General features: G+C 72.1%; 47 protein-coding genes and 3 tRNA genes (2 of these 50 running past the window's edge). 33 read left to right on the top strand and 17 right to left on the bottom strand.

The genetic code is table 11. The annotated features are described in order from the left end of the window. The 10 genes from ACFW01_RS02610 to metF form a co-directional block, all read left to right on the top strand. Positions 1-647, top strand: partial view of a type 1 glutamine amidotransferase domain-containing protein gene (locus ACFW01_RS02610; RefSeq protein ID WP_234954447.1) — the 3' portion only. Its footprint begins 46 nt before the window's first position; only the last 647 of its 693 coding nucleotides appear in the window; its start codon lies beyond the left edge, outside the window; the stop codon is at positions 645-647. 82 nt (positions 648-729) lie between these two features. After that, complete coding sequence (locus tag ACFW01_RS02605; protein ID WP_234954449.1) at positions 730-1,431, top strand: phosphoribosylanthranilate isomerase; 702 nt, start codon at positions 730-732, stop codon at positions 1,429-1,431. Next, positions 1,431-2,102, top strand: coding sequence for a uracil phosphoribosyltransferase (gene upp, locus ACFW01_RS02600; protein WP_234954451.1), 672 nt, complete (start codon positions 1,431-1,433; stop codon positions 2,100-2,102). The genes ACFW01_RS02605 and upp overlap by 1 nt, the downstream gene beginning before the upstream one ends. Before the next feature lie 124 nt (positions 2,103-2,226). Beyond that, entirely contained in the window at positions 2,227-2,910 is a 684-nt protein-coding gene (locus ACFW01_RS02595; protein WP_234954453.1) for an NAD(P)H-dependent oxidoreductase, read from the top strand. A gap of 132 nt (positions 2,911-3,042) precedes the next feature. Next, positions 3,043-7,122, top strand: coding sequence for an amino acid adenylation domain-containing protein (locus ACFW01_RS02590; protein ID WP_384502213.1), 4,080 nt, complete (start codon positions 3,043-3,045; stop codon positions 7,120-7,122). Positions 7,123-7,132: 10 nt separating this feature from the next. Continuing rightward, positions 7,133-8,092: a pseudouridine-5'-phosphate glycosidase gene (locus ACFW01_RS02585; protein WP_384502212.1), complete on the top strand. Its 960-nt coding sequence runs from the start codon at positions 7,133-7,135 to the stop codon at positions 8,090-8,092. Between the two features lie 89 nt (positions 8,093-8,181). Beyond that, positions 8,182-8,904 (top strand): HemK2/MTQ2 family protein methyltransferase, encoded by a 723-nt coding sequence (locus tag ACFW01_RS02580; protein ID WP_234954459.1) that lies wholly within the window; start codon positions 8,182-8,184, stop codon positions 8,902-8,904. 100 nt (positions 8,905-9,004) lie between these two features. Next, entirely contained in the window at positions 9,005-10,231 is a 1,227-nt protein-coding gene (gene metK / locus ACFW01_RS02575) for a methionine adenosyltransferase (protein WP_384502211.1), read from the top strand. Between the two features lie 61 nt (positions 10,232-10,292). Next, entirely contained in the window at positions 10,293-11,276 is a 984-nt protein-coding gene (locus ACFW01_RS02570; protein ID WP_234954462.1) for a carbohydrate kinase family protein, read from the top strand. A gap of 39 nt (positions 11,277-11,315) precedes the next feature. Continuing rightward, the gene (metF, locus tag ACFW01_RS02565; protein WP_234954463.1) at positions 11,316-12,287 is read left to right on the top strand and encodes a methylenetetrahydrofolate reductase [NAD(P)H]; all 972 of its coding nucleotides are present in this window, start codon (positions 11,316-11,318) and stop codon (positions 12,285-12,287) included. On the opposite strand, the gene ACFW01_RS02560 is transcribed toward metF, so the two are convergent. Together ACFW01_RS02560 and ACFW01_RS02555 are read right to left on the bottom strand one after the other, a co-directional pair. Further along, on the bottom strand, positions 12,221-12,613 hold the full coding sequence (locus tag ACFW01_RS02560; protein ID WP_234954464.1) for a VOC family protein: 393 nt from the start codon (positions 12,611-12,613) through the stop codon (positions 12,221-12,223). The two genes, metF and ACFW01_RS02560, sit on opposite strands and share 67 nt — an antisense overlap. Positions 12,614-12,752: 139 nt before the next feature. Continuing rightward, a complete protein-coding gene (locus tag ACFW01_RS02555; RefSeq protein WP_384502210.1) occupies positions 12,753-13,667 on the bottom strand; it encodes a LysR family transcriptional regulator in 915 nt (304 codons plus the stop codon). Between the two features lie 232 nt (positions 13,668-13,899). On the opposite strand from ACFW01_RS02555, the gene ACFW01_RS02550 reads away from it, so the two are divergent. From ACFW01_RS02550 to ACFW01_RS02540, 3 genes are read left to right on the top strand one after another with little or no spacing between them, the layout of a single operon-like run. Next, entirely contained in the window at positions 13,900-14,541 is a 642-nt protein-coding gene (locus ACFW01_RS02550; RefSeq protein WP_234954466.1) for a disulfide bond formation protein DsbA, read from the top strand. A gap of 54 nt (positions 14,542-14,595) precedes the next feature. After that, positions 14,596-15,549, top strand: a complete 954-nt coding sequence (locus tag ACFW01_RS02545; protein WP_234954467.1) for an EamA family transporter — start codon at positions 14,596-14,598, stop codon at positions 15,547-15,549. A 46-nt stretch (positions 15,550-15,595) separates the two neighbouring features. Then, positions 15,596-16,807 carry an MFS transporter gene (locus ACFW01_RS02540; protein WP_234954468.1) on the top strand — a complete coding sequence of 404 codons (1,212 nt, stop codon included), beginning with the start codon at positions 15,596-15,598 and terminating at the stop codon, positions 16,805-16,807. A gap of 324 nt (positions 16,808-17,131) precedes the next feature. Here the strand turns inward: ACFW01_RS02540 and ACFW01_RS02535 are convergent. The 3 genes from ACFW01_RS02535 to ACFW01_RS02525 form a co-directional block, all read right to left on the bottom strand. Next, a tRNA-Ile gene (locus ACFW01_RS02535) sits at positions 17,132-17,208 on the bottom strand. Between the two features lie 189 nt (positions 17,209-17,397). After that, positions 17,398-17,470, bottom strand: a tRNA-Asn gene (locus tag ACFW01_RS02530). 5 nt (positions 17,471-17,475) lie between these two features. Next, positions 17,476-17,548 (bottom strand) — tRNA-Asn (locus ACFW01_RS02525). A gap of 149 nt (positions 17,549-17,697) precedes the next feature. Between ACFW01_RS02525 and ACFW01_RS02520 the strand changes: the two genes are divergently transcribed. From ACFW01_RS02520 to ACFW01_RS02495, 6 genes are all read left to right on the top strand, one after another. Then, positions 17,698-18,003 carry a YtxH domain-containing protein gene (locus ACFW01_RS02520; protein WP_161327215.1) on the top strand — a complete coding sequence of 102 codons (306 nt, stop codon included), beginning with the start codon at positions 17,698-17,700 and terminating at the stop codon, positions 18,001-18,003. A gap of 55 nt (positions 18,004-18,058) precedes the next feature. After that, positions 18,059-19,513, top strand: a complete 1,455-nt coding sequence (locus tag ACFW01_RS02515; protein ID WP_234954469.1) for an FGGY family carbohydrate kinase — start codon at positions 18,059-18,061, stop codon at positions 19,511-19,513. 138 nt (positions 19,514-19,651) lie between these two features. Continuing rightward, entirely contained in the window at positions 19,652-21,385 is a 1,734-nt protein-coding gene (locus ACFW01_RS02510; protein ID WP_384502209.1) for an ABC transporter ATP-binding protein, read from the top strand. After that, positions 21,385-23,313, top strand: a complete 1,929-nt coding sequence (locus ACFW01_RS02505; protein WP_234954471.1) for an ABC transporter ATP-binding protein — start codon at positions 21,385-21,387, stop codon at positions 23,311-23,313. Before ACFW01_RS02510 ends, ACFW01_RS02505 begins: the two co-directional genes overlap by 1 nt. A gap of 126 nt (positions 23,314-23,439) precedes the next feature. Continuing rightward, on the top strand, positions 23,440-24,945 hold the full coding sequence (locus tag ACFW01_RS02500) for an APC family permease (protein ID WP_234954472.1): 1,506 nt from the start codon (positions 23,440-23,442) through the stop codon (positions 24,943-24,945). Between the two features lies 1 nt (position 24,946). Further along, positions 24,947-25,366 carry a universal stress protein gene (locus ACFW01_RS02495; protein WP_234954473.1) on the top strand — a complete coding sequence of 140 codons (420 nt, stop codon included), beginning with the start codon at positions 24,947-24,949 and terminating at the stop codon, positions 25,364-25,366. Between the two features lie 21 nt (positions 25,367-25,387). Here ACFW01_RS02495 and ACFW01_RS02490 read toward each other — a convergent pair whose 3' ends face one another. The 5 genes from ACFW01_RS02490 to ACFW01_RS02470 all read right to left on the bottom strand — a co-directional run bounded on the left by ACFW01_RS02490 (position 25,388) and on the right by ACFW01_RS02470 (position 32,331). Next, positions 25,388-26,620, bottom strand: coding sequence for an RNA polymerase sigma factor (locus tag ACFW01_RS02490; RefSeq protein WP_384502240.1), 1,233 nt, complete (start codon positions 26,618-26,620; stop codon positions 25,388-25,390). Between the two features lie 122 nt (positions 26,621-26,742). Beyond that, on the bottom strand, positions 26,743-28,668 hold the full coding sequence (gene dnaG, locus ACFW01_RS02485) for a DNA primase (RefSeq protein ID WP_234954475.1): 1,926 nt from the start codon (positions 28,666-28,668) through the stop codon (positions 26,743-26,745). Positions 28,669-28,740: 72 nt separating this feature from the next. Further along, positions 28,741-30,006 (bottom strand): FAD-dependent oxidoreductase, encoded by a 1,266-nt coding sequence (locus ACFW01_RS02480; protein ID WP_234954476.1) that lies wholly within the window; start codon positions 30,004-30,006, stop codon positions 28,741-28,743. A gap of 144 nt (positions 30,007-30,150) precedes the next feature. Further along, on the bottom strand, positions 30,151-31,425 hold the full coding sequence (locus ACFW01_RS02475; protein WP_234954477.1) for a deoxyguanosinetriphosphate triphosphohydrolase: 1,275 nt from the start codon (positions 31,423-31,425) through the stop codon (positions 30,151-30,153). 123 nt (positions 31,426-31,548) lie between these two features. Beyond that, positions 31,549-32,331 carry a sirohydrochlorin chelatase gene (locus ACFW01_RS02470; protein ID WP_384502208.1) on the bottom strand — a complete coding sequence of 261 codons (783 nt, stop codon included), beginning with the start codon at positions 32,329-32,331 and terminating at the stop codon, positions 31,549-31,551. A gap of 164 nt (positions 32,332-32,495) precedes the next feature. On the opposite strand from ACFW01_RS02470, the gene ACFW01_RS02465 reads away from it, so the two are divergent. Both ACFW01_RS02465 and ACFW01_RS02460 read left to right on the top strand, forming a co-directional pair. After that, entirely contained in the window at positions 32,496-33,182 is a 687-nt protein-coding gene (locus ACFW01_RS02465; protein ID WP_384502207.1) for a vancomycin high temperature exclusion protein, read from the top strand. Between the two features lie 161 nt (positions 33,183-33,343). Further along, on the top strand, positions 33,344-35,431 hold the full coding sequence (locus ACFW01_RS02460) for a molybdopterin oxidoreductase family protein (RefSeq protein ID WP_384502206.1): 2,088 nt from the start codon (positions 33,344-33,346) through the stop codon (positions 35,429-35,431). Between the two features lie 9 nt (positions 35,432-35,440). On the opposite strand, the gene ACFW01_RS02455 is transcribed toward ACFW01_RS02460, so the two are convergent. Continuing rightward, positions 35,441-35,860: a gamma-glutamylcyclotransferase family protein gene (locus tag ACFW01_RS02455; protein WP_234954482.1), complete on the bottom strand. Its 420-nt coding sequence runs from the start codon at positions 35,858-35,860 to the stop codon at positions 35,441-35,443. 182 nt (positions 35,861-36,042) lie between these two features. Here ACFW01_RS02455 and ACFW01_RS02450 point away from each other — a divergent pair, with 182 nt between their 5' ends. Next, the gene (locus ACFW01_RS02450; RefSeq protein ID WP_384502205.1) at positions 36,043-37,686 is read left to right on the top strand and encodes a M4 family metallopeptidase; all 1,644 of its coding nucleotides are present in this window, start codon (positions 36,043-36,045) and stop codon (positions 37,684-37,686) included. A gap of 67 nt (positions 37,687-37,753) precedes the next feature. Here the strand turns inward: ACFW01_RS02450 and ACFW01_RS02445 are convergent, their stop codons facing one another. After that, positions 37,754-38,341 (bottom strand): NAD(P)H-dependent oxidoreductase, encoded by a 588-nt coding sequence (locus tag ACFW01_RS02445; RefSeq protein ID WP_234954485.1) that lies wholly within the window; start codon positions 38,339-38,341, stop codon positions 37,754-37,756. 290 nt (positions 38,342-38,631) lie between these two features. On the opposite strand from ACFW01_RS02445, the gene ACFW01_RS02440 reads away from it, so the two are divergent. After that, the gene (locus tag ACFW01_RS02440; RefSeq protein WP_234954486.1) at positions 38,632-39,165 is read left to right on the top strand and encodes a hypothetical protein; all 534 of its coding nucleotides are present in this window, start codon (positions 38,632-38,634) and stop codon (positions 39,163-39,165) included. A 133-nt stretch (positions 39,166-39,298) separates the two neighbouring features. After that, positions 39,299-39,925 (top strand): class F sortase, encoded by a 627-nt coding sequence (locus ACFW01_RS02435; protein ID WP_234954487.1) that lies wholly within the window; start codon positions 39,299-39,301, stop codon positions 39,923-39,925. Here the strand turns inward: ACFW01_RS02435 and ACFW01_RS02430 are convergent. Beyond that, complete coding sequence (locus tag ACFW01_RS02430; RefSeq protein WP_384502204.1) at positions 39,863-40,255, bottom strand: winged helix-turn-helix transcriptional regulator; 393 nt, start codon at positions 40,253-40,255, stop codon at positions 39,863-39,865. The genes ACFW01_RS02435 and ACFW01_RS02430 overlap by 63 nt on opposite strands. A gap of 105 nt (positions 40,256-40,360) precedes the next feature. Between ACFW01_RS02430 and ACFW01_RS02425 the strand changes: the two genes are divergently transcribed. Beyond that, positions 40,361-41,266 (top strand): NAD(P)-dependent oxidoreductase, encoded by a 906-nt coding sequence (locus ACFW01_RS02425; RefSeq protein ID WP_384502203.1) that lies wholly within the window; start codon positions 40,361-40,363, stop codon positions 41,264-41,266. Here ACFW01_RS02425 and ACFW01_RS02420 read toward each other — a convergent pair. After that, positions 41,263-42,045, bottom strand: coding sequence for a TSUP family transporter (locus tag ACFW01_RS02420; RefSeq protein WP_125494221.1), 783 nt, complete (start codon positions 42,043-42,045; stop codon positions 41,263-41,265). The two genes, ACFW01_RS02425 and ACFW01_RS02420, sit on opposite strands and share 4 nt — an antisense overlap. 195 nt (positions 42,046-42,240) lie before the next feature. On the opposite strand from ACFW01_RS02420, the gene ACFW01_RS02415 reads away from it, so the two are divergent. The 6 genes from ACFW01_RS02415 to ACFW01_RS02390 all read left to right on the top strand — a co-directional run bounded on the left by ACFW01_RS02415 (position 42,241) and on the right by ACFW01_RS02390 (position 49,301). Then, positions 42,241-43,506, top strand: a complete 1,266-nt coding sequence (locus ACFW01_RS02415) for an NAD(P)/FAD-dependent oxidoreductase (RefSeq protein ID WP_384502202.1) — start codon at positions 42,241-42,243, stop codon at positions 43,504-43,506. After that, on the top strand, positions 43,506-46,115 hold the full coding sequence (gene nirB / locus ACFW01_RS02410; RefSeq protein ID WP_384502201.1) for a nitrite reductase large subunit NirB: 2,610 nt from the start codon (positions 43,506-43,508) through the stop codon (positions 46,113-46,115). Before ACFW01_RS02415 ends, nirB begins: the two co-directional genes overlap by 1 nt. Continuing rightward, a complete protein-coding gene (gene nirD, locus ACFW01_RS02405; RefSeq protein ID WP_234954495.1) occupies positions 46,112-46,462 on the top strand; it encodes a nitrite reductase small subunit NirD in 351 nt (116 codons plus the stop codon). The genes nirB and nirD overlap by 4 nt, the downstream gene beginning before the upstream one ends. Positions 46,463-46,519: 57 nt before the next feature. Continuing rightward, positions 46,520-47,104, top strand: a complete 585-nt coding sequence (locus tag ACFW01_RS02400; protein WP_234954496.1) for a TetR/AcrR family transcriptional regulator — start codon at positions 46,520-46,522, stop codon at positions 47,102-47,104. Between the two features lie 92 nt (positions 47,105-47,196). Further along, positions 47,197-47,991 (top strand): SDR family NAD(P)-dependent oxidoreductase, encoded by a 795-nt coding sequence (locus tag ACFW01_RS02395; protein WP_384502200.1) that lies wholly within the window; start codon positions 47,197-47,199, stop codon positions 47,989-47,991. A gap of 155 nt (positions 47,992-48,146) precedes the next feature. Beyond that, complete coding sequence (locus ACFW01_RS02390) at positions 48,147-49,301, top strand: alkaline phosphatase PhoX (RefSeq protein ID WP_384502199.1); 1,155 nt, start codon at positions 48,147-48,149, stop codon at positions 49,299-49,301. Here the strand turns inward: ACFW01_RS02390 and ACFW01_RS02385 are convergent. Continuing rightward, positions 49,298-50,242: an oxidoreductase gene (locus ACFW01_RS02385; RefSeq protein ID WP_384502198.1), complete on the bottom strand. Its 945-nt coding sequence runs from the start codon at positions 50,240-50,242 to the stop codon at positions 49,298-49,300. The two genes, ACFW01_RS02390 and ACFW01_RS02385, sit on opposite strands and share 4 nt — an antisense overlap. Positions 50,243-50,453: 211 nt before the next feature. Between ACFW01_RS02385 and ACFW01_RS02380 the strand changes: the two genes are divergently transcribed. After that, a complete protein-coding gene (locus ACFW01_RS02380) occupies positions 50,454-50,930 on the top strand; it encodes an excalibur calcium-binding domain-containing protein (protein WP_234954500.1) in 477 nt (158 codons plus the stop codon). Between the two features lie 31 nt (positions 50,931-50,961). Here ACFW01_RS02380 and ACFW01_RS02375 read toward each other — a convergent pair whose 3' ends face one another. Together ACFW01_RS02375 and ppdK are read right to left on the bottom strand one after the other, a co-directional pair. Beyond that, complete coding sequence (locus tag ACFW01_RS02375) at positions 50,962-52,170, bottom strand: acyltransferase (protein ID WP_234954501.1); 1,209 nt, start codon at positions 52,168-52,170, stop codon at positions 50,962-50,964. 337 nt (positions 52,171-52,507) lie between these two features. Continuing rightward, positions 52,508-55,237: a pyruvate, phosphate dikinase gene (ppdK, locus tag ACFW01_RS02370; RefSeq protein WP_384502197.1), complete on the bottom strand. Its 2,730-nt coding sequence runs from the start codon at positions 55,235-55,237 to the stop codon at positions 52,508-52,510. Between the two features lie 480 nt (positions 55,238-55,717). Between ppdK and ACFW01_RS02365 the strand changes: the two genes are divergently transcribed. Next, on the top strand, positions 55,718-57,671 hold the 5' portion of the coding sequence (locus ACFW01_RS02365; protein ID WP_384502196.1) for a CDP-alcohol phosphatidyltransferase. It continues 26 nt past the right edge of the window; 1,954 of the gene's 1,980 nt are visible here — the first part of the coding sequence; its start codon is at positions 55,718-55,720; its stop codon lies off the right edge, out of view.

Genomic DNA, 57,671 nt, shown 5'->3' with positions numbered 1-57,671 from the left:
ACACCGGCAACCGGACGGGCTACAGCGTCTCCGAAGCGGCCCACCCCTACAACGTCTTCATCGGCGCCGACCACGAGGTCGACTTCGTCTCCGTGCGCGGCGGCGAGCCTCCGGCCGTCGTCTTCGACGGCGAGGAGAACGACCCGGAGATCATCGGCTTCCTGGCCGACGAGACCGTCAAGGGCAAGCTCGCGGCGACCCGCCGGGCGGCCGACGTGGACCCCTCCGAGTACTCCGCGATCTTCTACGTCGGCGGCCACGGCGCCATGTGGGACTTTCCCGACTCCCCGGACCTGGCCCGCATCGCCATGGCCATCCACGGCGGCGGCGGGGTCGTCTCCGCCGTCTGCCACGGCCCGGCCGCCCTCGTCAACCTGCGCCTGCCGGACGGCACCCCCCTCGTACGCGGCAAGCGCGTCGCCTCCTTCAGCAACGAGGAGGAGAACTCGCTGGGTCTCACCGAGGTCATGCCCTTCCTCCTCGAGGACCGGCTGAAGGAGACCGGGGCGCTGCACAGCAAGGCACCCATGTACGAGGCCCACACCGCAAGCGACGGCCGGGTCGTCACGGGGCAGAACCCCGCCTCCGCCGCCCCCGTGGCGCGGCTCGTCCTCGCCGAGCTCGACCGGGCCGCCGGCGACCGCTGAGACGCCCCGGTTCCACCGCCGCCGTCACCGGCTCAATCCCCTTTGCAGACCGGCCGCACCGCCGCGGCCCGAGGAGGCAGACATGTACGGCTTGATCCAGGTCGCGGGAATCATCGACCAGTCCGAGGCCGACCTCATCATCGAGGAGGGCGCCGACTGGCTCGGTTTCGCCCTGCGCCTTCCCGCCAAGAACGAGGACCTGTCCGAGGCCGAGGCCGCCGCCATCGTCAAGGCGATCCAGCCCGACAACAAGGGCGTCATCATCACCTACCTGACCGATGCCGACGAGATCGCGGGCTTCTGCGCCGAGATGGGCGTCGGCGCGATCCAGCTCCACGGCGACGTGACCCCCGCCGAACTGCGCCGGCTGCGCACCCTGGCCCCGGACCTGTACGTCCTCAAGAGCCTCGTGGTGAAGACGGACAACATCGACGAGCTCCGCGAGGTCGTCGCGACCTCCGCCGAGTGGGTCGACATGTTCATCACCGACAGCTTCAACCCGGCCACCGGAGCCAAGGGGGCGACCGGGCTGACCCACGACTGGGCCGTCAGCGCCGAACTCGTCCGGATCTCCCCCAAGCCCCTGATGCTGGCCGGCGGCCTCACCCCGGAGAACGTGGCGGCGGCCATCGAGGCCGTCCGCCCCGCCGCCGTGGACGCGCACACCGGCCTGGAGGACCCCGCCACCCGGCGCAAGGACCGCCAGAAGGTGCGCACGTTCGTCAAGGAGGCCCGCGCCGCCTTCGACCGGGTCTCCGCGGAGAACGGACGGAGCCGGTCCTGATGACCACGCGAACCGAGCCGCTCCGCGGCGTGACCCACGTCCTGCCCCAGACCAACCGGCTGCGCGCCCTGCACTCGATCGTCCGGGACCACGAGGCCAGGCGGGAGGAGTTCGTCCCCACCGCCAACCGGATCATCCGCGGGCTCCTCGACGCCGCGCTGGACCTGCTCCCCTACGAGCCCCGCGACGTCCGCACGCCGGTCGGCCGGACCTACCCCGGCCTCTCCCTGGCCTCCCAGGTCTTCGGCGTCTCCGTCGCCCGGGCCGGCGACAGCATGGAGTCCGAGCTGCGCGTGATGGCGCCGGAGACCCGCCTGGGCAAGATCCTGATCCAGCGGGACAAGGTCACCAAACTCCCGCACCTGCACTACGCGGCGCTGCCCGCCGGCATCGACCGGGGCCACGTGCTGCTCCTCGACCCCATGCTCGCCACCGGCGGCACCGCGCTGGCCGCGATCGGCGTGCTGCTCGACCACGGCGTGCCCGAGGAGCACATCGTCTTCGTGAACCTGCTCTCCGCCCCCGAAGGGATCAAGGCCGTCCACGACCGTCACCCCGAGGTGCGGATCGTGACCTCCTCCGTCGAGGAGCGCCTCAACGAGCACGCGTTCATGCTTCCCGGCATCGGCGACTTCGGCGACCGCTACTTCGGGACCGACACCAAGGCTTGAGCCACTCCCCACCGGAGCGGGCGGGGCTCCGCACCCCCCGGGTCCCGCCCCTCCCTCTCGGCCTGAGGCCCTCCGGCCCTGTGCCTCTTCGCCCCTCGACCACCGCACTAAGGAGCTCTCACCCGTGTCCACCGCCGACACAGCTTCGTCGACGACGAAGGTCTCGATCGTCTACTACTCGGGCACCGGCAACGTCCACAAGCTCGCCGTGGCGGCCGAGGAGGCCGCGGCGAAGTCCGGCGCCGAGGTCCGGCTGCGCCGGGTCCGCGAGTACGTCGAGGCCTCCCTGGCCCCGGAGTTCACCGAGTGGACCGCGGCGTGGCGCGAGAACGCCGAGGCCGTCGCGGACATCCCCACCGCCACCGCGGACGACCTCGAGTGGGCCGACGCGATCCTGCTCGGCGGCCCCGGCCGGTTCGGCATGATCCCCGCGCCGCTCAAGCACTTCATCGACCTCGCCTGGCCGCTCAACGCGCGCGGGGGCCTGTCGGGCAAGGTCATGTCGTCGTTCACCTCGACGGGCGCCCCGCACGGCGGGCAGGAGGCGACCATCCTGTCGCTGAACACCGTCTTCTACCACTGGGGCGGGATCATCGTGCCGCCCGGCAGCACCGACGCCATCATGGCCGCGCCCAGCAACGGCAACCCCTACGGCGTCAGCTCCGTCTCCGGTCGGCAGGCGGTACCGGGCCGGCTGGCGGAGAACGTCACCGAGGACAACCTCGCCGCCATCGCCTACCAGACACGCCGCATGGTCGAGGTCGCCGACGCCCTGCGAAGGGGGCGGACCGCCGACGTGGACCGGTGACCACCGTCCCGCGTCCCGGCACGGCCACCTGACACTCGGCCGGTCCCCACATCGGCCGAGCCCCGACACGGGCGGGCAAGCACCGCCGGCCCGCCCACCACACGGCACACACGCACACCCAGGGGGACTCACATGACCACCGACGCGTCTGACCGGACCCCGGCCACCCGCCTGTCGTTGCCCGAACTACTCCTGCGTACAGCCGCGGAACGCCCGGACGAAACGGCGGTGATCAGCGGTGACGAACGCGTGACCTTCGGCGCGCTGGTGGGCCGGAGCAGAGGACTGGCCGGACACCTGCGGGACCTCGGCGTGACCGCCGACCAGTGCGTGGGGCTGTTCATCGAGCCCTCGTCCGACCTGATGATCGGGGTGTGGGGCATCCTGTTCGCGGGCGGCGCCTACCTGCCGCTGGCCCCGGAGTACCCCGAAGAGCGCCTGCGCTACATGATCGAGCACTCGGGTGCGAAGGTGATCGTCGCCCAGGGCCACCTCGTCGAGCGCCTGGCCGCGCTGGCTCCGGCGGACACCGTGATCGTCCGGATCGAGGACGCCCGCAAGGAGGCCCCCGGCGCGGATGCCGGCATCGCCCCCGACTCGCTGGCCTACGTCATCTACACCTCGGGCAGCACCGGCCGTCCCAAGGGCGTCATGATCGAGCACCGGAGCATCGCCAGCCAGATGTCCTGGTTACGGACCGCCCACGGCATCGACCGCACCCGGGTCGTCCTGCAGAAGACGCCGATCAGCTTCGACGCCGCCCAGTGGGAGGTCCTCGCCCCGGCCCTCGGTTCCGTCGTCGTGATCGGCGGCCCCGGCATCCACCGGGACGCCGAACGGCTGGTGCACGCGGTCAGGACCCACGGCGTGACCACGCTCCAGTGCGTACCGACCCTGCTCCAAGCGCTGCTGGACACGCAAGAGTTCGCGTCATGCCTCTCGCTGGAGCAGGTCTTCACCGGCGGCGAGGCCCTGTCCAAGCCCTTGGCCCGCGCCTTCCTGGAGACCCTCCCCGGGTGCCGGCTGATCAACCTCTACGGGCCGACCGAGTGCACGATCAACTCGTCGTCCTTCACCGTGGCCAAGGACGGCGTCGGCGACGGCCCCAACTCGATCTCCATAGGCGCCCCGGTCGACTCCACCGAGTACCACATCCTCGGCCCCGGCCTCACCGAACTGTCGGTGGGCGAGATCGGCGAGCTGTGCATCGGCGGCGTCCAGGTGGCGCGCGGCTACCTGCACCGGCCCGACCTGACCGAGCAGCGCTTCACCGACAACCCGTTCGGTCCCGGGCGGCTCTTCCGGACCGGCGACCTGGCCTACTGGAACGCCGACGGCACCGTCCAGTTCACCGGCCGCGCCGACAACCAGGTCAAGCTGCGCGGGTTCCGCGTCGAGCTCGACGAGATCAGGCTCGCCATCGAGACCCACGACTGGATCCGGCACGCGGCCGTGCTCGTCAAGGACGACCCGAGGACGGGCTTCCAGAACCTGATCGCCTGCGTCGAACTCGACCCGAAGGAAGCCGCCCTGATGGACCAGGGGAGCCACGGCGCGCACCACCAGTCCAAGGAGAGCAAGCTCCAGGTCAAGGCCCAGCTGTCGAACCCGGGCATCCGGCCCGCGGCCGAGCTCACCGGCCTCCCCGTCGTCGACCTGCCCGGCCGGACGCCCACGCCGGCCCAGCGCGGCCTCGCCTTCGCCCGCAAGACCTACCGCTTCTACGAGGGCGACGCCCCGGTGGTGGAGGCCGACCTGCTGAAGCTGCTGGCCCGCCGTCCCGCCGCCGTACCCGGACGGGAGCTCGCGGAGCTGGACACCGAGGGTCTCGGCGCGATCCTGCGCAACCTCGGGCAGCACCTGAGTCCGGAGCGGCTGCTCCCCAAGTACGCCTACGCCTCACCCGGTTCCCTCTACGCCACCCAGCTGTACCTGGAGATCACCGGCTTCCGGGGGATCCCTGCGGGCATCCACTACCACCACCCGATCACCCACCGGCTGGTGAGGGTCTCCGAGGTCCCCGAGACGCGGGGCGCGACCGCGGGCCCCCGGATCCGGGCGCATTTCCTGGGCCGGCGCGGTGCCATCGAGCCGGTCTACAAGAAGAACATCCGGGAGGTCCTGGAGATCGAGGCCGGGCACATGGTCGGACTCCTCGAAGAGGTCCTGCCGCAGTACGGGCTCGACATCGAGGCCGCCCCGTTCGTCCCGGAGGCCAAGGCCGGCCTGCGGGTCGCCGACGAGGACCACTACCTCGGCGCCTTCGACTGGGTGCCCTACCGGGGCCCCCGCACGGACGAGGACATCGACCTGTACGTGCAGATCCACCCCGGCAGGGGGTCGGACCGGCCGGCCGGGCAGTACGTCCACGAGGGTGGCCGGATGCGCCTCGTCTCCCCCGACCTGATCCTGCGCAAGCACGTCATCGCGATCAACCAGGCGGTCTACGACCGGGCAGGCTTCGGTGTCTCGGTGATCAGCCGCAGCCCGCAGCAGTGGCGGCGCTACATCGACCTCGGCCGTACGCTGCAGCGCCTGTCGATGAACGACCTCGACATCGGGTTCATGTCCGCGGGTTACAGCTCGCAGGGCGGCGACGACCTGCCGTCCGCCCGGCGGATGGACGGCATCCTGCGCGCGCTCGGCCGGCCCGGCGGCGCCTCGTACTTCTTCGTCGGCGGCCGGGTGAGTCGGGAGCAGCGGCGGCACGAGGGCATGCGGGAGGACGTGGTCCACATGCGGGGGCCCGCGGAGCTGATCCGCGACGACCTCGTCAACTACCTGCCGGACTACATGATCCCGAACAAGGTCGTCGTCCTCGACGCACTGCCGACCACCACCAACGGCAAGATCGACCTCAAGGCCCTCGCCGCCTCCGACAAGGTGGACGTGGGCACGGCCGACCGCCCCTTCGTGGCTCCGCGGGACGAGACCGAACGCCGGGTGGCCGCCCTGTGGAAGCAGGCGATGAAGCGGGAGAGCGTCTCCGTGCAGGACGACTTCTTCGCCTGCGGTGGCAACTCGCTGCTCGCCGTCGCCCTGATCAACCGGATCAACCGGACCTTCGGGGCCGACCTGCCGCTGGAGGTCATCTTCACCTCGCCGACCGTGGAGGGGCTGGCCCGCCGGCTCGCCGGCGGGTCCACGAGCGGCACCTCGCGTCTCGTGCCCTTGCAGCAGAGGGGCACCGGACGCCCCGTCCACTGCTGGCCCGGTCTGGGCGGCTACCCCATGAACCTGCGGCTCCTGGGTGAGCGGCTGGGCACGGACCGGCCGTTCTTCGGGGTGCAGGCGCACGGGATCAACCCGGGCGAGACGCCGTACGGGACGATCAGGGAGATGGCGACCGAGGACGTCGCAGCCATCAGGGAGGTCCAGCCCGAGGGCCCGTACACGCTGTGGGGCTACTCCTTCGGAGCCCGGGTCGCCTTCGAGGCGGCGTACCAGCTGGAGGCGGCGGGCCACACCGTCGACCACGTCTTCCTGATCGCCCCCGGCGCGCCCAAGGTCCGCACGGACGGCACGACCCGCGAGGAGCGCGTCGCCACCTACGCGAACAGGGCCTACGTCGCGATCCTGCTGTCGGTCTTCACGGGCACGACCAGCGGTCCGCTGCTGGAGAAGTGCCTCGCCTCGGTCAAGGACGACGAGACGTTCGCCGGCTTCGTCAGCGACAACCTCCCGAACCTCGACGTCGACCTGGTGCGCCGGATCGTCCGGGTCGTCTCGACGACCTTCGAGTTCAGCTACACCTTCCGCGAACTGCGCGAGCGACGGATCTCGGCGCCCATCACCATCTTCAAGGCGCGGGGGGACGAGTACTCCTTCCTCGACGGCAGCAGCGGCTACTCCTCCGCCCCACCGACCGTCGTCGAGCTGGAGGCCGACCACTACTCCCTGCTCAGGGCACCGGACATCAACGAACTCGCGACGGCCATCCGCCGACGCCTGTACCTCCGGAAGGAAACCGTCGTGCCGCACGTCAACATCAAGCACTTCCCGGTCGCACTCAGCGACGAGCAGCAGTCCGAGCTGGTGTCGGCGGTGACCAAGGCGGTCACCGACGCCTTCGGCTGCGACGAGGGGGTGGTGTCGATCGCGGTCGAGTCGATCGACAGGGAGCTGTGGAACGAGGAGGTCTACATACCGGAGATCGTCAACCGCAGACACATCCTCGGCAAGGTCCCGAACTACGGCCCCGACACCAACTGAGGAGCCGGCTGTGACCGCCACGACCTCTCTCACCCACCAGGACGTCCCGCTCGTCTTCAGTGCCGAGGTGGCCGACGCGCTCCACGCGGGCCGCCCGGTGGTGGCGCTGGAGTCCAACGTCATCACCCACGGCCTGCCCTACCCGGACAACGCCGCGACCGCCCGGAAGGTCGAGGAGGCCGTCCGGGCGGGCGGCTCGGTCCCGGCCACGATCGCCGTGGAGAGCGGCAAGGTCGTGGTCGGCATGACCGACGCCGACATCGACCGGTTCGCCTCGACGCCGGGCATCCCCAAGGTCAGCAGCCGGGACATGCCCGTCGTCCTGGCCCAGGGCCGGATGGGCGCGCTGACGGTCGCCTCCTCCCTGGTGGCGGCCGAACTCGCGGGGATCCCGTTCTTCTCGTCGGCCGGCATCGGCGGGGTGCACCGGGGCGCGGACAAGACCATGGACGTGTCCTCGGACCTGATCCAGTTCACGCGTTCCAAGGTCGCGGTGGTGTGCGCCGGCGCGAAGAAGATCCTGGACCTCGGCCTGACGCTGGAGTACCTGGAGACCCAGTGCGTGCCGGTGGTCTCGTACCGCTCGGACGACTTCCCGGCCTTCTACTGCGAGTCCAGCGGTTTCCGCAGCCCGATGCGGCTGGACGACGACGAGGTGATCGCCCGTTCGGTCGAGAACCACTGGGCGCTGGGCAACAACAGCTCGTTCCTGATCACCACGCCGGTCCGGCCGGAGGAGGCGATCGACAGCGACGAGGTCGATGCCGCGATCACCGAGGCCATGGCCGCCGCCGACCGGGACGGCATCCGGGGCCAGGCGATCACGAAGTACCTGATGCGGGCGGTGGACGCGGCCACGGAAGGCCGCTCGTCCAAGGCCAACATGGCCGTGCTCGTCAGCACGGCCGAGGTCGGCGGCCGGCTGGCCGCGGCCCACGCCCGGCTCCGGGCCGAGTCCCGGTCCGCCTGACAGCTCCGACCACCCCGGCCACCCCACCGGCCGAACGCGTCCCCTCGCGCTCGACACACGAATCTCGACACACGAATGGAGAGGACACCATGACGAAGCTCGTTCACCAGTCCACGTCCGAAGCCGAGTCCTACCGCCCGCTCGCCTCCCAGGAGCGGGTGGAGGAGATCAAGGAACTGCGCCAGACCATGACCTCGCTGGGCGGCGGCGAGGAGGGCGAACAGGTCCACCCGTTCCTGGGCCTGACCCTGCGGGTCCCCTCGCAGGTCATGACCCCCTGCCCCGTGTCCCCGATGCTCGGCGGCGCGGTCTTCGCCGAGGTCCAGCCGGGTGACCGGGTCCTCGACATGGGCACCGGAAGCGGATCGCTGGCCCTGATCGCCGCCAAGAAGGGCGCCGACGTGGTGGCGGTGGACCTCAACCCGCACGCCGTGGCCGCCGCCCGTGCCAACGCGGAGCTGAACGGGGTCGCCGACCGCGTCGAGTCGCGCGAGAGCGACGTCTTCGACTCGGTCGAGGGCCGCTTCGACCTGATCGTCTTCAACCCGCCGTTCCAGTGGTTCGCCGCCACCGACTACGCGGACGTCGCGGGCACCGACGCCGGCTACCAGGCACTGACCCGCTTCTTCCGCGAAGCCCGCGCCCACCTGACGGAGAAGGGGCGCATGGTCCTCTTCTTCAGCACCATGGGTGACGTGGAGTACTTCGAGAAGCTGGTGGCCGACGAGGGCTTCGAGCACAAGGTGGTGTTCTCCACCACCCAGCCCGTCTTCGACGTGCCGGTCGAGTTCACCGTGCACCGCCTGTCCTGACCGGACATCCACCGGGGCCTCCCCCACCGGGAGGCCCCGGCCCGCCGCAGGCCCCGCCGTGCCCCGTCCACGCCCGTCCGTACGACAGGAGCGCCACACCGTGTCCCAACGCCTGTTCACGTCCGAGTCGGTGACCGAGGGTCATCCCGACAAGATCGCCGACCGGATCAGCGACACCGTCCTCGATGCCCTGCTGGCCCAGGACCCGCGGTCCCGGGTGGCGGTGGAAGCCCTGATCACCACCGGCCAGGTGCATGTGGCCGGCGAGGTGACCACGTCCGCCTGGGCAGACGTCCCCGCACTGGTGCGCGAGGCCGTCCTGGAGATCGGCTACGACTCGTCCGCGAAGGGCTTCGACGGCGCCTCCTGCGGGGTCTCGGTCTCCATCGGCGCCCAGTCCCCGGACATCGCGCAGGGCGTCGACACCGCCTACGAGACGCGCGTCGAGTCCTCGGCCGCGGGTGGCGGTGAGGACGAGCTGGACCGGCAGGGCGCCGGTGATCAGGGCCTGATGTTCGGCTACGCCTGTGACGAGGCCCCGAACCTGATGCCGCTGCCGATCGAGGTGGCCCACCGGCTGTCGCGGCGCCTCACCGAGGTCCGCAAGGACGGGACGGTCCCGTACCTGCGCCCGGACGGCAAGACCCAGGTCACCATCGAGTACGACGGCGACAAGGCGGTCCGCCTCGACACCGTGGTGGTCTCCACCCAGCATGCCGCGGACGTCGACCTGGAGGCGCTGCTCACCCCGGACGTGCGCGAGTCCGTCGTGGAGCAGGTGCTGAACCGACTCGACGAGGACGGCATCAAGCTGGACACCGAGGGCTACCGCCTGCTGGTGAACCCGACCGGCCGCTTCGAGATCGGCGGCCCGATGGGCGACGCCGGCCTCACCGGCCGCAAGATCATCATCGACACCTACGGCGGCATGGCCCGCCACGGCGGCGGCGCCTTCTCCGGCAAGGACCCGTCGAAGGTCGACCGCTCGGCCGCCTACGCGATGCGCTGGGTCGCCAAGAACGTGGTCGCCGCGGGCCTCGCCTCCCGCTGCGAGGTCCAGGTCGCCTACGCCATCGGCAAGGCCGAGCCCGTCGGCCTCTTCGTGGAGACCTTCGGCACCCACACGATCGACACCGGCAGGATCGAGAGCGCGATCGGCGCGGTCTTCGACCTGCGCCCGGCCGCGATCATCCGCGACCTCGACCTGCTCCGCCCGGTCTACGCCCAAACGGCGGCGTACGGCCACTTCGGCCGGGAACTCCCCGACTTCACCTGGGAGCGCACGGACCGCGTGGACGCCCTGCGCGGGGCCGCCGGCCTGCACTGACCGCTGACCTGTGGCACCTGCGTCACCTGCGCCGTCCTGACCGAGTTCAAGGAGAACCGTAGTGCGTATCGCTGTGACAGGCTCCATCGCGGTCGACCATCTCATGGTCTTCCCCGGCCGGTTCGCGGAACAGCTGATCACCGAGATGGTCGACCACGTGTCCCTGTCCTTCCTCGCCGACCGGCTGGAGGTCCGTGAGGGAGGCGTGGCAGCGAACATCTCCTTCGGCCTGGGCCGGCTCGGCCTGCGGCCGGTGCTCGTGGGGGCCGCGGGCATCGACTTCGCGGCGTACGGGGACCGGCTGCGCGAGGCCGGAGTGGACACCGGTTCCGTCCGGGTCAGCGAGACCCTGCACACGGCCCGCTTCGTGTGCACCACGGACGCCGACCAGAACCAGATCGCCACCTTCTACGCGGGCGCCATGGCCGAGGCCGGCCGGATCGACCTGGCCGAGACGCACCGGCGGACCGGCGGCCTCGACCTCGTCCTCGTCGGCGCCGACGACCCCGCGGCGATGCTCCGGCACACGGCCACCGCGCACCGGCTCGGCACCCCGGTCGCCGCCGACCCCTCCCAGCAGCTGGCGCGCCTCGACAGCGGGCAGACCCGGGAACTGGTCGACGGAGCCCGGCTGCTGTTCACCAACGAGTACGAGAGCGCGCTGTTGCTGGAGCGCACCGGCTGGAGCGAGCAGGACGTACTGGAGCGCGTCGGCACCTGGCTCGTCACGCGGGGTGCCGGCGGCGTATCGATCATGACCGCCGGTGCTCCCCGCGAGGACGTCCCTGCGGTGCCGACGGAGATGGTGGCCGACCCGACCGGCGGGGGTGACGCCTTCCGGGCCGGATTCCTCGCGGGCCTGGCCGGGAACCTTCCGTACGAAGGCGCCGCCCGCCTGGGCTGCGCCCTGGCCACGGTGGTCCTCGAATCCGTCGGCACCCAGGAGTACAAGCTGCTTCCCTCGGACCTGCTGGCCCGCATCAGCCGGGCCTACGGCCAGGAGGCGGCGCGGGGTATCGGGCCGCTGCTGGGGGACGGCGCATGACCGGGGGGCGAGCCGCTTCGACGCGGGGAGGGGCCGGGCATGACCACGATCGCGCTGCGTGAGGCTCTCGGACGTCAGGAGCCGTCGTTCTCCTTCGAGTTCTTCCCGCCGAAGACCGGTGCGGGGGCCCGTTCGCTGTGGCAGGCGATCCGCCGGGTCGAGCCGCTGGCCCCGGCCTTCGTGTCCGTCACCTACGGGGCCGGTGGTTCCTCCAGGGACCGTACCGTCGAGGTGACCAAGCGGATCGCGGCCGAGACGACGCTGCGGCCCGTCGCCCATCTGACCGCCGTGGGCCACTCGGTGGCCGAACTGCGCCACATCATCGGCCAGTACGCCGACGCCGGCGTCCGGGACGTCCTGGCCCTGCGCGGCGACCCCCCTGGCGACCCGAACGCGCCCTGGGTCCCGCACCCCGACGGCTTCACCCACGCTCACGAACTGGTGCGCCTGGTCAAGGAGTCGGGGGACTTCAGCGTCGGCGTGGCCGCCTTCCCCGAACGCCATCCCCGCTCACCGGAGTGGGAGAGCGACATCCGGCACTTCGTCGCCAAGTGCCGGGCCGGGGCGGACTACGCGGTCACCCAGATGTTCTTCCACGTCGAGGACTACCTGCGGCTCCGTGACCGGGTGGCCGCCGCGGGCTGTGACACCCCGATCATCCCGGAGATCATGCCCGCCACCGACGTACGCCAGATCGCCCGCTTCGCGCGGCTCAGCGGCGCGGCCTTCCCCGAGGACCTGGCCCACCGCCTGGACGCCGCGGCCGGCAACCCCGCGGACGGGTTCCGCATCGGCGTCGAGTACGCCACCGCCATGGCGGAGCGGCTCCTCGCGGAGGGGGCGCCGGGGCTGCACTACATCACGCTCAACCGCTCGACGGCGACGCTGGAGATCCACCGCAACCTACGGGGCGCGAGGAGCACCCGGCACCCCCTCGGGGCCCGTCAGCCCCGCACGTCCTGCGGGTACCAGCGCAGCTCGACGGTGTTGCCGTCCGGGTCCTCGACGTAGATCGACTGCGCGTCCCCTCGGGCGCCGTAGCGGCCGACGGGGCCTTCCAGCACGGTGAACTCGCCCGAGGCGATGACCTCCTGCCAGTCCAGCGGCTCGACGCTCAGACAGAAGTGGTCGACATTCGACTCGGTGCGCGGGCGGTCGAACAGATCGATGATCAGGGTCGGACTGACCCTTGCCGACGGGAACGGGGCCTTACCGGCCCGCCATTCGTCCACGCGGACCGGTTCGAGGCCGAGTGACCCGCAGTAGAACTCCAGGGAACGCTCGACATCGCGCACATTGAGCACCAAGTGGTCGAAGTCTTTTACACGCACTCGCATGGAACATGCCTTCCAGTGATGACGGCCCCGTACGGTTCGGCAGCCCGCAGCCGTGTTCGCTTGATGATCCGGTGTCCATGACCATGAAACCCTGGCCGGGAGGGGAAGAACAGACGGCCCCCGGCCCGGGCCCGGCCGGTCACCCCTCCTCGATGCCCAGCAGCTCCAGGAAGGCGGCGGCCGCCGGGGTGCGGCTCTCCCGGCCCCAGATCACGTACTCGGCGCGGGCCGGTGCGTCCGTGACCTCGATCGTGGCCATCCCGGCCAGGCCCGCGACGTACGCGGGCGGGAGCAGGGCCACGCCCAGGCCCGCGCCGACCAGACGGGCCAGGTAGTCCGCGTTGGTCACCTCGAAGGCGACCTCGCGGGTCAGGCCGGCGGCGGTGAAGGCCAGATCGGACTGGGCCCGGCCGGCGGTCTTCGCCGGGAGGTCCACGAACACCTCCGAGGACAGTCGGCGGAGGTCGACCGAGGCCTCGCCGGCGAGTGGGTGGTCCGGGGCGACCACGGCGACCAGCCGCTCCTGGGCCAGTTTCCGGGCCATGACGCCCCGGGGGCGGGCCGTGACCGGGATACCGAGAAAGGCCACCTCGATCTCGCCCTCCCTGACCTGCTCGACGAGCTCGTCGCTCGCTCCCACGCTGAGGCTGATCCGGGCCTTCGGATGGCGCTGCTGGAAGTCCTTGAGGACGGCGGGAACGTCCACGGCGGCGACCGTGGGGATCAGCCCCACCGCGAGGCGTCCGCGCACCTCCCCGACGGCCGCCGCGACCTCGGCGGCGGCCCGCTCCGCCGCGTCCAGGCACTGGCGGGCGGCGGGCAGGAAGGCCGCGCCCGCCGGGGTCAGCCGGACCCGGCGGCTGGTGCGTTCGAAGAGCCGCGCACCCAGTTCCTTCTCCAGGCGCGCGATCTGGTGGCTGAGCGCGGACTGGACCACCAGACAGCGCTGGGCAGCCCGCGTGAAGCTGTTCGTCTCGGCCACGGCGATCACGTACCGCATCTGCTGAAGCTCCACGGATCCATCGTGATACGAGATCCATCGCGTGACAAGCATGTGTTGGACTCATCGACACCCCCGGCCCGACACTGGTGACGACCGCACACGGCAGGAACGTCCTCGGGCCGACCGTGCCGGGCGGACCCCTGGCCGGGGTCCCTCCGGCCTGCTCGCAAGCCGCTCCGCCGCTGCCATCTCCCCTACGTACTCCCGGACCTGGGCGCACCACGCCGAGGCATGCCCGCGCGCGCCCTCACGCCGTGTGACACCGAAAGGACGAGCGACCGCCATGAGCACCACGCCACCGCGTTCCGAGACGACCGTCGCCGACATCTGGGTCGACCCCCGCTGCCCCTGGGCGTGGATCACCTCACGCTGGATGCTGGAGGTCGAGCAGGTCAGGCCGCTGGAAACCCGTTTCCACATCATGAGCCTGTCGGTCCTCAACGAGGGCCGCGAGGTCCCGGAGAAGTACCGCCAGGGCATGATCGACGGCTGGGCCTGCGTGCGGGTGTGCGTCGCGGCACAGCAGCGGCACGGCAACGAGGTGCTGCGTCCCCTCTACAACGCCATGGGCCGCCTGATCCACCACGAGAAGGCCGGGCTCGGCCACGACATGATCCGCGCCGCCCTCGAAGAGGCGGATCTGCCCGCCGACCTGATCGAGGCCGCGGAGGACACCTCCTGGGACGAGCCGCTGCGGGCGGAGCACCACGAGGGGATGGACCCGGTCGGTTCCGAGGTCGGCACCCCCGTGATCCACGTGCCCGGTCCGGACGGGAAGCCACTGGCGTTCTTCGGCCCCGTGCTCACCCCCGCTCCCCGTGGCGAGGCGGCCGGAAGGCTCTGGGACGGCGTGCTGGCCGTGGCGGGCACGGACGGCTTCTTCGAGCTGAAGCGCGGCCGCGATCGCGACCCGATCTTCGACTGAGCCGGCCGGACGGACGTCGGGAACCACGGTGATTCCCACGGGATGCGAGGCAAGATGAAGAACAGACAGAACGTACTCACGGCGGCCCTGACCGGCCTGGCTCCGGCGGTCTGGGGCAGCACCTACCTGGTGACCACCGAGCTGCTGCCTCCGGACCGGCCGCTCCTGGCGACCACCATGCGGGCTCTGCCCGGTGGCCTGGTGCTGCTGGCCCTCGGCCGCAAGCTCCCCGTCGGCGTCTGGTGGTGGCGCGCGCTGGTCCTGGGCGTTCTGAACATCGGCGCCTTCAACTTCCTGCTCTTCGTCGCGGCCTACCGGCTGCCCGGTGGCATCGCCGCCATGATCATGTCGGCGCAGCCCATGTTCGTGGTCGTCCTCGCCGCCCTCTTCCTCAGCGAGCGGATCAGACTCGTCCACGCCCTGGCCTGCGTCATGGGCGCGGGGGGCGTGGCGTTGCTCGTCTTCAAGGGCACGGTCTCGCTCGACACCGTCGGTGTCCTCGCCGCGATCGGCGGAGCGCTGTGCATGGCCTCGGGCATCACGCTGACCAAGCGGTGGGGCCGGCCGGAGGGCGTCGGCCTGCTGACGTTCACCGGGTGGCAACTCACGGCGGGCGGCCTGGTCCTGCTGCCGTTCTGGCTGTCGCTGGAAGACCTTCCCGACGGTCTCACCGGCTCCAACGTCATCGGGTTCGCCTACCTCATCACCCTGGGCGCCGTCCTGAGCTACATCGTCTGGTTCCGAGGCATCGAGCGGCTGCCGGCCGTCGCCGTCTCCTTCCTCGCGCTGGGCAGCCCGATCGTGGCGACCTTGCTGGGCTACCTCGTCAAGGACCAGACGCTGTCCGTCCTCCAGATCGTCGGCATGGCCGTCATCCTCCTGGCGGTCGTGCTCGGCCAGCCCCGCCCGCCCAAGCCGAAGCCCGAGCAGACTCCCCCGGCCCCACCCCGCACCACCGCTTCACCGTCCCCCGACCAACCCGCTCTGGAACAGGAACGCAGCGGATAACGGCGGGCGCACCTCCCCACGCCATGACCACATCCGGAGAGATGACATGACCATTCAGGATGAGACAAATTCCCCCGTCACACCACAGAAGCCGGTGTCCCCGACCCGGGGATGGCTGGGTGTGGCCGCCATCACCGCCAGTCTGTTCGTCTTCCTCACCACCGAGCTGATGCCGATCGGCCTGCTCACCCCGCTCAGCGAGAGCCTCGGGGTCTCCGTGGGCTCGGCCGGCCTCATGGTCACGGCACAGGGTGTCGCGGCCGGTCTGGGCGTGCCGTTCATCGTGGCGTGGACCCGGCGCGTCAACCGGCGCCGACTGCTCACCGCGCTGCTGGCCGTCCTGGCCGTCGGCAACCTGATCACCTCGATCGCCCCGAACTACCCGTTGATCCTGGGCACCCGCCTGATCATGGGCTTCGCCAGCGGCGTCTTCTGGGCCATCGGCGTCAGCATGGCCATGCGCATCGTCCCGGAGAAGCACGCCAACCGGGCCGCCGCCGTCGTGATGTCCGGCATCTCGATCGCCACCGTCGTCGGCATCCCGCTCGGCACCCTGCTGGAGGGCGCCAGCGACTGGCGCGCCACCTTCCTGATCTGGGCCGGCCTCAGCGCCCTGGTGTTCCTCGCGGTCGCCTTCACGATCCCGTCGCTGCCGTCGGCCAACGCGGTCTCGGTCCGCGAGGTCTTCGAACTGCCCGTCAGGAACGTGTCGCTGCGGGTGGTCCTGGTCATGGTCGTCTTCTTCGTCCTCGGCCACTTCGGTGCGTACACGTTCGTCCGGCCCTACCTCGAGGACAGCACGTCCGCCAGCGTCGGCTTCATCACCGTGGTCCTCATCGTCTTCGGCATCGGCGGCGCGATCGGCAACTTCATCGGCGGCCAGACCGTCAACAAGAGCCTGCGGGGCAGCTTCATCGTGGGCGGCCTGATCATGATCGCCGCACTCGTCATGCTGCTGGCCATCGGCGCGAACGACGTCGGCGTGATCGCCGCGATGATCCTGTGGGGCCTCGCCTTCGGTGTCGTCCAGCTCAGCCAGATCAACATGACGCTCTCGGCGGCCCCCGACACCTTCGAGGCCGCGATGTCGCTCAACACCATGGCCTACAACACCTGCATCGCCCTGGGCGCCCTCGTCGGCGGTCTGTTCGCCGACCACGTGGGCGTCACGAGCGTCGTCTGGTTCGGCATCGTCATGGTCGCCCTCGCCGTGATCCTCCGCGCCTCCACCGGTCGCCGGACCGCGCCGGCGAGCTGACCCCCTGACCACCGAAGCGCGGTCGCGGTCCCGCCCCCACACGGGGCGGGGCCCCGGGAGCGGATCGTCGCGTCATCCCCCGCCGCGACGATCCGCACCGCCTCCGGTGCCGTGGGCGCGTGTTCCGACCGGCGACGGCGGAGCGCGCGTCCACTTGCGTTTGCCCGGCTGCTGTTGCCGCGAGGGCGCCCCCCCCTGGCCCTTGACCCGCCCTATGGTCTTGATCTCGGCCATGCGGGGGACCGTACGGCGTGTCGGTTGGGCGTCTGCCGCCCAGCCGCTACCGTAAAATACGCATCCTTGCTGGTCAGAACGTTTTTCTTGTGGTGGGGCGGGTGGGACTCGAACCCACGGCCGACGGATTATGAGTCCGCTGCTCTAACCGGCTGAGCTACCGCCCCATAGCGGCGTGTCGCGTACAGGTGTGCGCGCCGTCTGCCGCAGCATAGCCGCTCATACGATCTCCTGCCTCGGATGGTCGGCTGCCGCGACGCCTTCATGACCTTGAGGACTCCGCGACGTGCCGCGTGGTTCCCGGGACTTGGAAGGAGACATGAAAAAGGACCCCTGAGGGGTCCTCGTTCATGGTGCTCCCCCGACTGGACTCGAACCAGTAACCTGCCGGTTAACAGCCGGCTGCTCTGCCAATTGAGCTACGGAGGACCGAGCTCCCCGGACTGGACTCGAACCAGTAACCTGCCGGTTAACAGCCGGCTGCTCTGCCAATTGAGCTACCGAGGAAAGTCTCGTGTCGCATCGAACGCGTCGGCCTGGGTATTCGCCAGGGGGCGCGCGCTCGCTGCGACACATACATTAGCGCAAGCAGGGGGGTGCTCCGCCAATCGGTACTCTCCGGCACCACGGAGCCAGTGAAGAGAAGGGTGGCAGCCATGCGTTACCGGCTCACGTTCGTCGTCGGACTGGCGGCGGGATACGTGCTCGGCACGAAGGCCGGGCGGGAGCGTTACGAGCAGATGCGGAAGTCCGCGCGGCAGGTCGCGCAGAACCCGGCGGTGCGCAACACCGCCGAGTCGGCGGCCCAGCAGGGCAGGCACTTCGCGGACAAGGCGTACCACGTGGTGAGCGACAAGGTGGGTGACCGGATGCCCGACTCGGTGGCCCAGCGGGTCCGCTCCCTGCGGGAACGCGGCACGAACGGCACCGGCCCGGACGACTGGGGCACCAGCAACACCTGAGACGCAAGCCCCCACCGGGTACGGCCACGCCTCCCGGTGCGGCAGAATTTCGGGCATGGGGATAGTCGCCGGGTTGGACAGTTCGCCCGATTTCACTCGTATCGTCGTCTGCGATTCGGACACGGGCGCCGTGCTGCGCCAGGGCTACGCGCCGCACCCGCTGGAGAGCCCCGAGGGCGGAGGCCGGCCGGCAGACGTCGATCCGCAGGCCTGGCTGCTGTCTCTCGGGGAGGCGGCCGGCGGCGGGCTGCTGGAGGGTGTGCAGGCCATCGGCGTGTCGGCGCAGGCCAACTCCGTGGTGCCGCTGGACGCGCAGGGCAACACCGTGCGCCCGGCCATGGTGGGCGGGGACAAGCGCGCACAGGTGGCCGCGGCCGATCTGATCGACGGGCTCGGCGGCCGTGAGGCGTGGGCGCAAGCCGTGGGCTCGGTGCCCCAGGCCGCGCAGCCGGTGACGAAGCTGCGCTGGCTGGCGCGGAACGAGCCGGACGCCGCCGCACGGACCGCCGTCCTGCTCCAGGCCCACGACTGGCTGGTGTGGCAGCTGCTCGGACGGCCGGTCCGGCGGACCACCGACCGGGGCGGGGCCTCCGGGACCGGCTACTGGTCGGCGGCGACCGGCGGTTACCGGCCCGACCTGGTCGAGCTGGCGCTCGGCCACCAGGTGATGCTGCCGGAGGTGATCGGCCCGGCCGAGGCCGCCGGTACGACACCGGAGGGGCTGCTGATCTCCGCCGGTACGGGCGAGACCCAGGCCGCCGCCTTCGGGCTCGGGATCGGGCTGGGCGACGCGGTGGTGTCGCTGGGCGCGTCCGGGTCCGTGATGGCCGTGCACACCGAGCCGCTCGCCGACCAGTCCGGGATGATCACCGCCCTCGCCGACGCCACCGGCATGCACCTGCCGGTCGTCACCACCCTGAACGCCGTACGGACCCTGCGCGGCGCCGCCGAGCTGCTCGGCGCGGGGGACCTGGAGAGCCTGTCCGAGCTGGCGATGAAGTCGACGCCCGGCGCGCACGGCCTGGTGCTCCTCCCCTACCTGGAGGGCGAGCGGACGCCGAACCTGCCGCACACCGCCGGCACCCTCGCCGGCCTCAGGCGCGAGTCGATGCGGCCCGAGCACCTGGCGCGGGCCGCGTTCGAGGGCATGCTGTGCGGTCTCGGCGACGCCCTCGACGTGCTGCGCGGCCGGGGCGTGGACGTGCGCCGGGTCTTCCTGCTGGGCGCGGCGGCCGAGCTGCCGGCCGTGCAGGCGGCGGCGCCCGCGCTGTTCGGGACGCAGGTCGTCGTGCCGCAGCCCGCGGACTACGCGGCGATCGGCTCCGCCCGGCAGGCGGCCTGGGCGCTGGGCGCGTCCCAGGGCACGCTGGACCCGCGCACCCCGCCCGTCTGGCAGGGCGCGGTGGCCCAGGTGCTGGAGCCGGGCGAGGAGTTGGCGGTGGGCCAGGCCGTGCGGCAGCAGTTCGTCTCGGTCCGCGAACAGACCCACCCGGGGGCGCTGCGCACCTGACGCGGGGCGCGGTGGCCCTCGTGGGCCGGAATTTGCCGCGCTCTTGGGTTAATCGGTTGAGGTAACGCAGGTCGAGTGTCCGACGATAGGGGCCAGGGGCAACCACCTGCCTCCGTCGCCGACCCCGAGAGACCCAGCGTGCTCATACGACTTTTGCGGACCCATCTCAGGCCCTACAGACAATCCATCGCCCTGCTGGTGGCGCTGCAGTTCCTGCAGACCTGCGCGTCGCTGTACCTGCCGACCCTGAACGCGGACATCATCGACAACGGTGTCGTGCAGGGGGACTCGGGCTACATCCTGAGCTACGGCGCCCTGATGATCGGCATCTCCCTGGCCCAGGTGGTGTGCAACATCGGCGCCGTCTACTACGGCGCGCGCACGGCCGCCGCCCTCGGCCGGGACGTGCGGGGCGCCGTATTCGACCGGGTGCAGTCCTTCTCGGCGCGCGAGCTGGGCGGCTTCGGCGCGCCCTCGCTGATCACCCGGACCACCAACGACGTGCAGCAGGTCCAGATGCTGGCCCTGATGACGTTCACGCTGATGGTGTCGGCGCCCATCATGTGCGTCGGCGGCATCGTGATGGCGCTCGGTCTGGACGTGCCGCTGTCCGGGGTGCTGGTCGCGGTCGTGCCGGTGCTGGCGGTCTGCGTCACGCTGATCGTGCGGCGGCTGCGCCCGCTGTTCCGGGCGATGCAGGTGCGGCTGGACACCGTCAACCGGGTGCTGCGCGAGCAGATCACCGGCAACCGCGTGATCCGCGCCTTCGTGCGGGACGAGTACGAGCAGCAGCGCTTCCGGAAGGCCAACACCGACCTCACCGAGGTGGCGCTGGGCACCGGCAACCTGCTGGCGCTGATGTTCCCGGTGGTGATGACGGTGGTGAACCTGTCGTCGATCGCCGTGGTGTGGTTCGGCGCCCACCGGATCGACAGCGGCGGGATGCAGATCGGCGACCTGACCGCGTTCCTCGCCTATCTGATGCAGATCGTCATGTCCGTGATGATGGCCACCTTCATGTTCATGATGGTGCCGCGCGCGGAGGTGTGCGCCGAACGCATCCAGGAGGTCCTGGACACCGAGTCCAGCGTGGTGCCGCCGGTGGCGCCGGTCACCGAGCTTCGCCGGCACGGGCATCTGGAGATCCGCGGGGCGGGCTTCCGCTATCCGGGGGCCGAGGAGCCGGTGCTCAGGAACATCGAGCTGACCGCGAGGCCGGGCGAGACGACCGCCGTCATCGGCTCGACCGGCAGCGGCAAGTCGACCCTGCTCGGGCTGGTCCCCCGGCTCTTCGACGCCACCGACGGGGAGGTGCTGGTCGACGGGGTGGACGTACGGACCGTCGATCCGAAGGTGCTGGCCAAGGTCGTGGGTCTGGTGCCGCAGAAGCCGTACCTCTTCGCGGGCACCGTGGCGACCAATCTGCGGTACGGGAATCCGGACGCCACCGACGAGGAGCTGTGGCACGCCCTGGAGGTGGCGCAGGCCAGGGAGTTCGTCTCCGAGCTGGAGGGCGGTCTCGACGCGCCGGTCGCGCAGGGCGGCACCAATGTGTCGGGCGGCCAGCGGCAGCGGCTCGCGATCGCCCGGACGCTGGTCCAGCGTCCGGAGATCTACCTCTTCGACGACTCCTTCTCCGCGCTCGACTACGCCACCGACGCGGCGCTGCGGGCCGAGCTGGGCCGGGAGACGGCCGAGGCGACCGTGGTGATCGTCGCGCAGCGGGTGGCGACCATCCGGGACGCGGACCGGATCGTGGTGCTGGACGAGGGCCGGGTGGTCGGCGTGGGCCGGCACCACGAGCTGATGGCGGACAACGAGACCTACCGGGAGATCGTGCTCTCCCAGCTGACGGAAGCGGAGGCCGCCTGATGGCCGGACCGGCAGGTCGCATGATGGCCGGGGGCGGCCCCGACCAGCGTTCGATGGACTTCAAGGGGTCGGGCAAGCGGCTCCTCGCCCGGTTCCGGCCGGAGCGGGCGACCCTGTTCACCCTGGTGGGCTGCATCGTCCTCAGCGTCGGCCTGAGCGTGGTCGGGCCGAAGATCCTCGGCCGGGCCACCGACCTGGTCTTCGCGGGCATCGTCGGGCGGGACATGCCGTCCGGGGCCACGAAGGAGCAGGTCCTGGAGTCCATGCGGGAGCGCGGGGACGGCCAGGTCGCCGACATGCTCCGCAGCACGGACTTCACCCCGGGCCAGGGCATCGACTTCGACGCGGTGGGCCGGGTGCTGCTGGTGGCGCTGGCCGTGTTCGCGGTGGCCGGGCTGCTGATGGCGGTGGCCACCCGGCTGGTGAACCGGGCGGTCAACCGCACCATGTTCCGGCTGCGCGAGGACGTGCAGACGAAACTGTCGCGGCTGCCGCTGTCGTACTTCGACAAGCGGCAGCGCGGCGAGGTGCTCAGCCGCGCCACCAACGACATCGACAACATCGGGCAGACGCTCCAGCAGTCGATGGGCCAGCTGATCAACTCGCTGCTCACCATCATCGGCGTGCTGGCGATGATGTTCTACGTCTCCTGGATCCTCGCGCTGGTCGCGCTGGTGACCGTGCCGCTGTCGTTCGTGGTGGCCACCCGGGTGGGCAAGCGGTCGCAGCCGCAGTTCGTGCGGCAGTGGCGTACGACGGGGCAGCTGAACGCGCACATCGAGGAGATGTACACCGGGCACGCCCTGGTGAAGGTGTTCGGGCGGCAGGAGGAGTCGGCGAAGCAGTTCGCCGAGCAGAACGAGGAGCTGTACGAGGCCGGGTTCAGGGCGCAGTTCAACAGCGGCATCATGCAGCCGCTGATGATGTTCGTGTCCAACCTGAACTACGTGCTGGTCGCGGTGGTCGGCGGCCTGCGGGTGGCCTCGGGTTCGCTGTCCATCGGTGACGTGCAGGCCTTCATCCAGTACTCCCGGCAGTTCTCCATGCCGCTGACGCAGGTGGCGTCGATGGCGAACCTGGTGCAGTCGGGTGTGGCCTCGGCGGAGCGGGTCTTCGAGCTGCTGGACGCCGAGGAGCAGTCGGCGGACCCGCTCCCGGGCACCCGGCCCGAGGACCTGCGCGGGCGGGTGGCGCTCGAGCGGGTGTCCTTCCGGTACGACCCGGAGAAGCCGCTGATCGAGGACCTGTCGCTGACGGTGGAGCCGGGTCACACCGTCGCCATCGTCGGACCGACGGGGGCCGGCAAGACGACCCTGGTCAACCTGCTGATGCGCTTCTACGAGGTGTCCGGCGGCCGGATCACGCTGGACGGCGTGGACATCGCGAAGATGTCCCGGGACGAGCTGCGGGCCGGCATCGGCATGGTGCTCCAGGACACCTGGCTGTTCGGCGGCACCATCGCGGAGAACATCGCGTACGGGGCGTCGCGGGAGGTCACGCGCGGGGAGATCGAGGAGGCGGCGCGGGCCGCGCACGCCGACCGGTTCGTGCGGACGCTGCCCGACGGCTACGACACGGTGATCGACGACGAGGGCTCGGGGGTGAGCGCCGGTGAGAAGCAGCTCGTCACCATCGCTCGGGCGTTCCTGTCCGACCCGGTGATCCTGGTCCTCGACGAGGCGACGTCGTCCGTGGACACCCGTACCGAGGTGCTGATCCAGAAGGGGATGGCCAAGCTGGCGCACGGGCGGACCTCGTTCGTGATCGCGCACCGGCTGTCGACGATCCGGGACGCGGACACGATCCTGGTGATGGAGAACGGGTCGATCGTCGAGCAGGGCACGCACACGGCGCTGCTCGCGGCGGACGGTGCGTACGCACGGCTGTACCGGGCGCAGTTCGCGCAGGCGGTGGCCGAGGTGGAGTAGCCCGTCCGGCCCCTCGGGCCTCCGTGGACGTCGTCCGGATGAGATATGCCCTCAACCGCCTCATATTGGTAGAGGGCAGGACAATTCCCTTGTCCGGCCGACGCCCGCACACCGGAGCGAGGGGCCATGGCCACCACCACCGAGGGAACCGAGGGAGACGCCGGCCGTCCGGCCGGCCTGAAGGCCAACGCGATCGGCTTCGTCGACGCGCTGGTCATCGGACTCAACGCGACCTCACCGGCGTATTCGCTGGCGGCGGTCATCGGCCCGGTCGTCGCGCTGGTCGGGATCTACGCGCCGGGCGTGATGTTCGCGTCCTTCGTGCCGATGCTGCTGATCGCCTCCGCGTTCTACTACCTCAACAAGGTCGACCAGGACTGCGGGACGACCTTCTCGTGGGTCACCCGGGCCATGGGTCCGTGGTCCGGGTGGCTCGGCGGCTGGGCCATCGCCATGACCGGCGTGCTGGTCGTCGGCTCGCTCGCGGACGTCGCCGTCACCTTCGGACTGCTGACCGTGGGGCTGGACGGCTGGGCCGAGAACGAGTTCGTGCGGCAGTTGCTGACCGTGCTGCTCATCCTGGTGATGACCGGGGTGTGCGTGATCGGCACCGAGCTGTCGGCCCGGGTGCAGAACGTGCTGATCCTGGCGCAGGTCGCCTGTCTGCTCGCCTTCGCGGTGGTGGCGCTGTACCGGGTCTACGCCGACACGGGCACCCTCGCGTCGGTCAGGCCGTCCGCCGATTGGCTCAACCCCTTCGGGTCCGGCGGCGCGCCCCTGACGGCGGCACTGCTGCTGGGGGTGTTCATCTACTGGGGCTGGGAGTCGGCGGTCAACCTCACCGAGGAGATCAGGGACTCGGCCTCCGCTCCCGGCCGGGCCGCCGTGTGGTCGACGATCGTGCTGCTGGTGACGTACGTGGCGGTCGGTTTCGCGGTGGTGGCGTACGCCGGGCCGCTGTTCCTCTCCGAGAACGCCGGGGAGGAGGAGTTCATCTTCGCCCTGCTGGCCGGGGAGGCCATGGGCGGCTGGGACTGGGTGGTGCTGCTCGCGGTGTCCACGTCCGCGCTGGCCTCGACCCAGACGACGATCATCCCCGCCTCGCGCACGGCGCTGTCCATGGCCCGCCGCCAGGCGCTGCCCGCCACGTTCGGCCGCATCCACCCGCGGTACCGGACCCCCGACGTGAGCACCTGGTGGGTGGCCGGGATCGCCATCGTCTGGTACCTCGTGGTCCGGCAGATCAGCGAGAACGCCCTGTTCGACTCGCTCACCGCGCTGTCGCTGCTGATCGCGTTCTACTACGCCCTGACGGGCATCGCCTGCGCGGTGTACTACCGGCGCCGGCTCACCGAGAGCCTGCGCAACCTGCTGCTGATCGGGCTGGGGCCGCTGGTCGGGGCGGGGCTGCTGATCTGGCTGCTGGTGGAGTCCGTGATCGACATGGCCGACCCCGCCAACTCCTACAGCGGCGTGTCCTGGCTGGGGCTCGGTCCCCCGCTGGTCATCGGCATCGGCATCGCCCTGGTCGGGGTGGTCGTGATGCTCGTGTGGCGGTTCGTGTCACCGGCGTTCTGGTCGGAGCGGCCCGGTGTGGCGGGCCCGGAGCCCCTGACGGACAAGGAGAGCTGAGATGTCGGTCGTCCTCGGGTACGACGAGTCGGCCGGCGCCGTGCGCGCGCTGCGGGTCGCGGTGGAGGTGTCGGCCGCGTTCGGCGAGCCCCTGGTGCTCGTCTACGGTGCCGCGGCTCCCGGGTCCATGGGCGAGGAGTACGGCTCCCACCACGAGGCGCTGGTGGAGGCGGGGCGGACGGCGCTGAGCCATGCCGTGGAGGCGGCCGACGAGGCGGGGGTGCCGACCACGGTCGAGATCATCGACGAGAAGCCCGCCCAGGCCCTGCTCACGGCGGCCGCCCGGCACGGGGCGCGGGTGATCGTGGTGGGCAGCTGGGGCGAGAGCCCGATGCGCGGGGCCCTGCTGGGCTCCACCCCGCACAAGCTGCTGCACCTGTCGCCGGTGCCGGTGCTGTGCGTGCCGACGGAGGAGGAGTGAGGGCTGCCGCGGCGGTCCTGCTCAGTCCAGGTAGCCGCGGAGCTGGTCCGCGTACGCGTGGTCGCGGAGTTTGTTGAGGGTCTTGGACTCGATCTGGCGTATCCGCTCCCGGGTCACGCCGAAGATGCGGCCTATCTCCTCCAGCGTGCGGGGCCGGCCGTCGACCAGGCCGTAGCGGAGCTGGACGACCTTGCGCTCGCGCTCGCCGAGGGTGGAGAGCACGGCCTCCAGGTGCTGGCGCAGCAGCAGGAAGGCGGCCGACTCGACGGGGCTGGCGGCGTCGCCGTCCTCGATCAGGTCGCCGAGGGCGACGTCGTCCTCCTCGCCGACGGGGGCGTGCAGCGAGACGGGTTCCTGGGCGAGGCGCAGCACCTCGCCGACCCGCTCGGGGGCGAGGTCGAGGTGGTCGGCGACCTCCTGCGGCGTGGGCTCGTAGCCGCGTTCCTGGAGCATGCGGCGCTGGACGCGGACGACCCGGTTGATCAGCTCCACGACGTGGACGGGCACGCGGATGGTGCGGGCCTGGTCGGCCAGGGCGCGGGACATGGCCTGCCGGATCCACCAGGTGGCGTAGGTGGAGAACTTGTAGCCGCGGGCGTAGTCGAACTTCTCCACGGCCCGGATCAGCCCGAGGTTCCCCTCCTGCACCAGGTCGAGCATGGTCAGCCCGCGCCCGACATACCGCTTCGCCACGGACACCACGAGCCGCAGGTTCGCCTCGATCAGGCGGCGCTTGGCGACCCGGCCCAGGACGACGATCCGGTCCAGGTCGAGGGCGAGGGTGCTGTCCAGGTCGGGGGTGAGGCGCAGCTTCTCCTCGGCGAACAGCCCGGCCTCCACACGCCGCGCCAGGTCGACCTCCTCGGCCGCGCTGAGCAGCGGGATCCGCCCGATCTCGCGGAGGTACTGGCGGAACAGGTCGGAGGAGGGCCCGCCGGACTCGGTACGGGTGGGCGGCGGCGGCACGGCGGGCTCGGGCTCGGCGGGCTCCGGCTCGGCGGGCTCCGGCTCGGCGGGCTCGCTCTCCGGGGGCATGGCGACGAGGACCCCGCGCTCGGCGTCCGGCTCCGCGCCGCCGGTACTGGCGTCGGTCTGGGTGAGGGTCTGGGTCTGCACGGGGGCGACCTCCAGGATGGACGCGGCCGGCGGGGGCCGGCGGCGGTACTTCGGGGGGCGGAGTCGGCTCGCTCGCCGCCGTCCGTCCCGTACGCCGTGAAACGGAACCGCGGGAACCGGTGACCCGCCGGAACGGATCGGCCACACTCCGAGGACTCAGGCACCGCCCCCAGTGTGGGGTACGACACATCACCGCCACGAGGGGCGTGCGGTGACTTTTTGCGTCCGGGGGGTGACCGCGTGGTTACCCGGGGTCGGCGTCAGAGGGCGGCGGCGCCGTGGACGCGGAGGTTCTGGTCGTACTGCTGGAGGATCCAGAGTTCGTTCTGGACGGCGGCCAGTTCGGCCGGGTCGCCGTGGCCGGAGAGGCGGGTGAGGCGGCCGGTGATGTCGCGGATGCGGCGTTCGACGGCGCGGCGGCGGACCGTGACCAGTTGGGCGCCCGCGTAGACCTCGTCGACGTCCTTGACGCCGCGGTGCAGCATGATCGCCTCGACGGCGAGTTCGGTGACCATGGCGCGGACGGTGTCGTCGGGGGCCGCCTCGCGCACCCGGACCAGGTAGTCCTGCGGGTCCGGGACGCCGGACTCGGCGCCGCCCGCCTCCAGGATCGCCTCGCGCACGGCGGCGTAGGGCGGGGCGGTGAACTCGTCGACGCCGTACGCGTCGAAGGCCGGGGAGACCAGGTCCGGGCGCTGGAGGGCGAGCTTGAGCAGTTCGCGTTCGGTGGCGAAGACGGGGTTGCGGAGGTTGAGGGCCGGGCCGCGGGGGCCGGGGCGGGTGGGCGCGGTCTGGTGCTGGGCGCCGCCGTGCTGCTGCCGGTCGGGGCCGGGGGCACCCCTGCCGCCCCGGTCGCGGGCCCAGCGGGCCAGCTGGGCGATGCGCTTGACGACGAACTGGGTGTCCAGGATGCCGAGCATGCCGGCGAGCTGGACCGCGACCTCGTGCTGGGCGCCGCTGTTCTTGATGCGGGCGACGACCGGGGCGGCCTCGTCCAGCGCGGACGCGCGGCCCGCGGGGGTGTCCAGGTCGTAGCGGGAGACGATCTGGCGCAGCGCGAACTCGAAGAGCGGGGTGCGCGGCTCGACGAGGTCGGCGACCGCGTCGTCGCCCTTGGCGAGCCGCAGGTCGCAGGGGTCCATGCCGTCGGGGGCGATGGCGATGTAGGTCTCGGCGGCGAACTTCTGGTCGTCCTCGAAGGCGCGCAGGGCCGCCTTCTGCCCGGCCGCGTCGCCGTCGAAGGTGAAGATCACGCGGGCCGAGCCGTTGTCCATGAGGAGCCGTCGGAGGATCTTGATGTGGTCGCCGCCGAAGGCCGTGCCGCAGGTCGCGATGGCGGTGGTCACGCCGGCGAGGTGGCAGGCCATGACGTCGGTGTAGCCCTCGACGACGACCGCCCGGGACGCCTTCGCGATGTCCTTCTTCGCCAGGTCGATGCCGTAGAGGACCTGGGACTTCTTGTAGATCGCGGTCTCGGGGGTGTTCAGGTACTTCGGGCCGTTGTCCGCCTCGTAGAGCTTGCGGGCGCCGAAGCCGACGACGTCGCCGCCGATGTCGCGGATGGGCCACATCAGCCGGCCGCGGAACCGGTCGATGGGGCCGCGGCGGCCCTCCTGGGAGATGCCGGAGAGGACCAGCTCCTTGTCGCTGAACCCCTTGCCGCGCAGGAAGCGGGTGAGGTGGTCCCAGCCCTGGGGGCTGTAGCCGACGCCGAAGTGCTGGGCGGCCGCCTGGTCGAAGCCGCGCTCGGCGAGGAAGGCGCGGCCGGTGTCCGCCTCGGGGCTGGTCGCCAGCTGCTCCGCGTACCACTGCGCGGCGATCTTGTGGGCCTCGACCAGGCGGATGCGCTCGCCGCGCTGGTGGGTGGGGTTGTACCCGCCCTCCTCGTAGCGCAGGGTGATGCCGGCCTGGCCGGCCAGGCGCTCGACCGCCTCGGAGAAGGTGAGGTGGTCGATCTTCATCACGAACGTGATGGTGTCGCCGCCCTCCTGGCAGCCGAAGCAGTGGAAGAACCCCTTGCTCGGACTGACCTGGAAGGACGGGGACTTCTCGTCGTGGAAGGGGCACAGGCCCTTCAGATTGCCGCCGCCCGCGTTGCGCAGCTGGAGGTACTCCGAGACGACGGCGTCGATCGGGACCGCGTCCCGTACCGCCTTCACGTCCTCGTCGTTGATCCGTCCTGCCACGCGTGAAGTCTACGGGGCAGCACCGACATGCTCCGGCACGGTGACCGCCTCCGGCCGAGGCCGGTACGACGGCTACGCGATGAGGCTTTCCAGCGATACATGCGGGTTCGCCAGCGCCTCCGTGTCCACCCGGGCCTTCGAGCGGATCAGCCGCTGGATCGGCTCCGTGACGTCCCACACGTTGACGTTCATCCCGGCCAGCACGCGGCCCTCCTTCACCCAGAAGGCGATGAACTCGCGCTTCGCCGCGTCCCCGCGGATCACCACCTCGTCGTACGACCCCGCGGGCGCCCAGCCGGAGTACTCCATCCCCAGGTCGTACTGGTCGGTGAAGAAGTAGGGGACGCGGTCGTGGGCCGTGCCCTTGCCGAGCATCGCGCGGGCCGCCGCCGGGCCGCCGTTCAGCGCGTTGGCCCAGTGCTCCACGCGCAGGCTGGTGTCGAAGAGGGCGTGGTGGAAGGAGGCCACGTCGCCGGCCGCGTGGATGTCGGGGTCGGAGGTACGCAGGTGCTCGTCGACGACGATGCCGCCGCCGTGCGCCCGGTCGGCGATCTCCAGCCCGGCCGCCTGCGCGAGCGCGGCGCGCGGGGCGGCGCCGATCGCGGCGAGCACGTCGTGCGCCGGGTGCTCCTCGCCGTCGTCGGTACGGGCGGCCAGCACCATGCCGTCCTGGCCGACGATCTCGGTCAGCTCCACGCCGAAGCGGAACCGCACCCCGTGCGACTCGTGCAGCTCGGCGAAGACGGCGCCCAGCTCGGGGCCGAGAACGCCGTGCAGCGGGGTCGGGCCGGGCTCGACGACGGTGACCTCCGCACCGTACTCGCGGGCCGCCGCCGCGACCTCCAGGCCGATCCAGCCGGCGCCGGCGATCACGAGGTGGCCGTTGTCCCGGCCGAGGGAGGCGAGGACGCCCTTGAGGCGCTCGGCGTGGGCGAGGCGGCGCAGGTGGTGGACGCCCGCGAGGTCGGTGCCGGGGACGTCGAGGCGGCGGGGCTCGGCGCCGGTCGCGAGGAGCAGCTTGTCGTAGCTGACGTGGGTGCCGTCGTCGCCGTAGTGGACGGTCTTGGCGGCGCGGTCGATCGCGACGACGGTCTGGCCGAGGTGCAGCTCGATGTCGTGGCTCGCGTACCAGGCGGGCTCGTGCACGAAGACGCTGTCGCGCTCCTCCTTGCCGAGGAGGTAGCCCTTGGACAGCGGGGGGCGCTCGTAGGGGTGGTCGCGTTCGTCGCAGATGAGGATGACCCGGCCGGTGAAGCCCTCCGTGCGGAGTGTCTCGGCCGCCTTCGCGCCCGCCAGGCCGCCTCCGACGATGACGAATGTCTGATCCGCGTCGACCACTTGTTTGCCTCCTCGTCAGGGTGCCGCCACATGCGAGCGTCCCGCACGTGGCGTGGTGCGGGAAGAGGAGCGACCCGATCAGGCCACGGAGCGTCCGGTTTCCGGAGCTTCGCGGTCCGTCGGGTCACACCTGTCCCACCAGTCTCATGGATGCCCCGTCAGCCGGGCGTGAAGCGAGCGGGCCGAGGCGTCGGTGAGGGAGGCGATCTGGTCGACGATCACCCGTTTGCGAGCCCGGTCGTCGGCGGCCGCGTCGAACAGGGCGCGGAACTGCGGATCGAGGCCGTCCGGGGCGCGGGCGGTGAGCGCCTCGGCCAGTTCGGCGACGACGATCCGCTGGTCGGCGCGGAGCGCCTCCTGTTCGGTGCGCTGCATGACGTACCGGACGGCGACCGCCTTGAGGACGGCGCACTCCAGCCGGGTCTCCCTGGGGACGACCAGTTCGGCGGTGTACCGGGTGAGCCGGCCGCCGCCGTACGCGGCCCGGGTGGCGGTCTCGGCGGCCAGGCAGAACCGGCCGATGAGCTGGCTGGTGGCGTCCTTCAGGCGGGCCTGGGCGCCGGCCGTGCCGTCGTAGCCGTGCGGCCACCAGTCCTGGGCGAGGAGGCGGTCGAGGGCGGCGGCGAGTTCGGCGTGGTCGGTGCCGGCGGGGACGTAGCGGCCGACGGCGGCCTCGAAGACGGCCTCGCGCTCGGGGTCGGCGAGCAGGCAGTTCGGGTCGATGTGGCCGGCGTGCAGGCCGTCCTCGACGTCGTGCACGGAGTACGCCACGTCGTCCGCCCAGTCCATGACCTGGGCTTCGAAGCAGGTGCGGGCGCCGGGGGCGTCCTTGCGGAGCCATTCGAAGACGGGCCGGTCGTCGTCGTAGACGCCGAACTTGCGCGAGGCCGGGTCGGTGGGGTGGGCGCCGCGGGGCCAGGGGTACTTGGTGGCGGCGTCGAGGGTGGCGCGGGTGAGGTTGAGGCCGACGGGGCCGTCCTCGGTGAACCGCTTGGGCTCGATGCGGGTGAGGAGCCTGAGGGACTGGGCGTTGCCCTCGAAGCCGCCGCAGTCCTCGGCGAACGTGTTGAGCGCCAGTTCGCCGTTGTGCCCGAAGGGCGGGTGGCCCAGGTCGTGGGAGAGGCAGGCGGCCTCCACGAGGTCGGGGTCGCAGCCGAGGGCGGCGCCGAGTTCGCGGCCGACCTGGGCGCACTCCAGGGAGTGGGTGAGGCGGGTGCGGGGGCTGGCGTCCCACATGGGGCTGCCCTCGCCCGGGGTGACGACCTGGGTCTTGCCGGCGAGGCGGCGCAGGGCGGCGGAGTGGAGGATGCGGGCGCGGTCGCGTTGGAAGGCGGTGCGGCCGGGGCGTTTGTCCGGCTCGGGGGCCCAGCGGGCGACTGACGTCGGGTCGTAGGGGGGTGGGGTGTCTGTGCCTTCCATGTGATGAACAGTAAGCGGTGGGGGCGGATGCGTCTGCCGGGTTCGGTGGTCGCGCGGGTGCGGGCAGATCGTGGCTGGTCGCGCCCGCGCGGCGGAGCCGCACATCGATACGGCCCCGCGCCCCTAGGGGGTGGCGGTTGCCCGGCGAATCGAGGCACCGCCTGTGATCGGATTCACCGCCTCGTCGTAGCGGCGGAGGAGCAGGCGGGCCATCGCCGGGTGGGTGCCCAGGGGGGACGCGGCGATCCACGGGGCCGTCGCCGTGGACTCCGTCGCGAAGCGGCCCGGGGCCGTGAAGCAGGAGGCGACGGCCACTCGGCGGTGGCCACGCGACGTCAGGGTGCGGACGGCGTCCGGGACCGTGGGGGACGCCGCCGAGGCGTAGGCGGGGAGGACCGGGACGCCGAGGCGGGCGGCGAGGAGGGACGCGGTGCGGTTCGTGTCGGTCCTGGAGTCCGGGTCGCGGGAGCCCGCGCAGGCGAGGACGACGGCGGCGTCCCGGGGGGCGCGGGTGGGCCAGCCGGCCTCCAGCAGGCGGGCGTGGAGGGCGTCGACGAGCAGGGGGTGCGGGCCGAGCGGGGCGGCGACGCGGGTGCGGGCCGGAGAGGCCGCGGCCGTGTCGGGGATGTCGCGCTTGACGTGGTGGCCGCGGCTGAGCAGGAGCGGGACGAGGACCGCGGGCCCGTCGCCGAGGGCGGCCAGCGTGTCGGGCAGCAGGGGTTCGTTCAGCTCGATGTGGCCGAGGTGCACCGGCAGGCCGGGGCGCAGGGCGCGGACCCGGTCGAGGAGGGCGCTCACGGTGCTCAGGGCGCGCGGGTCGCGGCTGCCGTGGGCGACGGCCACCAGGGCGGGTGCTCCGCCGGTGGTCCGCGTGCTCGTGCTGCCCGTCACTGTCATCACCGTCATGCACCGATCGTGGCCGGGTGACGTTGCCTTCCCGTTGCGTGGGCGTCACGACAATTTTCCGCCCGTTCACACGCCGCCGCCCACCGCGTGTGAGCGTCCGGCGAACCGGACGGCGCCCCGGTACGTCCCTGAGGGCAGGAACCGACCGGGGAGGGAACCGTCCGATGCGCCGCCCGACACTTCGCAGACCGCGCCTGCCGCGCACCCGCACGGGGCAGCGGCGGCTGATCCGGGCGGTGGTGGCGGCGTGCGTGCTGGCGCTGCTGCCCGCGACGTGGATGCGCCTGGTCACCGGCGACCGGCTGCGCACCACGGCCGACGTGCCGCGCACCGAGGTCGCCGTCGTCTTCGGCGCCGGGCTGTGGGAGGGCGAGCCGTCGCCGTACCTGGCGCACCGGCTGGACGCGGCGGCCGAGCTGTACCGCGCGGGGCGGATCGAGGTGGTGCTCGTCACCGGGGACAACAGCCGGGAGGAGTACGACGAGCCGGACGCGATGCGCGCGTACCTGGTGCGGCACGGAGTGCCCGACGGGCGGATCGTCAGCGACTACGCGGGCTTCGACACCTGGGACTCCTGCGTCCGCGCAAAGAAGATCTTCGGGGTGGACCGGGCCGTGCTGATCAGCCAGGGCTTCCACATCCGGCGGGCGGTCGCGCTCTGCCAGGAGGCGGGCGTGGCGTCGTACGGCGTGGGGGTGGACGAGCGCCACGACGCGACCTGGTACTACGGGGGCGCCCGGGAGGTCCTCGCGGCGGGCAAGGCGGCGCTGGACGCGGCCATCGAGCCGGACCCGCGCTTCCTCGGGCCGAAGGAGCCGGGGGTGGCGCGGGCCCTGGCCGACGGCGGATGAGCCGGGGCCGGATGAGCCGGGGGCCGGAGGAGAGCGCCGGACGCGCCGGCCCGGACGAGCAGCCCCTCACCGTGGCCCGAGGGCGGCGGGGAGGTCGCCGTCCCGGCGGTGTAACAGAGCGCCGCCCGGCCGCGTAACACGGAAGCCGCAGGCTGGACGGCATGCAGAACACCGCCACGCCCACGCACTGCCCGTACTGCGCCCTGCAGTGCGGGATGAATCTGACGCCCGCCGCCGACGGGACCGTCGAGGTGAGCGAGCGCGCGGACTTCCCGGTGAACCGGGGCGCGCTGTGCGGAAAGGGGCGTACGGCGCCGGAGGTGCTCGCGTCGGGGGCGCGGCTGACCTCGCCGCTGGTGCGTTCCGACGGCGGTGAGCTGGTACCGGCCGGCTGGGACGAGGCGCTGGACCGGATCGCCGGGAACCTGGCCCGCACCCGGGCGGAGCGCGGCGCGGACGCGGTGGGGGTGTTCGGCGGGGGCGGGCTGACCAACGAGAAGGCGTACACGCTGGGCAAGTTCGCCCGGGTGGTGCTGGGCACCTCGCAGATCGACTACAACGGCCGCTTCTGCATGTCGTCGGCGGCGGCGGCCGGGACGAAGGCGTTCGGGCTCGACCGGGGGCTGCCGTTCCCGCTGGAGGACATCCCGAAGACGGGGTGCGTGATCCTCGTGGGGTCGAACCCGGCCGAGACGATGCCGCCGTCCCTGCGGTACTTCACCGAGCTGCGGGAGAACGGCGGCACCCTGATCGTCGTCGACCCGCGCCGCACGAGGACCGCCGAGCAGGCCGACCTGCACCTGGCGCCGAGGCCCGGCACCGACCTGGCGCTCGCGCTGGGCATGCTGCACCTGGTGGTCGCCGAGGGGCGGGTGGACGAGCGGTACGTCGAGGAGCGCACGGCCGGCTGGGAGGACGCGCGGGCGGCGGCGATGGCGCACTGGCCGGAGTACGTGGAGCGGATCACGGGGGTGTCCGTTCCGGAGCTGCGGGAGGCGGTGCGGCTGTTCTGCGCGCCGGAGGCGGCCATGGTGCTCACCGCGCGCGGGCCGGAGCAGCAGGCCAAGGGCACGGACACGGTGGGCGCGTGGATCAACCTGTGCCTGGCGACCGGGCGGGCCGGGCGGCCGCTGTCCGGGTACGGCTGCCTGACCGGGCAGGGCAACGGGCAGGGCGGGCGCGAACACGGGCAGAAGGCCGACCAGTTGCCGGGCTACCGCAAGCTCACGGACCCGGCGGCGCGGCTCCATGTGGCCGAGGTGTGGGGCGTGGACCCGGACTCGCTGCCGGGGCCGGGGCGCAGTGCGTACGAGCTGCTGGACGCGCTGGGGACGGACATCCGGTCGCTGCTGGTGATGGGGTCCAACCCGGTGGTGTCGGCGCCCCGGGCCGCGCACATCGAGGGGCGGCTGCGGTCGCTGGACTTCCTGGCGGTGTGCGACGTGGTGCTCTCCGAGACGGCGGCGCTGGCGGACGTGGTGCTGCCGGTGACGCAGTGGGCGGAGGAGACGGGGACGACGACGAGTCTGGAGGGACGGGTCCTGCTGCGGCGGCGTGCGATCACCCCGCCGGACGGGGTCCGCGGCGACCTGGAGGTGCTGCACGGCCTGGCCGGGCGGCTGGGGGTGGAGAAGGGGTTCCCGACCGAACCCGAGGAGGTCTTCGAGGAGCTGCGCCGGGCCAGCGCCGGCGGTCCGGCGGACTATTCGGGGATCGACTACCGGCGGCTCACGGAGGAGAACGGCGTGTTCTGGCCGTGCCCGGCGCCGGCGGAGGACACTCCGCCGCACCCGGGGACCCCGCGTCTCTTCCTGGACCGCTTCGCCACCGACGACGGCCGGGCCAGGTTCGTGCCCGTCGCGCACCGGCCGAGCGCCGAGGAGCCGGACGACGCCTATCCGGTGCTGCTGACCACGGGACGCGTCGTGGCGCAGTACCAGTCCGGGGCGCAGACCCGGCGGGTGGCCGAGCTGAACGCCGCCGCGCCCGGCCCGTTCGTGGAGCTGCACCCGAGGCTGGCGGCGCGGCTCGGGGCGGCGGAGGGGGACCCGCTGGCGGTGGTGTCCCGGCGGGGGCGGGCGGTGGCGCCGGCCAGGATCACCACCGGCATCCGGCCGGACACCGTGTTCATGCCCTTCCACTGGCCGGGCGAGGGCCGCGCCAACACGCTGACCAACCCGGCCCTCGACCCGACCTCGCGGATGCCGGAGTTCAAGGTGTGCGCGGTGCGGGTGGAGGTGGCGCGGTAGGCCCTGCCGTCACCGCACCGGCCAGGTCCCGTCCGCGACCGGAGCGACCGTCGCCCGCAGCCGGGCCGCGACCGCGGGGGCGGCGACGTACACCCAGGCCCGCAGGGTCGTCCCGTCGGCGTCCCGTACGACGCTCCTGGCCACCCGGTCGTACAGGTTGCGCGGGTCGCCCGGCACGTACTCCTCCAGCCGGTCCAGTTCGGCGAGCAGCGCCTCGTACTCCTCGGGCAGCGCGGTGACGACCTCCCCGCGCACGCTTCCCCCGGGCGCCTCCACGGCGTAGGGGTAGCCGGGTCCCGGGTAGAGCAACGCTCCGTGCAGACGGGCGGGTTCCTCGGCGCGGGTGCGTCCGCGCAGGAAGAGATCGTGATTGACGCCGCCGGGGCGCAGGGTCCCGTAGACGAAGAACGGCAGTCGCGTGGTGTCCACGACCGGTCATTCTCTCGCCTCATGCCCCTCATGATCTTCACCGGCGGGCTATGGACATGACATGCCGGGGGTCCTTTAAATCTGAGTCAACACCCCCACACCCCCCACACCCCCCACACCCCCGCTCCCCCCACGCCTCCGCACCCCCACGCGCCCCGTAGCGCTCCTCCCCAAGGAGTTCGATGAGCCGAATACGGCACGTCCGAGGTTCCCGTCTCGCCACGGCCGGCATCGTCGCCGCCACCGCCGCGCTGCTCAGCACCGTCCTCTCCCCCACTTCCCAGGCCGACGACGGACCCACCTCCGCCGACGCCCTCGGACACGCGGCCGCCGTCCTCGCCGGCCGGGCCGACGCCCTCGGCCTGACCGCGGCGCAGGACACCGAGGTCCGCGACGTCATCGTTGACGACGACGGCAGCCAGCACGTCCGCTACGACCGCACCTACCGCGAACTCCCCGTCCTGGGCGGCGACTTCGTCCTCCATCTCGCCCCCGACGGCACCTTCCGCGGCGCGGACCGAGCGACGGAGGCCCAGGTCTCCCTGCCGACCGTCACCCCGAAGCTGTCGGCTCCCAAGGCCGCCGACCTGGCCGCGAACGCGCTGCGCGCCGCCAACCCGGGCGAGCTGCTGAAGAAGCTCAGCGCCAAGCCGGAGTTGGTGGTCGACGCCCTGCACGGGACCCCGAAGCTGGCCTGGCGGACGAACGCGGCGGCGATGGATCCCCTGGGCAACCCGGTCGCGCGCACGGTGCTGACCGACGCCGGGACCGGCGCCCGCATCGACGCCTGGGACACCATCGAGACGGCCGCGGGCGACGGCGAGTCGCTGTACGGCGGCAAGGTGCCGCTGGAGACGACGTCCTCAGGGTCGTCGTACCAGCTCAAGGACCCGACGCGCGGCGGCACGTACACCGGTGACGCCCAGAACCAGACCGACCTGTGCCTCCTCGGCATCTGCCTGGTCCGGGCCCCCTCGACGCCGTTCACCGACGCCGACAACCACTGGGGCACGGGGAGCGCCGGCGACCGCGCCTCGGCCGCCGTGGACGCGCAGTACGGCACCGACGTCACGTGGGACTACTACAAGGACGTGCACGGGCGCAGCGGCATCGCGGGCGACGGCAAGGGGTCGTACAGCCGGGTGCACTACGGCAACAAGTACAACAACGCCTTCTGGGAGGACAGTTGCTTCTGCATGACGTACGGCGACGGTGACGGCAGCACCTTCGGGCCGCTGGTCTCGCTGGACATCGCCGGGCACGAGATGACGCACGGGGTGACCGCGTCGACGGCGGCGCTGACGTACTCGGGCGAGTCCGGCGGCCTCAACGAGGCGACCTCCGACGTCTTCGGCACCCTGGTGGAGTGGCACGCGGGCAACTCCGCCGACGCCGGGGACTACCTGATCGGCGAGAAGGTCGTCCGGGACGGGTTCGGCCGGGACGCGCTGCGCTACATGGACAAGCCCAGCAGGGACGGCAGTTCGGCCGACTGCTGGAGCACCGCGGTGGGCGACCTGGACGTCCACTACTCCTCCGGGGTCGCCAACCACTTCGCCTACCTGCTGGCCGAGGGCAGCGGCGCGCGGACCGTGGGCGGCGTGCGCTACTCCTCCCCCACCTGCGACGGCTCCTCGGTCTCCGGGATCGGCCGGGACAAGCTCGGGGACGTCTGGTACCGGGCGCTGACGGTGTACATGACCTCGTCCACGGACTACGCGGGCGCCCGCACCGCCACCCTGAGCGCGGCCGGTGACCTGTACGGCACCGACAGCGCCGAGTACGCCGCGGTCGGCGCGGCGTGGAGCGCGGTGAGCGTGGGCTGACCCGCCGCACGCGCGACGTGGGCCGCCCCGGGATCCCCTCACGGAACCCGGGGCGGCCCGCGCGTTCTCAGATGTCGTCGTAGGGCCGCTTCTCCTTCGCCTCGCGCAGGGCGCGCCCCCACCACACCAGCTGGTCGAGCATCGTCTTCGCCGCGGCGTCCGGCCCCGACGGGTCCCTGAGCCTGCCCTCGTCGTCGAAGGACGCGCCCGCGTTGTGGAAGGAGACGGTGTCGCGGACGGTGACGGCGTGCAGTTCGGCGAAGACCTGCCGCAGGTGCTCCGCGGCGCGCAGGCCGCCGGCCAGGCCGCCGTACGAGACCAGGCCGACGGGCTTGGCCCGCCACTCGGTGAAGTGCCAGTCGATGACGTTCTTCAGGCCCGCCGGGAACGAGTGGTTGTACTCGGGCGTGAGCACGACGAACGCGTCGGCGCCGGCGAGCCGGGGCGTGACCCCGGCCAGCGCGGCGGTCGCCTCCGGGGTCGGGGCGAACGACGTGGGGAGGTCGGCCTCGGCCACGTCGACCACCTCCGGGATCAGGCCGTCGTGGGCCCGGAGGTGGTCCAGGAGCCAGTCGGCGACGACGGGGCCGAAGCGGCCGTGGCGGTTGCTGCCGACAAGGAGCGTCACCCGCAGGGGGGCGGTCGTGGTGTCCATGCGGAACAGCCTGATACCTCGACCAAACTTGAGGTCAAGCCGTGGCGGCGGGCCCGTTCGGCGGCGCCGGTCACCCGTTCACACCCGCGTCCCGCACCCTTCGGGATCTTTTCCCGCCCTCATCCGGCACGCCCTCGTGACCTGCTGAAACACAGTCACATCGACTCCCGTCCGGCGCACCGGCGACACCCGTTCATCCCAATCCGCGCCGCGCGCTCGGGGAGCGGGCCGGGTCCGCTGCCACTTTCCTCGGTAGGGCAGGGGCCACCGAAGAGCTCAAAGGAGCACCGATGCGACGTACCGCCCGCCTGCTGACCGGTACCGCGCTCGCCGTCGCGGCCGTCGGCCTCGCCTCCCCGGCGACCGTGTACGCCGGGGACGCCGCGCCGACCGGTGGTCTGGAGGTGTACCCGTCCTCGGTCGTGCCGGGCGAGCGGGCCATGGTGAGCACGGCGTGGTGCGGGGAGGGCGGTTCGGCGGCCGGTGACGCCAGCGCGGTCGGCGCCGGCCCGTTCCCGCTGGCGCCGGGGACGGGCGACGGGGACGCGACCGGCCACTTCGAGGTGCCGCCGAGCGCGCAGCCGGGAACATACGAGATCGTCGCGACCTGCGGGGCCGACGAGCAGCGGGTGACGGGCGACCTGGTGGTGACGCTGACCGCGGCCGAGGCGCCGGTGTATCCCAGAGGAAGCGTGAAGACGGGGGTCGGCGGCGCTCTTGGCCCCGACCCCGTGCAGACCGCGGCCGGTGTGGCGGCTCTCGCCGTCGCCGCCGCGGGCGGTACCTGGCTCCTGCATCGCCGGGCGAGAGGCGACGGGATCTGACGGGCACCCTCCGCCGCCCGTCCGCCGGTACCGCACTTCCCCACCCCCTCCGGGTCCGACGCCCCTCGCGGCCCGGAGGGGGCAGGGGATCCCACGAGGGCCCGTCCGGCCCGTCCGGAGAGGGGATACGTCCATGCGCAGGGTCGGCAACACAGCGATAGCGGCGGTCACCGCGGTCGCCCTCTGCTCGGGGGCGTGGCTGCTGGTCGGCGGCACGGAGACCGATGCCCCGCCGCAGCCGTCGGCCGCGCAGGCCGCCTCCGGCACCGGGCGGGCCGGCCGGGCACCCGCCGCACCGGCCCTTCCCCCCTCCCCACCCGACCGGATCCGCGTCCCGGCGATCAAGGTGGACGCGCCCATGACGGGGCTCGGGCTGACGCCCTCGGGCAGCCTGGACGTGCCGCCCGCCGGGAAGAAGAACCTCGCCGGCTGGTACGAGGCCGGCACCACCCCGGGCGAGAGGGGCACCTCGATCGTCGCCGGGCACGTCGACAACGCCGAGGGCCCCGCCGTCTTCTACCGGCTCGGCGCGCTGGAGAAGGGCGCCACGATCGAGGTCGACCGGCGGGACGGGGGCGTCGCGGTCTTCACGGTGGACGCGGTGGAGGTCTACGCCGCCGACGCATTCCCCGACGCCAAGGTGTACGGCGCGGCGGACCGGCCCGAGCTGCGGGTCATCACCTGCGGCGGCGGCTACTCACGCAGTACCGGCTACCAGGGGAACGTGGTCGTCTTCGCGCACCTCACCGGCAGCCGGTGAGGTGCCGCCCAGGACGTGCGCCTTGCCCCACAGGCCGAGCGGCGCCAGCGCCTCGTTGAGGGCGACGCCCCGCGCGGTGAGCGAGTACTCGACGCGCGGCGGCACCTCGCAGTACTCCTCACGGTGCACGATGCCGTCGGCCTCCAGCTCTCGCAGCTGCGCGGCGAGCACCTTCTCGGTGACGCCCGGCAGCTCCCGGCGCAGGGCCCCGAAGCGGCGGACGTGCTCGCCGAGCGCCCAGAGGATCAACACCTTCCACTTCCCGCCGATCACGTCCATCGCCGCGTCGACCCCGCACACGTACGCCCCCGGCCGCCGTGCCGTACCCATTCCCGTCACCCCGTTCGTCCACCGCCCGTGCGCTTCCCCCGGGGTAACCACCCACTCTCAAGTGCGTACTTGAGCGGTCCCGTCCCCCGGAAGAGGCTTGTCCCCATGACTGACAAGGCATCCGCTCCCCGTATTCCGCTCACCGTCCTGGGCACCGGCGCGATGGGCACCGCCCTGGTCCGCGCCTGGCTGGCCGCCGGGCACCCCGTGACCGTCTGGAACCGCACCCCCGCCCGCGCCGAGGCCCTGGCCACCGAGGGCGCCACGGTCGCCCGCACCGCCGCCGAGGCGGTCTCGGCGAACCGCCTGGTGATCGTCTGCCTGCTCGACGACGCCTCGGTCGGCGCGACCCTCGACGGTGTCGACCTGACCGGCCGGGACCTGGTCAACCTGACCACCGGCACACCCGCCGACGGCCGCACCCGCGCCGCGTGGGCGACGGCACGCGGGGCCCGCTTCCTGGACGGCGGCATCATGGCCGTACCGCCGATGATCGGGGCCGCCGACTCCGGCGCCTACGTCTTCTACAGCGGCTCCCCGGCCCTCTTCGCCGAGCACCGCGACACCCTCGCCGTCCCCGCCGGCACCCGCTACGCCGGCGAGGACCCGGGCTTCGCGGCCCTGCACGACGTGGCGCTGCTCAGCGCGATGACGGGCATGTTCGCGGGCGTCTCCCACGCCTTCGCACTGATCCGACGGGAGGGCATCGCGCCGAAGGACTTCGCGCCGCTCCTCGCCGACTGGCTCACGGCGATGGCCCCGGCCGTCCACCTGACCGCCGAGCAACTGGAGCGCGGCGACTACTCCCACGGCGTCGTCTCCAACCTCGCGATGCAGGTGGCGGGCAACGCGACACTGCTGCGCACGGCGGAGGAGCAGGGGGTGAGCACGGAGCTGCTGACGCCGTACATGGGATTGATGGAGCGGTGGCTCGCCGAGGGGCACGGGGAGGAGGACGGGACGGGGGTGGTGGAGCTGCTGGAGGTGGGGAGGGGTGGGACGGGCGCCTAGGCCACCCACTGCTCGTACGCCAGATTCGCCACCAACGCGAACACCACTGTCAGCAACACCACCCGCACGAAGCCGCTCCCCTTCTTGAGCGCCGTGTGCGCGCCGAACATGCCGCCCGCCAGGTTGAAGACCGCCATGAGCGCGGCCAGTTGCCACAGGACCGCGCCCTGCCAGGCGAAGGTCGCGAGGGCGCCCGCGTTGGTGCAGCAGTTGACGATCTTGGCGGTGGCCGAGGCGGTGACCAGGTCCAGGTGGAGCAGGGCGGTGAGGGCCAGGACCAGGAACGTGCCCGTGCCGGGGCCGACCAGGCCGTCGTAGAAGCCGATGCCGACGCCCGCGAGGCCGATCGCGGCGAGGATCTGGCGGCGGGTGGCCGGGCCGGTCGCGGGGGCGGTGCCGAAGGCCGGGCGGAAGATCACGAAGGCGGCTACGGCGAGCAGCACCACCATGATGACCGGCTTCAGCACCTCCGTGCTCATCCCGGCCGCGAAGAAGGCCCCGCCGGACGAGCCCGCCAGCGCCGCCAGCCCGATGCGGACGGCCGTACGGACGTCCACCGGGGCCTTGCGGGCGTACGTCACCGCCGCGCCCGTGGTGCCGACGATGGCGACCGCCTTGTTGGTGCCCAGCGCATGTGCGGCGGGGGTGCCGGAGGGCAGGCCGAGCAGCAGGGCCGGCAGGAGCAGGAGCCCGCCGCCGCCGACCACGGCGTCGATCCAGCCGGCCGCGAGGGCGGCCAGGCAGAGCAGGACGAGCGTGGTCAGCGATATGTCGGGCATGATCGCGACCCTATGGACGGGATGGATGTGCCGTCCATCAAGATGAGGGTCTTCTGAGGTTACCGGCCGGTCGCAGTGGGCCCCGGCCGTCGCCCGCGCCCTCACACCCACCCCCCACCCCCGCTGAGGGCAGCGTTCCCCCCGGGAAACAGACGCGATGCGACCGGGTAACACCGGCGCCGCACGCTCAATGCCATGACCTCGAATCAGCGTGTGGTGGTGATCGGCGCCGGGCTGGCGGGCGTGACGCTCGCCCGGCTCCTCGGTGAGCTGGGCACGCCCGCGCTGCTGGTCGGCGACGAGGAGCACCGCCCGTACAACCGGGTGCTGCTCGCCGATGTGCTGGCCGGACGGTACGGCCCCGAGACGGTCACCCTGCCCGCGCCCGGGGACCTGCTGCGCGGCCGGGTCACCGGCATCGACCGGGAGGGGCGGACCGTGCGGTGCGCCGACGGGTCGGTGATCGCGTACGGCACGCTGGTCCTGGCCACCGGCTCCAACGCCGTGCTGCCGCCGCTGCGCGGTCTGTTCACCCCGGACCGCGCGCTGCCCGAGGGCGTGCACGCGTTCCGGACGATGGACGACTGCCTGGGACTGTCGAAGGCGGTACGGGCGGGGGTGCGGGCGGTCGTCATCGGGGGCGGGCTGCTCGGGGTCTCCGCGGCCCGCGCGCTGGCCGTGCGCGGCGCCCAGGTCGTCCTCGCCCAGCAGGCGGAGCGGCTCATGGAGCGCCAGCTCGACCCGGGCGCCTCCGCGCTCGTGCGGCGGCATCTGGAGGACCTCGGCGTCGAGGTGCACACCGAGTGCCGGGTGCGCGACGTGCGCAGCGTCGGCGGGGCGGTGCGGTCGGTGGAGCTGGCCGACGGGTACGCCCTCGGCGCCGATCTCGTGGTGCTCGCCTGCGGGGTCCGGCCCCGCGTCGGCCTCGCGCAGGAGGCGGGCCTCGACGTCGGCAAGGGGATCCTCGTCGACGACGAGCTGCGCACCTCGGATCCGCACATCCGCGCCGTCGGCGACTGCGCCCAGCACGGCGGGCGCGTGTACGGGCTGGCCGCGCCCGCCCTCGAACAGGCCGGCGTGCTGGCCGAACTGCTCGCCGGGGACGGCACCACCGCCCGCTACACCGGCACCCGCTCCCTGACCCGGCTCACCCTCGCCGGACGGCCGGACGGCCCCCTCGCCGGGCCGGACGGCCCCTTCGGCGGGCCCGACGGCTCCTTCGACCTCGCCGCGTTCGGCGAGACCGACCCGCTCCCCGGCGACGACGTCGTGCAGCTCGCCGACGCCACCCGGGGCACCTACCGCAAGGTCGTCGTCCGTGACGACCGGCTGGTCGGCGGGGTCCTGGTCGGCGAACTCGGCACCGTCGGCGCGCTCGCGCGCGCCTGGGAGGGAGCAGAGCCGCTCCCCTCCGACGGCGGCCCCCTGCTCCACCTGCTCACCCATGACGGAGGCTCCTGATGACCGCCACCCCGGGGCACACCCCGACCATCGTGCTTGTCGGCCACGGCATGGTCGGCCAGCGCTTCCTCGAAGCGCTCGCCGAGCGCGGCCTGACCGCCACGCACCGCGTGGTCGTGCTGTGCGAGGAGCCGCGGCCCGCCTATGACCGCGTCCAGCTCACCTCGTACTTCTCGGGCAAGACCCCCGAGGACCTGTCGATGACCGACCTCGCCTTCATCGAGGAGCACGGCATCGAGCTGCGCGTCGGTGATCCGGCGGAGACCGTCGACCGGGACGCCCGCACGGTGACCGCGCGCTCCGGGCTCGTCGTCGGCTACGACATCCTCGTCCTGGCCACGGGCTCCTACCCGTTCGTCCCGCCGGTCCCCGGCAAGGACGCCGAGGGCTGCTTCGTCTACCGGACGATCGAGGACCTGCTCGCCATCGAGGAGTACGCGAAGACCGCGACGACCGGCGCGGTGGTGGGCGGCGGACTGCTCGGGCTGGAGGCGGCGGGCGCGCTCAAGGGGCTCGGACTCACCTCGCACATCGTGGAGTTCGCGCCCCGTCTGATGCCCGTCCAGGTGGACGAGGGCGGCGGCGCGGCGCTGCTGCGCACCATCGAGGGAATGGGCCTGTCCGTCCACACCGGCGTCGGCACGCAGGAGATCCTGACGGGCGCGGACGGCGCCGTCACCGGCATGAAGCTGTCCGACGGCTCCGAACTCGCCACCGACCTGGTGGTGTTCAGCGCCGGCGTCCGTCCCCGCGACCAACTGGCCCGGGACTGCGGTCTCTCGGTCGGCGAGCGCGGCGGCGTCAGCGTCGACGAGCGGTGCCGCACGGTCACCGACGAGCACGTGTTCGCGATCGGCGAGTGCGCGCTGGCGTCCGACGGGCGAGTGTACGGGCTGGTGGCGCCCGGCTACGAGCAGGCCGAGACCGTCGCCGCGACGATCGCGGCCCAGGAGGCGTCCTTCACCGGCGCCGACCTGTCCACCAAGCTGAAGCTGCTCGGCGTGGACGTGGCCTCCTTCGGCGACGCGCACGGCACCGCCGAGGACTGCCTGGACGTCGTCTACTCCGACTCCCGCGCGGGGCTGTACAAGAAGCTGGTCGTCGGCCGTGACGGCACGCTGCTCGGCGGCATCCTGGTCGGCGACGCGGAGGCGTACGGCACGCTGCGCGCCTTCACCGGCTCGGTCCCGCCGGTCTCCCCCGAGTCGCTCGTCCTGCCCGCCGGTGCCGGCGCCCCGGCCCAGCTGGGTCCGTCCGCGCTCCCGGACGACGCGGTGATCTGCTCCTGCCACAACGTCACCAAGGGCAGCATCCGCGGCGCGGTCACCGACCACCAGTGCACGACCGTGCCCGAGGTGAAGAAGTGCACCAAGGCGGGCACCGGCTGCGGCTCCTGCGTCAAGGTGCTCGGCCAGCTGGTCACCGCCGAGCTGGAGGCGAGCGGCGTCGAGGTCGACAAGGGTCTGTGCGGCTGCTTCGCACAGACCCGCGAGGAGCTGTACGAGATCGTCCGCGCCCTGCGGGTCACCTCCTACCGGGAGCTGCTGGACCGGCACGGCCGTGAGGGTGCGCGGGGCGGCGACGGCTGCGAGGTCTGCAAGCCGGCGGTCGGCTCGATCATCGCCTCGCTGGCCCCGGCGATCGGCGCGAGCGGCTACGTCCTGGAGGGCGAGCAGGCCGCGCTCCAGGACACCAACGACCACTTCCTGGCCAACCTCCAGAAGAACGGCTCGTACTCCGTCGTCCCGCGCATCCCCGGCGGTGAGATCGCCCCGGAGAAGCTGATCGTCATCGGCGAGATCGCCCGGGACTTCGGGCTCTACACGAAGATCACCGGCGGCCAGCGCATCGACATGTTCGGCGCCCGCGTCGAGCAGCTGCCGGTGATCTGGGCGCGGCTGGTGGACGCCGGCTTCGAGTCCGGGCACGCGTACGGGAAGTCACTGCGCACCGTGAAGTCCTGCGTGGGGCAGACCTGGTGCCGGTACGGCGTCCAGGACTCGGTGCGGATGGCGATCGACCTGGAGCTGCGCTACCGGGGGCTCAGGTCGCCGCACAAGCTGAAGTCGGCGGTCTCCGGGTGCGCCCGCGAGTGCGCCGAGGCCCAGTCCAAGGACTTCGGCGTGATCGCCACGTCCAACGGCTGGAACCTCTACGTCGGCGGCAACGGCGGCGCCACCCCGCGCCACGCGGACCTGCTGGCGCAGGACCTCTCGGACGCCGAACTGGTCCGCCTCATCGACCGGTTCCTGATGTTCTACATCCGCACCGCCGACAAGCTGGAGCGCACCTCCACCTGGCTGGAGCGCATCCCCGGCGGCCTGGACCACGTACGGGACGTCGTCGTGCACGACTCGCTCGGCATCTGCGACGAGCTGGAGTCCCTGATGCGCGCCCACGTCTCGCACTACCGCGACGAGTGGGCCGAGACCATCAACGACCCGGAGAAACTGGCCCGGTTCGTGTCCTTCGTGAACGCGCCCGACACCCCCGACCCGGTCGTGGGCTTCGTGCCCGAGCGCGACCAGATGAAGCCCGACCTGCCGCTGCTGAGTATCGGCATGCGGCGCACCGAGGAAGACCTCCTGGAAGGAAGCACCCGGCGATGACCCTGGCACCCGAGACGACCGACCTCAAGGTCCTGCTGCGGCTGACCGACGACTGGTTCACGGCGTGCGACCTCGGCGTCCTGCTCCCCGGACGGGGCGTGGCGGCCCTGCTCCCGGACGGCGGCCAGGTGGCCCTCTTCCGGGACCGGGAGGGCGGGCTGTACGCCATCGACAACCGGGATCCGTTCACCGGTGCCGCGGTCCTCTCCCGCGGTCTGACCGGCACCCACCAGGGCCGCCCGTTCGTCGCCTCCCCGCTGCTCAAGCAGCGCTTCGACCTCGGCACCGGGGAGTGCCTGGACGACGAGGCGGTACGGGTGGCGGTGTACGAGGTGAAGGCGGCCTGACGGACCTGACACGACCTTTCTTGACCGTGCGTTCCACAAAGTCTTAAGCTGCGACGCGTGGCCAGGACCAAGGAGTTCGATCCGGACGCCGCGCTGCGGGCAGCCCTGGAGCTGTTCTGGGAGCGCGGCTACGAGGGGACGTCGATGTCCGACCTCGTGGAGCGTCTCGGTGTCGGACGCGCCAGCATCTACGCGACCTTCGGCAACAAGCACGAGCTGTACCTGAAGGCGCTGGCGCGGTACGAGGAGGGGCTGCTGCCGGATCTGCTGGCGGACCTGTCCCGGCCGGGCGCCGCCCTGCCGGGCGTCCGGTCCCTGGTGCGGCGCTACGCCGCCGAGGCGACCGCCGGCGAACTGCGCCTGCGCGGCTGCTTCGTCACGAACACCGCCGCCGAACTGGCCCCGCACGACCCGGTCGCCGCACGGCGGGTCGAGCGCAACTGGGACCAGCTGGAGACCGTACTGCACGCGACGCTGACCCGGGCCGCGGCCCAGGGCGAACTGCCCGCCGGCCGCGATCCGCTCACCCTCGCCCGCATGCTGCTGGTGCTGCTGCAGGGGATGCGGGTGGTGGGGAAGGCGTCGGCGGACCCGGCCAGGCTGCGGGACGCGGCGGAACAGGCACTCGCGCTGCTCGACTGAGAACCCGCGACGACACCTTCTCCGTGAAGGGGCCCTTCCACACTCTTTCACGCCCTCATACTGAACCGAACGGTCAAGAAAAGGGGAGATTCATGACCACCCAGGACACCCAGCACACTCAGCGCACCCAGCGCTTCACCGACCGGACCGCCCTCGTCACCGGCGCGGGCTCCGGCATCGGCCGGGCCGTCGCCCTCGCCCTCGCTGCCGAGGGCGCGAACGTCGTCGTCGCCGGACGCGGGCGGGAGCCGCTCGACGGGACGGTGACCCTGATCGAGGCGGCGGGCGGCAAGGCGCTGGCCGTCACCGCCGACGTCTCCCGCCCCGACGACGTGCGCGCCGCCGTGGACGCCGCCGCCCAGCACTTCGGCTCCCTGGACGTGGCGGTCAACAACGCGGGTGTCTTCCGCGGCGGAGTCCCCCTGGCCGACCTGGCCGAGGCGGACTGGCACGCGCAGCTCGACATCAACGTCACCGGCGTCTTCCTCGCCCTCGCGGCCGAGGTGCGGCAGATGCGCACCCAGCCGCGCGGCGGGGCGATCGTGAACATCGCCTCCACCTTCGGCGCGCACAAGCGCAGCCCGGGCGCCACGGCCTACGCCGCCACGAAGGCGGCCGTCTCGGCGCTGACCCGGGGCGCCGCCATCGACCACATCGCCGACGGCGTCCGCATCAACGCCGTCAGCCCCGGCGCCACGGCGACCTCGATGTCCCTGCACCCCGGGGAGACGGAGGAGGGCCGGGCCGGGCGCATGCGGGGCGAGACACCGCTCGGCCGGGTCTCGTCGGTGGCGGAGGTCGCGGCGGCCGTGCTGTACCTGGCGTCGGACGACGCGGCGTCGGTGGTGGGCACAGACCTGGTGGTGGACGGCGGCCAGACGGCCTGAGCCGACGGCACCCGGGCACCGGGGCCCGGGTGCCACCCGCCGCCCGCCCGTCATGAGTTGTCCATGGACCGTCAATCCGGCCGCCCTAGGGTCCGTGACCGCACGCTCCCGTCGCCGTCCGGCGGCGGGAGAGGCCATGACACCCGGAGGCAGCAGTGGATCGTCGTACCCTCCTGCGCACGGCCGTCGTCGGCGGCTCGGCCGTCCTCGGCGGAACCCTGTGGCGCGGTGCCGCGTACGCCGCCCCCGCCCAGCCCGGCAGCGGACCGTACGGGGCGCTCGGCTCGCCCGACGCCAACGGCCTCCGCCTGCCCGCCGGCTTCACGAGCAGGGTGATCGCCCGTTCCGGCCAGCAGGTCCCGGGCACCTCGTACACCTGGCACCGCGCACCGGACGGCGGCGCCTGCTACCCGGACGGCTCCGGCTGGATCTACGTCTCCAACTCGGAGGTCAACCCCTCCGGCGGGGCGAGCGCGGTGCGGTTCTCCGCCTCGGGCGCCGTCACCTCGGCGTACCGCGTGCTCTCCGGCACCCGCCAGAACTGCGCGGGCGGCCGGACGCCGTGGAACACCTGGCTGTCCTGCGAGGAGGTGGACCGCGGCTACGTCTACGAGACCGACCCGTGGGGCGTGCAGGCCGCGGTGCGGCGGGACGCCATGGGCCGCTTCAAGCACGAGGCGGCGGCGGCCGACCCGGTCCGCAAGGTGGTGTACCTGACGGAGGACGTCGGCGACGGCTGCTTCTACCGCTTCCGCCCGACCACCTGGGGCGACCTCTCCTCCGGCACGCTGGAGGTGCTGGTGGCGGGCTCGGCCACCAGCGGACCGGTGACCTGGGCGCGGGTCCCCGACCCCTCCGGCGCCACCGCGACCCGCAACCAGGTCTCCGGCGCCAAGCGCTTCAACGGCGGCGAGGGCTGCTACTACGCGGACGACACCTGCTGGTTCACCACCAAGGGCGACAACCGCGTCTGGCAGTACAACGCGTCCGCCGGGACCATCGAACTCGCCTACGACGACTCCCTGGTGACGTCCGGCGGGGCCCCGCTGACCGGCGTCGACAACGTCACCGGCAGCTCCTCCGGCGACCTGTTCGTCGCGGAGGACGGCGGCACCATGGAGATCTGCGTGATCACGCCGAACGACGTCGTCGCCCCCTTCCTGCGCGTCGACGGGCAGTCCGGCTCGGAGATCACCGGGCCGGCGTTCTCACCCGACGGCACCCGGCTGTACTTCTCCAGCCAGCGGGGCACGAGCGGGAGTTCGTCCGGCGGGATCACCTACGAGGTGCGGGGGCCGTTCCGCGCCTAGGTCGTGTCCGAGCCCCGCAGTGCCTCGTAGGTGACCCCCGTCAGCCGCTCGGAGGCGGCCCACAGCCGCTCCCCCATCGCGTCGTCGAGGGTCCAGGGCGCCCGCCGGGACGGGGCGGGCGCCCCGCCCCACATCGCGTAGGACGGGCCGGTGAAGGAGTCGGAGGGGACGCCGGGCGCGGTCGCCGCGTACAGGACGGGCAGCGCGCCCGTCTCCGCGGGCTGGGCGACGACCCGGGCGGCCAGCCCCATCAGCCGGGTCGCCAGCCGGCGCCCCTCGGCGCGCGCTCCGGCGACGTGGAGATCGGTGCGCGCGTACCCCGGGTGGGCGGCGACCGCGCGCACGTCCCAGGCGTCGTCGCGGGCCGCGAGGCGGCGGGCCAGTTCGTGGGTGAAGAGCAGGTTGGCCGATTTGGAACGGCCATACGCGGTCCAACGCCCGTACCGCCGCACGCTGTTCAGGTCGCGCGGATCGACGTTGCCCAACGCGTGCAGGAAGCTGGAGACGGTCACGACCCGCGCGCCCGGGGTGGCGAGCAGGGTGGGCAGCAGCAGCCCGGTGAGGGCGAAGTGGCCCAGGTGGTTGACGCCGAACTGGGTCTCGAAGCCGTCCGCCGTCGTCCCGTGCGGCAGCGCCATCACCCCGGCGTTGTTGACGAGCAGGTCCAGCCGCTCGTACGGCAGCCCGTAGGCGAACTCCCGGATGCCCGCCAGGTCCCCGAGGTCCAGCCGCCCGGGCTCCACCGCGGCGTCCGGCACCTCCGCGAGCAGGCGCTCCACGGCCGCGCTCCCCCGCTCCTCACTGCGGCAGGCGAGCACCACGCGCGCCCCCTTGCGCGCCAGTTCCCGGGCGACCACGTAGCCGAGGCCGCCGTTGGCTCCGGTGACGACGGCGACCTTCCCGTCCAGGCCGGGGATGTCGCCCGTGTTCCAGCCGGTCATCAGCGGCTCCTTCCCTGCTCCGGACCCGTCTCACCGTACGCGCCCCACCACCCTGAACGGAGAGCTACCTTCCGGTCACGTCACGTTCGCGTCACGAGTCCTTCATATCGCCACCACATCTCCGGTACCTCAATAGCTTCGTCACCTCATATCCGCTCATCCACACCAATCCTCATCCGCACACGCGTCACACACCATCCCGGGACTCTCGATGAACCTGCTCCGCAAGCCCGCCGCCGCGGCCGTCGCCGCGCTGGCCCTGGCCGCCCTGCCGGCCGCCGCCCAGGCGCACGACGGCACCCACCCGTTCAAGAACTGCACCGAGGCGTACGACAACGGGTACTCCAACATCAAGGAGGGCGACCCGCACTACGGCGAGCACCTCGACCGCGACAAGGACGGCGTCGGCTGCGACAGGCCGCCCGCCGGCTTCGAGCCCGCCGACGACTCGGGGGACTCGGGCGACTCCGGCGACTCCGGTGAGAAGGCGACCGACGACAACGCGGGCACCGGCAGCGGCAAGGAGTCCGGCGGCGACCAGGCCGCCGGGCAGCAGGGCACCGACCTGGCCGAGACCGGCGGCGACGACAGCACGCCCTACATCGCGGCGGGCGGCGCGATCGTCGTGCTGGCCGGCGGCGGACTGCTGCTGGCCGTCGGCAAGCGGCGCGGCAACGGCGCCGCCTGACCCGCGTACCGGAGCCGGAGCCCCCGCCCGTTCAGCGGCGGGGCTCCGGCGCCTTCAGACTGAAGGCGGCGCTGCTCAGCCAGCGCCGCGCGGCCCGGGCCACCGGGCGCTCCACGAACCGCTGCACGACGTACGACAGCGCCACCAGGGCGGCGACGGTGATCGCGACCACGACCCACGGGTCGGCCCGGTCGCCGAAGCGGTGCAGGATGTTCACGCCGATGGCGTCGTGCAGCAGGTAGAGCGGGAAGGTCAGCGTGCCCGCGACGGTCAGCCCGCGCCAGCGGATCCACCGGGTCCAGCCGAGCGCGACGGCGGCGATCAGCAGGAAGAAGACCGTGATGACCAGGACCAGCCAGCCGCGCCACGGCGACCAGGAGTCCCAGTTCAGGCGGCCCCCGTCGGGTGTCAGCAGGTAGTGCAGCGCCACCAGCCACGACATGGCGACGATGCCCCAGAGCAGCGGCGTCGGCCGGTAGCGGTACATGAGGTAGAAGGCCATGCCCGCGATGAAGTACGGCGCGGAGGGCGGGTTGACCAGCAGCGTCAGCAACCGGATGTCGGCGCTGGGCGCCAGCACGGCGGCGACCGTCCAGAGCCCGCAGTAGATCACCACGCGCTGGTAGGTCAGGCCCTTCCACACCACGACCGCGAAGGTGAGGTAGAAGCACATCTCCGGCCAGAGCGTCCAGTAGACCGAGTCGAGGTGCTCCACCCCGAGCGGGGTCTGGAGCATCGTCAGGTTGGCGAAGAGCACGCGCGGTGACGGGTGCCCGAACGGGTTGTCGGCGAAGAAGATCACGCACGCGGTGATCGCGACGGCCGCCCAGTACATCGGGTACAGCCGGGTGACGCGGGAGATGAAGAAGTCACGCGGGGTGCGGCCCCACGCGCTCATGCAGATGACGAACCCGCTGATCAGGAAGAACAGCTCGACACCGAGCCGGCCGAAGGCGAAGTAGCCGTGCGCCACCGGGAACACGTCCTCGACGGGACGGCCCCAGATGGTCTGCATCGTGGAGGGCACCTGGCCGACGAAGTGGAAGAAGACCACGGCCAGGGCGGCCAGGAACCGCAGTCCGTCCAGCGCGGCGAGCCGGTCCTTGCGGACGGGGGGACCGGCCTCGGGCACTCTCGCCTCGGCGGCGGTCCGGGGCCCCGGTACGCCGGAGGCGGTCTCGCCCCCACCGCCTCGCGTGGCGGTCGTGCCGGCCGGTTCCCTTTGATCCGTCGAGGTCATCCAACCACCGTTCCGGTGTGGGCCGCTGTCCGCTGCCAGGGCTCCCGAACTTCGCTGACAGCTTGCTGCTGCTCACCTCACAGGGATTCACACCATGGAACGCGTCACAAACAACGAGTGAACGCCAAGAGGCGGCACCCTCCGCACAGGGTGCCGCCTCCTCGCGTGGACCGGAGCCGCCGCCGATCGGTGAGGGTGGTCGGGTGACAGACGGCGGCTCCGGGGTCTTCGTGCCGTGCAGGCCGATGCGGTGGGCCCGTGCCCCGAAGGGGCGCGGGGAACTGCGCGACCAGCCACAGCGGTCCCGCAGCGACGCACCGGCCTCCCGGCGGAGCGATCAGCGGTGGTCGCTGCCCTTCGAGCGCGACGCCGCGCGACCGGCCTCCAGGCGGGCGACCGGGATCCGGAACGGGGAGCAGGAGACGTAGTCCAGACCCACCTCGTGGAAGAAGTGGACCGACTCCGGGTCGCCGCCGTGCTCGCCGCAGACGCCGAGCTTCAGGTCGGGGCGGGTGGCGCGGCCGGCCTTCGCGGCGGCGGCGACCAGGGAGCCGACGCCGTCCTTGTCGATGGTCTCGAACGGGGAGACGCCGAAGATGCCCTTCTCCAGGTAGGCCGTGAAGAAGCTGGCCTCCACGTCGTCGCGGCTGAAGCCCCACACGGTCTGGGTCAGGTCGTTGGTGCCGAAGGAGAAGAACTGGGCCGCCTCGGCGATCTGACCGGCGGTCAGCGCGGCGCGCGGCAGCTCGATCATCGTGCCGATGGACAGCTTGAGCTTCGCGCCGGTGGCCGCCTCGACCTCGGCGATGACCTGGTCGGCCTCGTCGCGGACGATCTCCAGCTCCTGGACGGTGCCGACCAGCGGGATCATGATCTCGGCGCGCGGGTCGCCCTTGGCCGCCTTGCGCTCGGCCGCGGCCTCGGCGATCGCCCGGACCTGCATGGTGAACAGGCCGGGGATGACCAGGCCGAGGCGGACACCGCGCAGACCGAGCATCGGGTTCTGCTCGTGCAGGCGGTGCACGGCCTGGAGGAGGCGCAGTTCGTTCTCGTGCGGCTCCTGCCGGGACTCGGCGAGTGCCACCCGGACCGACAGCTCGGTGATGTCGGGCAGGAACTCGTGCAGCGGCGGGTCCAGGAGGCGGACGGTGACCGGGAGTCCGTCCATCGACTCGAAGAGCTGGACGAAGTCCTGCTTCTGGAGCGGCAGCAGCTCCTTCAGCGACTCCTCGCGCACGGCCTCGGTGTCGGCCAGGATCAGCCGCTCCACCAGCTCGCGCCGGTCGCCGAGGAACATGTGCTCGGTGCGGCACAGGCCGATGCCCTGGGCGCCGAACCGCCTCGCCCGCAGCGCGTCCTCGGCGTTGTCGGCGTTGGCGCGCACCCGCAGCCGGCGCTTGCGGTCGGCGAAGGCCATGATCCGGTGCACGGCCTCGACCAGCTCGTCGGCGTCCTCGGCGCCCGCGTGCATGCGGCCCTCGAAGTACTCCACGACCGGGGAGGGCACGACCGGGACCTCGCCCAGGTAGACCTTGCCGGAGGAGCCGTCGATGGAGATGACGTCGCCCTCCTCGACGACGTGCCCGCCGGGCACGGTCATCCGGCGGCGCTTGGTGTCGACCTCCAGCTCCTCTGCGCCGCAGACACAGGTCTTGCCCATGCCGCGCGCGACCACGGCCGCGTGGGAGGTCTTGCCGCCGCGCGAGGTCAGGATGCCCTCGGCGGCGATCATGCCGTCGAGGTCGTCGGGGTTGGTCTCGCGGCGCACCAGGATGACCTTCTCGCCGGAGCGGGACCACTTGACGGCGGTGTACGAGTCGAAGACCGCCTTTCCGACCGCCGCGCCCGGCGAGGCGGCGATGCCCCGGCCGACCTTCTCGACCTTGGCGTCCTCGTCGAAGCGGGGGAACATCAGCTGCGCGAGCTGGGCGCCGTTGACGCGCTGGAGGGCCTCGGCCTCGTCGATCAGGCCCTGGTCGACGAGCTGGGTGGCGATGCGGAAGGCCGCGCCCGCCGTGCGCTTGCCGACGCGGGTCTGGAGCATCCACAGCTGGCCGCGCTCGATGGTGAACTCGATGTCGCAGAGGTCCAGGTAGTGGTTCTCCAGCGTCTCCATGATCCGCATCAGCTCGTCGTACGACTTCTTGTCGATCGACTCGAGCTCGGCGAGGGCGACGGTGTTGCGGATGCCTGCGACGACGTCCTCGCCCTGTGCGTTCTGGAGGTAGTCGCCGTAGACGCCCTGGTGGCCGGAGGCGGGGTCGCGGGTGAAGGCGACGCCGGTGCCGGAGTCGGGGCCGAGGTTGCCGAAGACCATGGAGCAGACGTTGACCGCGGTGCCGAGGTCGTGCGGGATGCGCTCCTGGCGGCGGTAGAGCTTGGCGCGCTCGCCGTTCCAGGAGTCGAAGACGGCCTTGATGGCGAGGTCCATCTGCTCGCGCGGGTCCTGCGGGAAGTCCCGGCCCGCCTCGGTCTTGACGATCTTCTTGAACTTGGTGACGAGCTTCTTGAGGTCGGCGGCCTCCAGCTCGGTGTCGACCGCGACCTTCTTGGCCGCCTTGGCCGCCTCCAGCGCCTCCTCGAAGAGGTCGCCGTCGACGCCGAGGACGGTCTTGCCGAACATCTGGATCAGGCGGCGGTAGGAGTCCCAGGCGAAGCGGTCGTCGCCGGCCTGCTTGGCCAGGCCCTGCACCGACTTGTCGGAGAGGCCGATGTTGAGGACCGTGTCCATCATGCCGGGCATGGAGAACTTGGCTCCGGAGCGGACCGACACGAGGAGCGGGTCGTCCGCCTGGCCGAGCTTCTTGCCCATCTTCACTTCGAGGGCGTCGAGGTGCGCACTCACCTCGTCACGCAGTGCCGCCGGTTCCTCGCCGCTGTCGAGGTAGGTCTTGCAGGCCTCGGTGGTGATCGTGAAGCCGGGAGGGACCGGAAGGCCCAGGTTGGTCATCTCGGCGAGGTTCGCGCCCTTGCCACCGAGGAGGTCCTTGAGGTCCTTGTTGCCCTCGGTGAAGTCGTAAACGAACTTCGTCGTGTTCGTTACCTGAGGTTCTTTGTTTTCCGACACGGGTCTCGACTCCTCGAGGACGCGGTGGCTGCCCTGACGGCGAGGAATCTACCCAGATCAAAGGCCCCTGGGTACGTCCACTTGTGCGTCATACGCCTGTAACCACCCGTCCGCCAGCGGATCGAAAGTCAAGGCTTGGCAAGCGACCGACCGCTTATGTTTTCACTTCTTGAACGAATGAACCCTCCAGGGTCCAGCACTTCGCTCACATGAGCGGCAATCTCCACGTCTGAGTTCGATCGATGAACGATCAAGACATGGCACTGAGTGCCACACCTTGGAGAAGTAGAGTCGGTCAAGATCCGCTCATCTGAGCGCCACCGCTATCAGAGGTGGCGAGAATCACGCTGCCACAGGCCGCGGTTTTTCACCATGCGGACGGGTGAACGGAGCGCCCGCCGCGGACGTACGTCACTGCGGCGGGTCCGGCCCCCTCGCCGGGCCCGCCGTCCACCGGGATTCGTACGGAAGGACCTCCGGGTGCCTGTCTTCACGCGCTTTCGTCAGCCACCGACCCCGGCCGATGAGCCGCACGAGGACGACGGGTCGCACGAGCCGGACGAGGCGCACGAGCCGGACGAAGCGCACGAGCCGGACGAAGCGCACGAGCCGGATGAGGCGCGCGAGCCCGACGGACCACACGAGCCCGACGTGGTCGAGCCCGACGACCCCGGGGAGGCCATCGAAGCCCCCGCCGACACCGAAGCCGCCACCGGCACCGGCACCGGCACCGAACCCGCCCCCGACGCGCGGCCCGCCGCCGAGCCCGGACCGGCCGCCCGCACGTCCCGCCTCGCCCACTGGCGGGCCTGGCGCACCCGTCACCCCCGTGCCGCGCTCGTGCTGCGCCGGACGACGACCGTCCTCGCCGCCGTGCTGGTACTCGGGGCCCTGCTGCTGCCGAACACCTTCGTCGCGCTGGAGCCCAGCCGGTTCGCGCGGATTCCGGCGGAGGCGGTCATCGCCGCGGTGCTGCTGCTCTGCCTGCCGCGCGCCGCACGGCTGGTGGCGGCGGCGCTCTTCGGTGTCGGCCTGGGCGTGCTGACCGTGCTGAACCTGCTCGACATGGGCTTCACCGAGTACCTGGGGCGGGGCTTCAACGTGGTCCTCGACTGGGGGCTGCTGGACGACGCCCAGTCGTACGTGGCGGACTCGATGGGCGGCGCGGCGGCGGCCTGGGCGGCCGTGGGCGCGGTGCTGCTCGTCGTGCTGCTGCTGGTGGTGATGGCCCTGGCGGCGGTCCGGCTCGGGGAACTGCTCGCCGCGCACCGGGAGCGGGCGGCCCGGGGCGCGCTGATGGCGGCCACCGTGTGGATGACCTGCGTGGCGCTGGGGGTGCAGACCTTCGGCGTGCCGGTCGCCACCCGGAGCGCCTCCGGGGCCCTGGAGGCGCAGGCCCACCGGGTGGTGGACACACTGCGCGACGAGGCGGCGTTCGCGAAGGAGGCGAAGGCGGACCGGTTCGGGGCCACGCCCGGCGCACAGCTGGTGCCCGGCCTGCGCGGCAAGGACATGATCTTCACGTTCATCGAGAGCTACGGCCGCACCGCCATCGAGGACCCGGTGACGGCGCCCGGCGTCGACCGGACCCTGGACGCGGGCACGAAGGCGCTCGCCGAGGCGGGCTTCCGGGCGAGGAGCGGCTGGCTGACGTCGGCGACGTACGGCGGCAGCAGCTGGCTCGGCCACTCCACGTTCATGTCGGGGCTGTGGGTGGACAACCAGCAGCGGTACCGCACCGTCACCGCCGGCGACCACCTCACCCTCACCAAGGCGTTCCAGAAGACCGGCGACTGGGACACGGTCGGTGTGATGCCGGGCGTGCAGAAGGCGTGGCCGGAGTCGGAGTGGTTCGGCCTCGACAAGGTCTACGACGCGTTCGACGTGGGCTACCGCGGGCCGAAGTTCAGCTGGTCCACCATGCCGGACCAGTACGCGCTGGAGGCGTTCCAGCGCCTGGAGCACGGCAGGGAGCGGGACCGGCCGCTGATGGCGGAGGTGGTCCTGACCTCCAGCCACCAGCCGTGGGCGCCGCTGCCCAGGATGGTGGACTGGGACGAGGTCGGCGACGGGTCGGTCTACGACGGCATCGAGGCGTCCGGGGTCGAGGCGTCCGACATCATCGCCGACTCCACCCGCTCCAAGGAGGAGTACGGCAAGTCGGTCGAGTACTCGGTCACCAGCCTCACCCAGTGGCTGGAGCGCTACGGCACCGACGACACGGTCCTCGTCTTCCTCGGCGACCACCAGCCGCTGGCCCGGGTCAGCGGGAACGAGGCGAGCCGGGACGTGCCCGTCTCGGTCGTCGCCAAGGACCCGAAGGTGCTCGACGCCATCGACGACTGGAACTGGACGGAGGGGCTGAAGCCCGCCGCGGACGCGCCGGTGTGGCGGATGAGTTCCTTCCGCGACCGCTTCCTGACGGCGTACGGCT

This window comes from Streptomyces sp. NPDC058985 (assembly GCF_042740985.1).
In the GTDB taxonomy this organism is placed as follows: Bacteria; Actinomycetota; Actinomycetes; order Streptomycetales; family Streptomycetaceae; genus Streptomyces.
The sequence above is the reverse complement of the archived record's forward strand: the minus strand, read 5'-3'. Positions and strand labels throughout refer to the sequence as shown.

Coding starts and splice junctions, on each gene's coding strand:
- ACFW01_RS02560 (WP_234954464.1), bottom strand. CDS start 12,613: ATGCGAGTGCGTGTAAAAGACTTCGACCACTTGGTGCTCAATGTGCGC.
- ACFW01_RS02375 (WP_234954501.1), bottom strand. CDS start 52,170: ATGACCTCGACGGATCAAAGGGAACCGGCCGGCACGACCGCCACGCGA.
- ACFW01_RS02440 (WP_234954486.1), top strand. CDS start 38,632: ATGCGACGTACCGCCCGCCTGCTGACCGGTACCGCGCTCGCCGTCGCG.
- ACFW01_RS02465 (WP_384502207.1), top strand. CDS start 32,496: ATGCGCCGCCCGACACTTCGCAGACCGCGCCTGCCGCGCACCCGCACG.
- nirB (WP_384502201.1), top strand. CDS start 43,506: ATGACCGCCACCCCGGGGCACACCCCGACCATCGTGCTTGTCGGCCAC.
- ACFW01_RS02545 (WP_234954467.1), top strand. CDS start 14,596: ATGAAGAACAGACAGAACGTACTCACGGCGGCCCTGACCGGCCTGGCT.
- ACFW01_RS02395 (WP_384502200.1), top strand. CDS start 47,197: ATGACCACCCAGGACACCCAGCACACTCAGCGCACCCAGCGCTTCACC.
- ACFW01_RS02515 (WP_234954469.1), top strand. CDS start 18,059: ATGGGGATAGTCGCCGGGTTGGACAGTTCGCCCGATTTCACTCGTATC.
- ACFW01_RS02505 (WP_234954471.1), top strand. CDS start 21,385: ATGGCCGGACCGGCAGGTCGCATGATGGCCGGGGGCGGCCCCGACCAG.
- ACFW01_RS02605 (WP_234954449.1), top strand. CDS start 730: ATGTACGGCTTGATCCAGGTCGCGGGAATCATCGACCAGTCCGAGGCC.
- nirD (WP_234954495.1), top strand. CDS start 46,112: ATGACCCTGGCACCCGAGACGACCGACCTCAAGGTCCTGCTGCGGCTG.
- ACFW01_RS02445 (WP_234954485.1), bottom strand. CDS start 38,341: ATGGACACCACGACCGCCCCCCTGCGGGTGACGCTCCTTGTCGGCAGC.
- ACFW01_RS02460 (WP_384502206.1), top strand. CDS start 33,344: ATGCAGAACACCGCCACGCCCACGCACTGCCCGTACTGCGCCCTGCAG.
- ACFW01_RS02500 (WP_234954472.1), top strand. CDS start 23,440: ATGGCCACCACCACCGAGGGAACCGAGGGAGACGCCGGCCGTCCGGCC.
- ACFW01_RS02520 (WP_161327215.1), top strand. CDS start 17,698: ATGCGTTACCGGCTCACGTTCGTCGTCGGACTGGCGGCGGGATACGTG.
- ACFW01_RS02385 (WP_384502198.1), bottom strand. CDS start 50,242: ATGACCGGCTGGAACACGGGCGACATCCCCGGCCTGGACGGGAAGGTC.
- ACFW01_RS02380 (WP_234954500.1), top strand. CDS start 50,454: ATGAACCTGCTCCGCAAGCCCGCCGCCGCGGCCGTCGCCGCGCTGGCC.
- ACFW01_RS02435 (WP_234954487.1), top strand. CDS start 39,299: ATGCGCAGGGTCGGCAACACAGCGATAGCGGCGGTCACCGCGGTCGCC.
- ACFW01_RS02590 (WP_384502213.1), top strand. CDS start 3,043: ATGACCACCGACGCGTCTGACCGGACCCCGGCCACCCGCCTGTCGTTG.
- ACFW01_RS02475 (WP_234954477.1), bottom strand. CDS start 31,425: ATGGAAGGCACAGACACCCCACCCCCCTACGACCCGACGTCAGTCGCC.
- ACFW01_RS02540 (WP_234954468.1), top strand. CDS start 15,596: ATGACCATTCAGGATGAGACAAATTCCCCCGTCACACCACAGAAGCCG.
- ACFW01_RS02555 (WP_384502210.1), bottom strand. CDS start 13,667: ATGCTTGTCACGCGATGGATCTCGTATCACGATGGATCCGTGGAGCTT.
- ACFW01_RS02470 (WP_384502208.1), bottom strand. CDS start 32,331: ATGACGGTGATGACAGTGACGGGCAGCACGAGCACGCGGACCACCGGC.
- ACFW01_RS02550 (WP_234954466.1), top strand. CDS start 13,900: ATGAGCACCACGCCACCGCGTTCCGAGACGACCGTCGCCGACATCTGG.
- ACFW01_RS02580 (WP_234954459.1), top strand. CDS start 8,182: ATGACGAAGCTCGTTCACCAGTCCACGTCCGAAGCCGAGTCCTACCGC.
- ACFW01_RS02420 (WP_125494221.1), bottom strand. CDS start 42,045: ATGCCCGACATATCGCTGACCACGCTCGTCCTGCTCTGCCTGGCCGCC.
- ACFW01_RS02430 (WP_384502204.1), bottom strand. CDS start 40,255: ATGGGTACGGCACGGCGGCCGGGGGCGTACGTGTGCGGGGTCGACGCG.
- ACFW01_RS02415 (WP_384502202.1), top strand. CDS start 42,241: ATGACCTCGAATCAGCGTGTGGTGGTGATCGGCGCCGGGCTGGCGGGC.
- metF (WP_234954463.1), top strand. CDS start 11,316: ATGACCACGATCGCGCTGCGTGAGGCTCTCGGACGTCAGGAGCCGTCG.
- ACFW01_RS02425 (WP_384502203.1), top strand. CDS start 40,361: ATGACTGACAAGGCATCCGCTCCCCGTATTCCGCTCACCGTCCTGGGC.
- upp (WP_234954451.1), top strand. CDS start 1,431: ATGACCACGCGAACCGAGCCGCTCCGCGGCGTGACCCACGTCCTGCCC.
- ACFW01_RS02495 (WP_234954473.1), top strand. CDS start 24,947: ATGTCGGTCGTCCTCGGGTACGACGAGTCGGCCGGCGCCGTGCGCGCG.
- ACFW01_RS02450 (WP_384502205.1), top strand. CDS start 36,043: ATGAGCCGAATACGGCACGTCCGAGGTTCCCGTCTCGCCACGGCCGGC.